This window comes from Candidatus Nitrosotalea okcheonensis, from assembly GCF_900177045.1.
GTDB lineage: Archaea > Thermoproteota > Nitrososphaeria > Nitrososphaerales > Nitrosopumilaceae > Nitrosotalea > Nitrosotalea okcheonensis.
Map to the genome: position 1 here is coordinate 1,240,344 of NZ_LT841358.1, position 55,668 is coordinate 1,296,011.

The following is a 55,668-nucleotide window of genomic DNA, read 5'->3' on the forward strand; positions in this document are numbered from 1 at the left end:
CAAGATTGGACTGAAACTACTAGCAGCTTCTCCTACCAAAGTAGCTAACAAGCCAGTCGGAGAGTATAAAAATCTATGCACATTATACGATCATAATTTTCATTGCCAACAAATTTTTCAACAATTTTGTTGAAAATGAATAATATCTTCAATTTTACATATTAATGGATTTCAACCACTTTAATTTCTAAAATGATTGATATATGACAATATCAAAACATACTCTATGGTAAATGTAGGACAAAAGGCACCGCCTTTCACTCTAGTAGATACAGAATTAAAAATGCAAAGTCTAGATGACTTTAAAGGAAAAAAAGTGGTCTTGTCATTTTTTGTAGCGGCAAGTTCTCCGGTATGTACAAAGGAAATGTGCACTTTTAGAGACGAATGGGATCAGATATCAAAACTTGGTGCTCAAGTAATAGGAATTAGTAATGATGGCCCATTTGCAAATAAAGCGTTTGCAGAATCCCAACATCTTAATTTTCCAATACTTGGAGACTATAAGAGTCAGACAATAAGAGATTACGATATTCTAATGCCTGACTTGTTGCACGTGAAGGGATATGATGCAGCAAAAAGATCTGTGTTCATAGTAGATGAGGACGGAAACATAGTCTACAAATGGGTTTCAGACAATCCATTGGTAGAACCAAACTATCAAGAGATCATGAACTTTCTCAAGAAATAAAGTGGAATCTCTTTTAATTTATTTTTAAAATATTTTATATATTAATTAGAAGTATTAGAAATTACCAAAATCTAAATATTAAGAACGACGTTAGGATCAGATGACTGTTCCAAAACAAAATGATTACAAAGACAACATATCAATACTGCAATCACGTAAATTAAAACAAAAATCTCTAAAACACGAATTTACCAATCTAACAATAAAGGCAATAGTTATAGCAATAATAGCTTGGGTTAGCTTATCTATTTTTGAAATATTTGTTGCACCCGCAATGGGGTTGCAATACATACACATCCAGATAGCAAAGACAATTGTTACCATAATACTTGTGTTAGTAATCATTACTGCCATCAGACGTGTTCTCAAAAGATTTTCAAATAAGATGCCAGCACAATTCTCTGCAAGCGTTTCATTTTTTGCTATAGTAGTGATATCTCTGATGGCAAGCATATCTTTGCTATACCAGTGGAATATAGAACCGCAGGAGATCCTAGTTGGTGGAGGAGTTGCAGCAATTATTGTCGGCATTGGAATGTCAACAATAGTAGGTAACATATTCGCAGGAGGATTGATGCTTACTACATTTCCAGCCAAGATTGGCGATTCAATCATGATAGTAAATGACAACATACATGGAAAAGTTGAGGAAATTAACATGATGTATACAAAGGTAATCACAGATCAGGGTACAGAATATGTGGTTCCAAATAATGCAATAATACAAGGTTATATCCGAATCATGAAAGAAATTCCATTAAATGATCGACTGCCATACACAGAAGGAGACAAGATTGAATTGAAAAGTTCATCAGATAAGTATACTGGGATTATCACCAAGATAACTCCAGAATTTACAACCGTCCTAGATGAAAACAAGGAAGTAATCATTACAAATAGTTCCATATTTGACGGTAAATTCATCATAACAAAAGATAACACCGAACATAGTTAATTCTAGAGATATATCGCAGATAAAAAAAATTCAAAATTATTAACAAATTTTGTTCAACAATAAAACACAAAATTCCTTGTCAGTAATTTTGAAAAATATTTATTCGATCTCTGCAAGTACATCATTTTTTGCAACAGATGAACCCTGTTTTATTTTCATGGCTTTGACAACACCATCTTTATGAGACTTGATGGAAATTTGCATTTTCATAGACTCCAAAACACAAACTACATCCCCTTTCTTGACATCATCTCCAGCAGCCACATTTATTGACACGACTCTGCCAGGAATCTGACTTTTTAGATTTATTTGAGAATCAGAAGTAGAATCAGCTCCAGAGTTTTTGTAAACAATTTTGTCCATTTCAGGACGTTTGTTAAATGTCAGTTTTACGCCATCGACTACAAGTGTAATTCTATTAGTACTATTTTCAAGATATTTTGTAATGTGATAAACGCTGTCTAGCATAAACTCGACCTTATCATGGGTCATGGTTATGATTTTGAGATCACGTTCTTTTCCTTGGATTTGCAGTATAAACTCGTTATTACCAAGGGATTTGATGATGTCTCCATCCAAGTTTTCTCCGGTATTTTCTAGTTTGAATTTCATATCAATGTCTATCCACTTGTGTTTTCCATCTAACGTTATGTTCTTTACGCGGTTTTATCTTGTTTTTGAGAAATTCTGAATGTACGAGTGTTGCAGCTAGTGCAGCTTCTGATTTTTGTGATGCATCATTTTTCAAATCATCCTGTAACCTGTCAAGTATCTTGAACCTATCAAGAAAGTCTGTAGACAAGTCACCATTGATGAATTCCTTGCTGTTCAATATGGTCTTGTATAATGGTATAGCAGTCTCGACACCTTCAATGTAGAAATCAGATAGTGCAAGTGCCATTCTTTGTCTAGCTTCTTCAAAGTTTTGTCCCCATGTGATAAGCTTACCCATAAGTGAATCATAGTAAGGTGATACGGTACAACCAGGATAGAGATAGGTATCCACTCGTACTCCTGGGCCTGATGGAATATTAACATCCCATATTTTTCCAGTAGACGGTGCAAAGTCTAGAAATGTATCTTCTGCATTTATTCGACATTCTATGGAACAACCATTTACTTTGAGATCTTTTTGTTTGAAAGGAATTTCTTTTCCATTTGCAATATCAATTTGTAACTTGACAAGATCAAGACCTGAAACTAGCTCAGTTACTGGATGTTCAACTTGCAATCTTGCATTTATTTCTATAAAATAAAAGGTTCCATCATCCAGTCTCAGAAACTCTGCAGTTCCAGCATTATGATAGTCAACAGCAATTGCTGCATTTACTGCTAGCTCTCCTATTTGATCACGTGTTTTTTGATCAACTACCGGAGATGGAGACATTTCGATAAGTTTTTGGTGTCTTCTTTGGATAGAACACTCTCGCTCAAAGATATGTACTGCATTTCCATGTTTGTCACGTGCTAACTGAAGTTCAATATGTCTTATTTTTGGAAGGAATTTCTCAACAAATAGTGCAGATTTACCAAATGCTGCTTTGGATTCACCAGAAGCAACCTCAAAGGCTTGTCTCAATTCTTGTTCATTGTGTACTAGTCTAATTCCTCTACCGCCTCCGCCAAAAACTGACTTTAGTAGAACTGGATATCCAATGTCGTGTGCAATGTTCAATGCTTTTTCAACCTCTTCAACAATTCCTGGGCTTCCAGGCACAGTTGGAACTTTGGCTTTCATCATTGCTCCTTTGCATTCCATTTTATCGCCACAGAGTCTCATTGATTTGCCAGAAGGTCCTATGAAATTGAGATTTTTCTTCTCACAAAGATCCGCAAAGTCTGCATTTTCAGAAAGAAATCCATATCCAGGATGGATTGCATCAGCACCAGAGCTAATTGCAGTCTCTACTATTTTTTCCATGTTCAGATAGCTCTGTGTAGGAGATGCAGGACCTATGTGATATGCTTCACTAGCCATCTTGACATGTCTTGAATTTACGTCCTCATCAGAATAAACTGCCACTGATTTTATTCCTAATGCATTACATGCTTTGATGACACGGATTGCAATTTCGCCTCTGTTTGAGATTAAAATTTTCTTTATCATACCGTTCTAGAGATTAATGTTCCCATGTTTTCTTGGAATTCTTCTTTCCCTCTTATTTGTCAAGGCATCCAAGGCACGAATTAGAGCTGGTCTTGTTTCAGCAGGATCAATCACAGAATCAATTGTGCCGTACGATGCAGCTACGTAAGGATTAGCAAATTTTTCTGTAAAATTATCAACAAGTTGTTTTTTCAATGCGGTTGGATCTTTTGCAGAGTCAAGTTCTTTTCGGTTCATGATTCTTACGGCTGCCTCAGAACCAAGCACAGCTATCTGTGCAGTAGGCCAAGCATAATTGACATCAGTTCCAAGATTTTTGCTTGCCATTGCGATATAGGCTCCACCATACGCTTTACCTATGATAAGTGTAATTTTTGGCACTGTAGCTTCACAATAAGCATACAAGAGTTTACTTCCATGACGGATAATTCCTGCATGTTCCTGTTGGGTTCCAGGCATGTATCCTGGAGTATCGACCAGAGTGATAATTGGAATACTATAGCAATCACAGAACCTTATGAATCTAGATGCCTTGTTAGATGAATCAATATCCAGTGCTCCTGCAAGTACCATTGGTTGATTTGCGACAATTCCTATAGTCTTTCCATGAAGTCTTGCAAATCCAACTACTACATTTGGTGCAAATAATTCGTGTATCTCAAAGAACACATGATTATCTACTATGGATGATATGATTTCTTTCATGTCATACGGTTGTAGTGGATTTTCTGGAATTATATTTATGAGATTGTTGTCTAGTCGGTTTGGATCATCACCAGTTTCTACAACAGGTGCTTCCTCTGTACTGTTCTGAGGGATATATGACAAAAGTGTTTTAACAATATCCATACAATGATACTCATTTTTTCCTACAAAGTGTGCTACACCACTGTTTCTTCCATGAGACATTGCACCTCCAAGTTCATCAAAGGATACTTCTTCTCCAAGCACTGTCTTGACAACCTCTGGACCTGTTACAAACATGGTAGCAATTTTGTCAGCCATAATTACAAAGTCTGTCATTGCAGGTGAATATACTGCTCCTCCTGCTGACGGTCCAACACTAATAGTAATTTGAGGAACTACCCCAGATGCAAGTTGATTATGATAGAATATGCTAGCAAAGCCATCAAGACTTAGTATTCCCTCTTGGATTCTTGCTCCACCTGAATCAATTATTCCAATTACAGGACATCCGACTTTGACTGCATGATCCATAATTTTTGTAATTTTTTTGGCTCCCATCTCACTTAGTGTTCCGCCAAGAACTGTGAAATCATAAGCAAAAAGAAAAACTTGTTTTCCATGTATGGTTCCATATCCTGTCACTACACCATCTCCAAAGAATTTTTTGTTCTGCATGTCAAATTCATAATAATGATGAGTTGTCATGGCGTCAATTTCTGTAAAGCTTCCTTCATCAAGCAATAGATCGATTCGTTCTCGGGCAGTAAGCTTACCCTTTTCATGCTGGCCTTGAATTCTTTCTTCTCCACCACTTTGCTCTGCTTGCCGTCTTTTATGTGAAAAATTTTTTATTTTTTCAGAGTGCATTGTTCGAATTAAAGGCTATTTACAACCTATATTAATTTAATCAGTTTTGACTTCTCTAATACCATCTCTGCCGCCCTTTGCATTACGGAAAACATTCATTCCAATATGATAGTTTTCCCACAATCCTTCAATAATTTGGAGTTCTTCTCTTACAGACTGTATTGTTTCCCTTGTAGCCTGTGGTTCTGCTTCTGTTTTTGCAACTAAATTTCTCTTTTCCACAAGAAGAGCCTCCAGTCCCACCTCATAGTTGGACTCTCCATGAAAAGCTGGATCTAATGGCGCTATCTTTGTGGTGGGCTTTGTCATTTGTTTTTCAATCTCAGGGGTTAGATTTTAAGGTTTTACAGTATGTCTTGAATTCTAGCCAGAATAGATCTTGTTTACTGTTTAAGATTCAACAGAGGATATCGTTTTAATACAGAAATTTGATATAGTGAAAAAGCATCTTTTGCTTCACTGCATTTCTTGCATATGCACATCTGGGAGACCTTGTCTAGATCACAGTTATCTGCAAACTCACAATCAAGGCATCCTGCAGAGCCCCCACAAACTATGCATTTTAGTTGTTTCACTTCTGCACAAGCTTGATGTTTTACTCCCAATCCCTTGGCCCATAGAGCCACTTCATTGACTTCAATTTTTTTATTACAAACAAGACATGTTCCGGCAAATTTCATAGGTATTGCACGCCAGCTCATTTTATCAAAACCATTTCCTTTTGCACAATTGCGTCATCAGTCTCGTTTAGATCCATTTCAATAGACTTGTTCTTGACACAATAGAGAAGATACGGAAGATAAAAAGTTGAAAATGTACTGCGTGATACGTGCATTTGTCTTGCAAGATTCCCAGTCAATCCCTTGATCGCCATGCCATCCCATCTTATTCTATTAAGGACGGGCCATGGAAGGTTAAATTTAGAATATTTTATTGCCATTCCCGGTTTGTATAATTTTAATAAAATACCGTCTAAATAGCGTAAGAGCCGCCACTCCTGTTTTTTCATTATTTTTCCATACAACATATCAGCTTCAGACAAGACGTCGAGCATTTCCTTGAGCGCGGTTGTAGGCAAAGAGCTTGTTATTATACTAGAGTAAAATGAATTAATCTTTTCTCTAGGATCAATCCTCAGGGAATAAAGTATTACCTTAGCTTCTTCAGAAGATTTGGCATTAAAAAATAGATTTACGGATTCTTCCACATCATTTGTTTCATACGACTTGTCAAGTTGAGGTTCAAATCCTCCAGATAGTGCCTGAGCAGAATTTAGAATAGACCTAATATCACCACGTGAATCAATAATCATTTTTATCATGTTACCAATTTTTATTGATGCACCTTCCCGTTTCAGAATTTCTTCAATGTATAATCTCATCAATCTAGGAGGAAGAGGTCTGAGTTTTACGGTGGTTGTAGCTTTTTTTATGGTTTTCATCTTGTCAGACGAGTCAGAATTTGCTGCAAGAATTATTGGTATTGTAGATTCCTTTAGTATGTCAACTAGTGCATCGACACCACCAAAATCAGCTCTTCCATGTATTCCATCTACTTCGTCAATGAAGATCATTGGATTTCCAAGTACGCTACGGTTACCAAGGATTGGGTTGAGAATTTCTTGAATTTTCTGTTTACTTCTTACGTCACTTGCATTCATACCAATTAGATCATAGCCAAACTGCTTTGCCCCCAACACAGCCATGGTTGTTTTCCCTATACCGGGCGGACCAATTAATAGAATGGGTTTTGTTCCTTTGATCCATTTACCAAGCCACTTTACAAATGACTCTTTTGCTTCTTCATTTCCAACCATCTCAAGCAGGTTCTTTGGCCTATATTTCTCAGACCACATCATATCAAATCATTTGGGAATTTTCGATTGGAATTCTTTCCACATTTTTTCTTTTGAAAGTTGATTAAACCAATACATGTTGTAATGTTCTACGGTCAGAAAGAGAAACTCAAGAAAGTCCTTGTGCGAGAAATTCTCAGGTAATAACTCCAGAGCAAGTCTTGCCTCTCCTAGATAAATATCACTCTTTTTCATAGTAAAATCAAATCCTTTTTGAACATCACCTGTAAGGAATGTGTAATAGAGAGGCCATGAAGGAACTTTAACAAATTTATTTTTTATAGAATCTTCAATTTCATTTCCACACCCAACAGATTCTGCAGCTTTTGCCATTCCAAGATAAAAAATTTCGCCAAGCGGGAATCTTGAAAGAGTCATATTCTTTCCAGCAGTTCCCATTACTGCTCTATATTTTTTATAACATTGAATCATCTCTTCTTCAGATATGCTTTTAGGATTCATTTTTAATTTAAAATCTATGTATTGGCCCACCCTTGCATCTTTAAAGCCTCTTTCAAATTCTTCCAATACTTCCTTACCTCCAACAGAAATCTTGTCTCTAGCAAGTTTCAGAATGTATGGATTCATCAGCTTGTAATCATCCAAAAACTCTACATCTTCATCCTTGTCCATTATTCTATCCATCGGTTCACTCAGATCAATTGCTATTATGTGACCATCAATGATATCAGTTTTTTTCTTTGTATCATTGTCATCACCAAAGTATTGAGTAGAGGCATCATACAATGCACTAAAAACTGGAAATGTCATTTTAACAAAATTAGAATTGAGTATTCTTGATACCCTATCTAAAAGAGTATCATAGTTTTCTAATCTCTTTCGTACCTCATCTATCTGTGATTTTTGAAGAATTATTTCAATAGAGCCTACTTCTTTGGCAAATTTTTCTTGAGTTTCAAACGGATTAGGATCAGATTTTATCTCTCTCAGCAGATCTTCGGCAAATCTTTTGGTGAATTTTGGAAACTCCTCCTCTGCTTCCTTTTTATATTTGTCAAATAGTCGATATCCCTTGCTTTTGAACAATGCCTGTTTTACAATGTCCTTTCCCGGCTTGGTGGACAATAATGCCTCCTTACTAAAGATAGACTCATCTTTACTGCTCACACAATGGCACAACTTTTTTGCTATTTATGCATTCAGCCTCTTTTTTATTACTTAAAATAAATTAGGACTGGGAAAAGAAAAGATTGTGAAAGTAATTAACGTTTTAGAAGAGGCTGCAAAGAGAGTACACAAGAATGTAAAACATCTAGCAGGAACAAAGGAATCCGGTACAGATCATGGAATGGGAGCAGGTGGAGATATTTCTCGCAGAATTGACATTGTAGCAGAAAAGACTGTTCTTGATTACCTTCGTGAGATAAATTTTGAGTGTACGGTATTTGGAGAAGAATGTGGTATTGTTAAATTGTCACCAAATCCAAAAGGATTTATCATAATGGATGCAATTGACGGCTCAACTAATGCAGTAAGAGGTTTACCATTCTTTTGTTGTTCACTAGCATACACACCTGAAGACAAACTAAGTTCTGTAACAGATGGAGTAGTGATGGATCTACATAATGGAGATTTGTATTCAGCATCAAAAGGCAAAGGGGCATATATGAATGGAAAAAAAATTCAGGTTCACAAAGAAAAACCAATTTACTTTGTTGTTGGTGTTGATATTTCTGGAATTTCACCAGATGTACTCCCACAACTAGCGCCAATTCTTTCAGCATCAAACCATGTAAGACATTTTGGAGCTGTAGCACTTGAACTTGCAATATTTGCTCGCGGACTGGTCGATGTATTTGTAGATCTAAGAAAAAAATTAAGAATCACTGATGTTGCTGCGGGATATCTCATAGCATCAGAAGCTGGTGGATATGTAGTTGATGAAAATGGTATGCCACTTGACTCAAACCTGAGCTATGACAAGAGAATTTCATTCATAGCCGCTGCAAATGAAGAAACACTTGCGGATGTAAGGAAAAAACTAGGTTTATCACCCAAGATCTGAGATTTAGTTTTTGAGTTGTCTTATTCCCGAGAAAAATTTATGGCGCCCTTGGCGGGATTTGAACACGCGTCGAGGCCGTGACAGGGCCCCATTCTAGACCGGGCTTTACGAGGATTGGAATTGACCACATCCCCTCTATACTACAAGGGCGTTGAAATACTGTCAAAGAAAATCTGAGTTTAAAGCTTTCTTTTCGTTAAAAAATTTTGTAAAAGACTAAATTATACACAACTATGACCCTTCGCTATGGGTTCGTAGCTCAGCCAGGTAGAGTACCGGACTTTTAATCCGGCTGTCCGGGGTCCGAATCCCCGCGAACCCGCTATTTCATAGGTCTATTTCTGAGGCTTGGAATACTGTCATAAAGCATCATTGTATACTCGAGTACCAAAAATAGAAAAATTCTAACTAACTTAGGTTCAGTTCTGGAAACTCTGCTTGCTTGATTCCCAAGTCATGCTGGAGTGTTCTGATCTTCTTTGCATATTCAGCCATTCGGGTGTTATCACTCTGTACCTTGGCGATTTTGTATCCACGCCAAGCTTTTTTGAGTGCACCCCATGTCTGACCTGCAGTGTAGTTAGGGTTGTTTGTTTGCGGTTGTACGAATTGATACATACTAGAAAATGAGTTGTAAAAATCAAATATCAGTACATATGTTAAGTAAAATCAATATAAAAGTCAAGTTTTTCATATTAAATTCAGACATTTATCAATTTTATCTATAAAAACTTTCAATTCTTGAATATTTTTTGAGGTATTTTAGGTTTTGTTTTTTATCAGAGTGTTTACAGCATTTTCCAGACTCTCAATTGCTTCTCTCACTTCATTTGTTCTCTTGCGTGTACCCATTACATATGCCTGGATCTTTCTTTTTCTATCAGCAATCATTCTTTGCTGTTCATGTTTACCAGAAGATCCTTGGGACTGTCTAGTTTCAAGTGATGATTCGGGAGTTGTGGACTGGATAATTTTGTAGAGATCCTTTGAATCAATTTCATTAGATGGAATTGTTTTTTTTATTTCAGATATGGATAATTCAGTTAGGGATTTTTTTGATTTATCTGCCATTTGTACAAGATGTCCAACTATTTTGTGTGATACTCTAAATGGTATACCTTTTCGTACCAAATGTTCTGCAATATCAAGAGAGATTGAGAACCCACCATCAATTGCTTGTCGTAGTTTTTTCTCATTTACAGTCATGGTTTTAAGAAGAGAATTGATGACAATCAATGATGATATTATTATCTTGGAAGTTGGCCAAATTGAGACCTTGATTTGTTGAAGATCCCTGTTATATCCAGATGGGAGGCCCTTTAGATTTGACAATATTGCCATCTGATATCCTATCACTTGTGCAGTTTTTCCACGGATGAGCTCAAGTATATCAGGATTTTTCTTTTGTGGCATGACACTTGACGTAGAAGTAAACTTGTCTGATAGTTCAAGAAAAGAAAATTCTGAGGTAGACCATATGATAAAATCTTCTGCCATCCTACTCAGATTTGTCATCATGATGGAAGAGTTGCTCACATATTCTGCAACAAAGTCTCTTGATGAAGTTGCATCAATTGAATTCTCAACCAGCCCCTTGAATCCAAGCATTTTTGCAGTAAATTGTCGATCAATTGGGATACTGGTACCCCCAACAGGACCTGCGCCAAGAGGGGATTCATTGATTCTACCATATGTAACATAGAACCTGTCAAGATCCCGAAATAGAGCATCAGCATATGCCAAAAGAAAGTGAGAGAACAACCCAACCTGAGCCTGTTGAAGATGAGTATACAGAGGCACAATCGTATTTTGGTGCTTTTCTGCTAGTTGTATCAGTGTAGATATAGTTTCGTTTAAGCAAAAACAGACAATATTGACATCATTTCGTATCTTCATACGCATGTCAAGTGTTACCTGATCATTTCTTGAGCGCGCAGTATGCATCTTTCCACCAGCTTCTTTTCCTGCTTTTTTTATCACTAGAGACTCGATTAGTTCATGAATGTCTTCGGCCTCTGACTCTGCAGAAAAGTCTTCTTCTTTTAGTTTCTCCAAGGCATCAAGAATCTTTCCTGCTTCTGGTTTTGTTATTATTTTATTGTTAAAAAGCATCAATGTGTGAGCCTGACTTCCAAGTATATCGTACAATGCAATTTGAAAGTCATCTGAAATTGATGAAAGAAATTCTAATGTGTTTTCATCTAGTTTTCCTTCTAATCTAGATCTGTACATCAATTTAGGAAATAGAATGGTTATATATAGCATAGACGCTTTTTTTATTTATGTCACAGGCATCTCAAGACCTGAGAAGACAAATTTTTGATGAACTAACAAAAGTGGTTGATCCAGAAATAAATGTCTCAATAATGGAACTTGAGCTAGTCGATAATATCGATATAGCAGGATCAGAAGTTAAAATTGATCTGCATTTGACTAGTCCATTTTGTCCAGCAATATTCGGATTCAAGATTGCACAGGATGTACATGACAACTTGCTCAAGATAGATGGAATTAACGATGTAAAAGTAAATGTTTCAAATCATTTCATGGCAGAAGCCATAAACAATCAGGTAAACACTAGCAAGAATCCCAAAAAGCCTTAGAATATTATTTTCTAAACCCCAAAAGATATCCCCTGAGCAATTGTATTGCCATTGCAGGGTCTACACCTTTTGGACATACATGACTACAGGATCCAGCAAAGTGACATCTCCATATACCATGAGAATCATCAATGATTTTTAATCGGTCATCTTTTCCTTTATCCCTATTATCTGCCACATATCTATAAGCTTGTGCAAGCCCCTGAGGGCCTATAAATGACGTATCTGTAGCCATGGTTGGACATGCAGAGTTACACAGACCACATTTAATACAGTAAGAGAACTGGAGAAACTTTTCAAGATCCTGCGGTGTTTGTATGAATTCCTTTGATTCTGATGTTACTTCAGAGTCTTCTCTGATGATAAAGGGTTTCATTTTTTTGTGGTTTGTGATTAGTTGTTTAAAATCGACTGCAAGATCCCGGATTATTGGAAAGTTGTTCATTGGTTCAACTGTTATAACATTTGAGCTTAATTCTGAAATCTTTGTGTAGCATGCCAACGCTGGCTTTCCATTTATTTTCATTCCACAAGAACCACATGATGCTTGCCTACAGGAATATCTCACTGCTATAGAGTGGTCAAAATTTTGTTTTACATACAATATTGCTTCCAAAACCGTAGTCCATTTCTGAACTGGAATCTGAAATTCTGAGAATGCTGACTCTTGTCCTTCTGAAGGATTAGACCTAGATATTCTAAGAGTTATGGTATTTGGCTGGTTAGTAGTTTTTGCATTTGATTCTTCAGGCGGTTTTGGTGCCGTTACAACTGCCATTTCTAAGAAACCCCCATTCCCGCCATCAATATAGTTCTTGAGCCATATGCAATCAATGCCGCCATAGCTGCAAGAGATCCATAGTTAATCATTTTTTCATATGTTGAACCTTGTTTTAATTCCAAGAGGATTACTCGAAGGCCGTTGAAGCCATGCACTGAAAGCAGAATTAGTACAGCTTCTAGCATCAATGCATATGGAAGAAAATGATAGTTTGCAATCACGTTTTGATATTGTAGTGAATCAGAAAATTTCTGTGACATTCTCATCAATATGTGTACAGCAACAAGTGCCACAGCTCCTAATGCTGTACCATAATGTATTTTCATGATAATGCTTTCTCGCATCTTAATCACCAAATAGTACTGATGCACCATACATCATGGCTAGAGCTGCAAGAGCAATTGAAACCCAGATACAAAGTCGTTGTTTATAGTTAAGTGATGCTGCCTTGTATGGATATTCTGGTTGTCCAGGTTTGCCAACCCCTATACCTCCATGGCCTAGCATGACTCTAATTCCATTTGCAGTGTGAAACACACACATGCCAATTACCAGTGTAAGAAAGATGTGTCCTTGTGGAGTTTGTGTGAATTCTAGCATCTTGTCCCAAGCTATTTTCCCGTTAACAATTGTGCTAGTTTCATAAATATGACCTATCAAATATGCAAGTAATCCAAGTCCGGTAAGCCTCTGTAACCAGTATGCAACACGTTCTATTCCATATCTGGTCGGGTTTGCCATTCCCTTTATGCCTTCACGGTTTGACAATCTTTCTGCCACTAGTATTTCCTCTCCACTGGCTTGTATTTAGTAATAGTTACAGGATGTGTCTTTAGAACTGGTTCCTTAGTATCATAATACACAAGAGTATGATGTAGAAAGTTCTTATCGTCCCTATCAGGATAGTCAACTCTCGCATGTGCACCTCTTGATTCCTTTCTTGCAATTGCACCCATTAGAATAACTTCGGCAACACGAAACATAGAATCAAGCTCCATAACATTTGTGAAGTTTGTGTTATACTCTTTAGCTTTATCATCAACATGTTTCCAAGTTTTTTGTTGTAGTTGTCGCACTTGTTTCAATCCCTCAATTAGATTGCTTTCAGTCCTGAAGACATAAGCTTTTGAATTCATAATATCAGTCAATTCCTGGCGTACTTCGTATGGGTTTACACTTCCACTTCCTCGGAAAATTCCATCGTAGATTCTTTTTTCTTCAGTAGCAATCAAGTGCATTGGAAAAGGTGGTTGAGGCTTCCCCTCAAGAACATATTTTGCAGCTAGTTCACCTGTGATCTTTCCCCATACAATACACTCGGACGTGGAGTTTGCCCCTAGTCTATTTGCACCATGAACACTATTGCATGCAACTTCACCAGCTGCCCATATTCCTTGTATTTCCGTTGCACCATCTATGTTTGTATGAATTCCTCCCATCATGTAATGACATACCGGTCTGACATCGATTGGTTCAGTTACTGGATCTATACCAGAAAATTTTAAGGAAATTTCTCTTATTGCAGGAAGTTTTCCGATAATTACTTCCTTACCAAGGTGTGTCAAATCTAGTTTTAGGCATTCCACACCTGTTTCATTTTTGAAACCCCGACCCTCATTAATTTCTGTCATCATAGCACGTGAAACCACATCTCTTGAAGCAAGCTCAAGCTTGTTGGGAGCATATTTTTTCATAAATCTCTCCCCATCTTTGTTTATTAGATAACCGCCTTCACCTCTAGCAGCTTCTGTAATCAAAATTCCAGATGGTAATATTCCAGTGGGATGAAATTGGACAAATTCCATATCTTTTAATGCCATTCCAGCACGATATGCCATGTCTAACCCATCAGGAGTTGAAGCTAATGAATAAGTTGAAAAACTATAGACTCGTCCTGCTCCACCAGTTGCAATAATCAATGCTTTTGCCTTGAATGTATAAAAATTACCATTTGATAGTTCGATTGCTGTAATGCCGCAGAAGCGTTGACCATCGTGAATTATAGATGTAACAAACCATTCATTGTAGAATTCTATGTTATCAAATTTCTGACAAGTATCATACAAGGTCTGCATCTCGTAGAATCCAACTTTATCTTGAGCATATGTTGCACGGCTAAAGCTATAACCTCCAAATGGTCTCTGACCAATTTTTCCATCTTCCCTTCTAGACCAGGGCATCCCCCAATGTTCAAGTTGATATATTTCAGACGGCATTTCTGAAACTAGTCTTTCAATGACGTCTTGATCTCCAAGAAAGTCGCTTCCTTTTACAGTATCATATACATGGGATTCAAGAGAATCTCCTTCTTCAGGATATAAAACAGCCGCTGTTCCGCCTTCAGCAGATACAGAGTGTGAACGCATGACTTGAAGTTTTGAAATAACTCCAATCTTGATCTTTGAACTTACCTTTGATGCTTGAATTGCTGCTCTGAGACCAGCAAGGCCAGAACCTACTATCAAGAGATCAAGTTCTATGCTGTTGACCATTATTCGACATTCTCCTTTCCACGCTTCATAAATATGTCTTGTGAAGGATTTTAATCAGGATATATTACTATCATGTAAATCTTAGATGGTTTTTGAACCCCCTTAGTTAGAGTTCGACTTTAGAAGATTTTCAATATATTTTACAGGTTGTTGAAAAATATTCCAATCAGAAAAAGTCATGGCTAGAAAAAGTGTCAAGTGTTAACTAAGCAATAAATAATTGTAGAACAACATAGCCGCAGTTGACAAATATTAGAAAATTATTACTAGATAAATCAAAACCACTTGTCTTTCCCGGGGTTTATGATGCCATAACTGCAAGAGTAGCCCAAAAAGCGGGCTTTGAAGCAATGTTTCAGACAGGATATGGAACATCTGCAGCACTTCTAGGTATGCCAGATTATGGTTTCATAGGATCCACCGAAACAATTGAAAATGCAAGAAGAATATGCAAGTCAGTATCTGTTCCGGTCATAGTAGATGCGGACACAGGGTATGGCAATCCGTTAAGCGTATGGAAACTTGTAAACGAGCTGGAATCGGTTGGGGCATCAGGCATATTTCTTGAAGATCAGAAATGGCCAAAAAGATGTGGACATATGTCAGGCAAGGAAGTAATTCCAAAAGAAGAGTATGCCGAAAAACTTCGTGCAGCTATTGATGCTAGAAAGAGTAAAGATTTCATAATTGTTGCCAGGACCGATGCGCGAGCCACTGAAGGTCTTGATGCTGCAATAGACAGAGGCCTGTTTTACAAAGAGATTGGTGCCGATGTAATTTTTGTTGAAGCGCCAAAATCAATTGAAGAAATGAAAAAAATAGGCAGATCAATCAAGGCTCCCCTGGTTGCAAACATGATAGAAGGAGGAGCAACACCTGTTCTACCATCCAAGGAATTACACATTATGGGGTTCAATCTTATTTTGTATCCATTATCTGTGCTATATGCAAATACATTTGCAACATTGAAGATCTTAAGAGAATTGAAAAAAACCGGAACTACACTAAAGTTGAAAGAAACTCTTGTAAATTTTGATGAATTTAATAATATTGTAGACCTTTCCAAATTCAAAAAAATGGAAAGTAAATATTCAACAAAATAAGTGACAAAAAAGAAAAGAGTCGTTCAAGGTTACTATCTTAAGAGTGCGTTCTCTTTACTTCTATTTCTATAGTAGAAACATTCCTAGAGCGTCCATCTTGTGATTGCATTTGTTCTGAACCTATCTTGATGTTTCCTACGGCATAGCCGGCATTTTCCGTTTTTCGTGCAATGATTTGAGCAACATCCACTGCATGGCCGATACTAAGTCCTCTTGCCTTGATTGATATTTTTGGTTGGTTTGCCAACTGTATGAGCGCAGAAGTAACATACGACATAAGTGGCTTTTTTCCAATGTAGATAATGTCTCTAGATTCGGACATGCGCTAACTACCATTTGGGATAATTTAAATCTAAGAATGAAAAATTCGAGGCAATGAAGTTTTTACTATTCCTAATTTTTGTAGGAACGATAATTGGATCTAGTTCTGCGTATGGATACGAAGAGACGTCAACATCAGACTTTAAGATAGTAAATTCTCTCGGTGAGGAAATAAAATCTCCAGTAGTTGACCAACAGCTCAATTTACAAACATCATTAAAAAACGTAAGTGAAAAAAATATTGATTGGGCATACATAGTTCAAGTGATTAACTCAGATGGCGCAATTGTTGATCTCAATTATGCAACAGGGTCTCTTGCAAAAAATCAAACTCTTGCTGCAGCACTGTCATGGACCCCAAGTGCTGCAGGAAACTACAAAATCGAGGTATTTGTTTGGGATAATTTACGTGACATAAATCCACTTGCTCCCATGTCAACACATTCAATTACTGTAACTTGAAAAAGTGGACCGGGTGGGATTTGAACCCACGATCTCACCCATGCCAAGGGCGTATCCTACTAGGCTAGACGACCGGCCCATGTTCAACCAGAATATTGCATCTGATTTGCATTAACTTTTTTTGAGAGGTTATTAACGTTTAGTGTAAATCAAAAATTTGGGATGTGAAATAACAGCATAAGATATTTAACTATCTAAATCAAAAATCCTCGCGTGGTCGTAGACAGTAAAGCGATAATCTCATACATACAAATTCAGAAAGAAGATTTAGCGGTTTTTAGATTCATACCAAAAGAAGGTGGCGATGTACCACAGTACAAGGCTGGACAGTTTCTCACACTTGGAGCACATGTACCTGCAGAGAACAAGATAATTAGAAGAGCATATTCAATTGCATCAAATCCAGAGAACAGAAAATATATTGAATTATACATCAGATGGGTAAGAAAGCCACTTCCAGGACGTCTTACTACAGTATTATTTAGTGCAAAAGAAGGAGACGAGATAATTTGGTTAAAACCTACCGGCCCATTTACCATTGAAGAAAAGAAACCAGATGGTGAACCAGATAATAGAAGAATAGTTTGTCTTGGCGGCGGTACAGGTCTTGCACCATTTCTTAGTTATGCAAAACATCTTCACGCAGTAGGAAGTAAGAGAGAAATTGTAGTATATCATGGTGCTAGCTATGTTGACGAATTAGGTTACAGAGATGAATTAACCAAACTAGAAGAGGAAAGTCTTGACAAAGGAAGAGACAAGTGGAATTTCAGATACAGAGCTACTATAAGTAGACCAGATGAATGGTTTAACAGAACTTGGAATGGTCACAAAGGCAGAGTAGAAAGTTTCCTACAGTCAAAAGATGGAGAAATGTCCCCACTTGAAAAAATGGTTGGTGAGAAAATTACAAAGGATAATACAGTATTTTTCATTTGTGGTTGGCAAGGAACTATAGATGGTTGCCTAGACGTTTTGACACCAAAAGGTTTTGTCACAGAAAGAAGCAAGAGAGCAGACAAGAGTTTTGAAATAAAATACGAATCGTACGGCTAGACAAAATTTCCTTTGAAAGAATAATATTCCATTACCATAGCGAGTCTTACAGGGACGTAGGTTAGCTTGGTAGACTGCCAGCCTCGGGCGCTGGATGTCGTGGGTTCAAGTCCCATCGTCCCTATTTTTGTGGAGATTTATCACAATTTTGAATAAATGATTGAAATATGACACAAAAATACAGAGAAACAGTTGACAGTAGCAATCTATCTTGCGCATTTGAATCCTGTTACCAAGGCACATGTAGAAATTATTAATGAATTAAAAAATGAAGGTCAGGTAAGAATTTTACCAGTCATATTCATGAAGAATAAGAAGGAGATCAATAGTAGAAGTTTTCCTTTTAGTTATGAATTGAGGAAAAAAATGCTTCATGCAGTATTTGGCAACAATGTCACAGTTGTACCAAACTATACATTTTATGCACCATTTGCAAAATACATGCCCCCAATGTTATCACCATATTCATGGAAAATAAAAAAACAGATTCTTGACGGGGTAGAGACAGATTATTTTACATATACTGGTGACAAGGCTGAGGGTTTTGTGCTTAAGTTGTACGGTCTCAATCCCAGAGTAGGAAAAAGAAAGGAAACCTCTGCATCATCTGTAAAACAAAAAATGTTTGATGCAGCAATGGGAAAGGATACGGACTGGGAAAGCTATGTCGAGCCCGAAGTAGTACGGATAATACGTGAGAGTTGGGACGTTGTTAAAAAATTTGCAAATGCCGAGGATCTTACATACAGAGTATTAGGAATGAAATTTCCCAGCATAGGATTTTGGTAGAGAAATAGATTAATTATAGACAGATTCGGTTTTTCAATATGAAGCCTTTTGTTCCAAAATTTGTTTGGTTTGATGGCAAGATAGTAAAAGATGAGGATGCAAAGGTTCCAGTCATGACTCATGCCATACATTATGGAACATCGGTTTTTGAAGGACTGCGAGGATATTGGGATTCCAAAAACTTGAATATTTTCAGATTGCAAGATCATATCAAGAGATTTAGAAATTCAGGCAAGGTGTATTCAATTTCTCTTAGATTTACAGACAAAGAAATTGCCAATGCAATAATTCAGATTTGTAAAAAAAATAATGTTAAAGAATCATGCTACATAAGGCCGTTTTATTTTGTAGGCAAACATGGAATCAATCTCCATGTAACTGAAAAAACTCCTACACATGCAGTAATAGTTATGTTCCCTTTCGGAGAACTGTTTAACAAGAACGGGATAAAGATAGGTACGTCTTCATGGAGACGAATTCATGACATCTCTACACCACCGCTTGCAAAGATGGGTGGAAATTATCTTAATTCCATACTAGCAACACAAGAGTCAAAAAGAAATGGCTATGATGAAGCCATTTTGTTAGACCATCTAGGAAACATAAGTGAAGCCCCTGGTGAAAATATCTTTGTCGTCAGAGATGGAAAGTTGTTAACTCCCCCACCCAGCTCATCAGCATTAGAAGGAATAACAAAAGATTCGGTAGTCAAGATAGCAGAAGATCTTGGCTATCAAATAATAGAGCGCGAGATTCCCAGGACAGAGATTTACTTTGCTGACGAAGTATTTCTGACAGGAACTGCAGCAGAAATAACTCCAGTTATTTCTGTAGATAACAAGATGATAGGAGACGGCAAGGTAGGAAAAATTACAAGAGACATTAAAAAGATCTATTCAGATATCACCATGGGTAAAAACAAGAAATACTCAAAATGGATAACATCGGTGTACTAGTATGAAGATAGTTCAGATAGGTACGGGCGGTTTTGGAAAAAATCATGTAAGAATTCTTTCCCAGATTGGAGTTCTTTCAGCTATATGCGACACGGATGCCTCGAGGGCAAAAGAGATTAGTGAAAAATATTCTGTGAATCATTATTCGTCTCTAGATTCACTTATGGATTCAGAAAAATTTGATGCGGCATTTGTGTGTACACCCACTTCGACTCACTTTGATTTAACAAAAAAACTCTTAGAACAAAAGAAAAATGTTTTTGTAGAAAAACCAATGACTTATTTCTCAAATGAGGGAGAAGATCTTCTCAAATTAGCCAATAAAAACAAGGTGATTCTCACAAGTGGATACATAGAACGGTTCAATCCTGCCGTTTCACTTGTCAAGGAATATGTCAAAACCAAAAAGTATGGAGAATTGATCATGCTCGAGTTTCACAGAGAAAATAGAATGCCAAACCACATAAAAGATGTAGGAATTATCTATGACACGTCAGTACATGACATTGATACTGCCATGTGGTTATTTGACGATGTGCCAGAAGTAGTATTTGCAAGGTCTGGAAAAATAAGACATGAACATGAAGATTTTGCAACAATAATGCTGGGTTTCAAAGATAACAGGGTTGCAATCATATCATCAAATTGGATCACTCCAATTCGTGTAAGAAAATTTAATGCAGTATGTGGTGATGCCATAATTTCTTCTGATTTTATCACACAAGAGGTAAAGATCGAAACTAGTTCAGGAGCAGAGATACCAAGAAAGGAAATGGAAGAGCCTTTACTTTTAGAGATAAAAAATTTCATATCTGCAATAGATGGAAAAGAAAGCATCAGAGTAAGAGCAGAGGATGCAGTAAACACCACCAAGATTGCAGAAGCGGCACTTTTATCTAGCCAGAAAGGAACCCCAATCTATCTGAATTTAAAATGAACCGAAAACTAATGGAAATTCTTGCATGTCCAATAGACAAACATTTTCCACTAGAGTTAGTAGAATTAGCTTCAAAAGAAGAAATTATTTCTGAGGGCATTATTTTTTGTTCAAAATGTTCCAGATATTATCCAATAATAGAAGAGATTCCAATAATGCTGCCAGATGAATTGAGAGACAAAAATCAAGATATTGAATTTTTGAACAAGCATAGAAATATTCTTCCTGACAAGATTATTGTAAAAGGCATCCCATGGCACTTGTGATAAGAAATGGTTACGAATTTCATTTCTGAAAAAGCCAAACTTGGAAAAAATGTGAGAATATGGCATTTTGCCTATGTAGGAGACAATACAGAGATTGGAGATAATGTCAAGATTGGTTCTCTTGCACATGTTGATTACAACGTGAGAATAGGAGAAAATACCATGATAGAGGGGCTCGTATACATACCACCACTTTCTAGAATTGGAAAAAATGTTTTCATAGGCCCTGCTGCGTCTTTGACTAATGATCCCTATCCAGCTAGTAAGAAAATGATAGGAGTTACCATAGAAGACGGAGTAGTCATAGGCTCCAGGGCAGTCATAAAGGCAGGAGTTAGAATTGGAGAGAATAGTGTTGTGGCAATGGGGGCCGTAGTCACAAAGGATGTTCCACCCAATTGTGTAGTAGTTGGGGTTCCAGCCAAAGTCAAGTATTCAAGAGAAGAATACGATAAGAAAAAGATAAGGTGGGAAAACAGTTAGTGATGCATCTGTTGATGAAATATCCAGTTCTTTATTTTTGACATTATCAAGATCCAAAGTACTACAAGCATGATCGCAATACTTGCTTTTACAATAGAATCTATCATACTATCTAGATTGCCGAATCCATGAATTGAGATGTGTGCAATTATTGGGACAATCAGTGCACCTCCAGCGATAATCAGTAACCACATCACAAATATGTAGAAAAAAATTAGAGTTCCTTTCATAGATTAATTTCCATCATGAAAGATGTTATTATTGCAAGTGCTGCAGAAAATAATGCCAATCTAAATATCACAAATCCCACTTGTTTTTCAGTAAGAGGTCCATTTGCTAAGATCAATCTGACAAGGGTCACAGGGGCAGATTTATCAGTACTAGCCATCAGCTTAAAATCTTCAGTATGAACAACTGGATTTGCTTTTATTTGCCTATGTTCGACTATTCGTTTTACACTGGAAAGGAACAGAAAAGAGTTTATCACTGCAGGAAGTAATGCAATCGCAGCAATAATTTCAACATGACCTATAATAGATAGTGCACCATACATGGCTCCCAGAGTTAGCGCACCAGAGTCTCCTGGAAATATTTTACTTGGAATTTTGTGATATTTGTAGAATGCCAACGACACAAACCCAAGAGGTAAACTTGCCAGCGCAATATCATAATTGTGTACAATGACAAGACAAACAGTAAGGGCAAAGCTAGCAATTGTCATAAATCCGCTTGCTACACCATTTAGTACATCAATAGAGTTTACTGTATTTCCCATAACTGGAATGATAATAACTATTAACGCCAAATAGAGTTCAGGAATCTTGACTGAACCAAACAGTGGAAATGCAAGATGTGGTTGAGCATACGCTCCAAGTAAAATAATAGGCAATGCAGAAGCTGCAAGAGCAAGCGGTTTGAACCACCCACCAAGTACTTTTCTGTCATCGGCAAAACCAACAAGAAAAGCTAAGGAGGTTGTAATTATAATTGCAAGTATATTGGTGGAGGAGAAAAAGGCATAAAGAGTGAGCTCAGAGGCCAAAATTCCTGCAAGAATTGAAGGTCCTCCAGGGCGGGCAACCATTGTTGCAACCTCTTTGTTGTAATCTTTTACAACCATGTTTCTTTTTGTTAGTGCTTTGATTAGGCTTGGAGTAATTGCGTAAACGGTAACAAATGCCACTGCAGAAATTAGTATTCCTACAATAGTTCTGTCCAGCATTATCTTATCTTTTTCAGATGTGTCTTTATGTTTTCTGCAACAATTGGTCCTATCTTGTCCATTTTGGCTAGTTTTTCAACAGATATTGAGGTTAAATCCTCTCTAGTTTTTATGCCATTCTTAAAGAGTACCCTGGCTCTTACCCTTCCAATTCCTTTTACTTGCACCAAGTCACCAAGTTCTTCTTTTATGCCATACGCTACTCTAGACCTTAGAGAGTCAATTTCAGTCAAGATCTCATCTTTTTTTTCTAGTTTTGCAATTTCATAAAGAGAATGGATTAACCAATCCGTTGTCTCTACCATCCTATGCATATCGCCAGATTCTATACCAAAATTATCAGACAGAAATATTTCACTTGATTCATTGATCCAAGCATGTATTGCAAGAAGACTTCGGTTACAATCATATTCAGATATAGGTTCTATTAGTTGATCAGCATAATTTTCAATCAAGGTACCAATAAACTCATAATCTTTATTGCGTAATGAAAACTTGGGAAAGAAATCCTCCGAGATTGTAATCAAATGTAGTAAACCAAGAACATGCCCCTGTGTTGAAATTTTTTCCAAGGATTTTCTAAATAGAACTGCTGTAAGAGGATCAATGTATAATGTTGAAGTTTTTTTGCCAAAGTCTGTAGCAATATACCTATTTCCTTTTTGTTTTACAAGTTCCTCGGATTCCAGATATCGCAAAGATATCTGAATATGGAATTTTATTGTTGTTTTTCTCTCTTGTGAACCTGAAAGTGTCTTTGAAAAGAATTCTACAATGTCATCTCCCTTGATACCAGGATTTGTAGATATGAAACTGAGAAGATGTATTCGTAATGCCTTGTCTCCCGTAAGTTTTGAAGAGATAGGTTCGGGTGTTCCGTTAATGTAATAATCAAAGATCTCATCGCTATTTGAGTTGCCCACAATTATCGCCTCACCATATTTATCATATTGTGGCCTACCTGCACGGCCACACAGTTGTTTATACTCCAATATACTGATCGGTTTGTTTACGCCATACTTTGCATCATATCTAGACATATTAGCAATAACCACTCTTCTTGCGGGAAGATTTACTCCAGCAGCCAAGGTAGGGGTAGATGCCAGAATCTTTATCCTTCTGTTTCTAAATTCAGATTCAATTAGATCTCTGCAATTTGGATTAAGACCAGCATGATGAAATGCCACTCCGTTTTTGATTAGGCCTGCCAATGTTTTAACAAGTTCAGTATGTTCATTATCATCCAAAATTTTTTGTGAAATTTTTCCCAGTACTTCTTTTTCTTCAGTGTTTAGAGTCTTTAACACAGCCTCTGATGCCTTTGTGGCAAGAGAGACAGAACGTGCCCTCGTTTCTGCAAATAAAATTGCCTGACCTCCACTATTTAGTGAATCAAGCCCCAAGTCAACCGGCGGTCCTCTAATGCTTGTTTGAACTTCAAATTTTTTCCTGTCTTGCATAGTAACTATACCTTGATCGTAGACTCCTTCTGACAATGGAACCGGCCTCCACTCACTAAGAACTAATTCACACCCTAACCAATCAGCAATCTCGTCAGCATTAGTAACAGTAGCACTAAGAGCAAGTATTTGCGGTTTTTGTGGCAATAACTTCATCTTTGTAAGTACAATTTCAAGAGTTGGTCCCCTATCATCATCACCCAGTAGATGCACTTCATCAGCTATTACAAGACTGATTTGATCTAACCACTCTGCACCTTGTCTTATAATAGAATCCATTTTTTCATTGGTTAGTACAAGAATATCATTTTGACCTAGATTCTTGTCAGACATATCAAAATCACCTGTAGATATTTGGATTTTCAGATTTTTTCCCAGACCATCTGAACCAAGTTTTTTAAATTCATTGAATTTTTCAGAGGCCAAGGCCTTTAGAGGACTGAGATAGATTACTTTTCCCCTCTTTTCAGATAGATGTTTTATTATTGCAAGAATGGCAATCAATGTCTTACCACTTGCTGTTGGTGCAGAGACCAAGATACTTTTTCCTTCAAGCAATCCAGCTTTTACTGTCTTCTCCTGAGGTGGATATAGACTCACATATCCGCTTTTTTGTAGAAATTCTATTGTTAAAGGAGGAATGTCTAACTGCTCTATTTTCATACCCGGTTATAATGACCGGGTTTAGATTCATAAATAGCTGACTCTCGTTGCAATTTTTTAATATATTTTCTTGCCTCATCTTCCGTAAATTTGTCAGTCTTGATCAGTTCTTTGACAAATATTTTTTCTTCAACAGGTCTTTTTTCATCGCCTTCAAGTGATTTCATCACATCCATGAATAATTGCATTTTTGAGACCTCGCTGTGAGGACGTCCTTGTAGGACTCCAAGGTCAACTTTTCCTGTGTTAACATCAACTCCGGCATCTTGCAACATGCTTTGCATGAGAAAGATTGCTCGCTCTGCATCCTCCCCATCAACTTGTGTTTTCATCAATAATCTAGCTCTTGCTGTTGCCAATCTTACAAGTCCCTCTAATTGTCTGGGTGTTACTGTAATCATCCCTTCAGATTCTACATTTCTCATGGTCATATAGTAATTCAGGATCAGATCTTCTGCTTCTGGAGTAAGATTGGGATCGAATCTCTTTGCAAATGAGAGATATTTTGTAAGAATATCAACATCAATTAGCGATTTGGTATCAGTTCCGGATACCCTATGTAAATTCAATATGTGTCTTGCAATTCGTGTATCCCTTTCTTTTGATGGAATATCTCTAACAACAAAAATAAGATCAAAACGAGTTAAGAGTGGAACTGGAAGATTAACATTTTCAGTTATATTCTTGAAAGGATCATATTTTCCAAACATGGGGTTTGCAGCAGCTAAAATTGAAGTTCTGGCATTCAATGTTGCAACAATTCCACCCTTTGCAATACTTACTGACTGTTGTTCCATTGTTTCATGCAGTGCACTTCTATCTTCAGGTTTCATTTTATCAAATTCATCTATACATACAAGACCTTGATCGCCTAATACTACAGCGCCAGCCTCAAGCATCATTATACCAATTTTATCCCTGACAACTGCGGCTGTAAGTCCTGCAGCAGTAGAACCTCTACCAGATGTATAAAGTCCCCTTGGTGCAATTCTTGCACAAAATTTTAACATTTCACTTTTTGCTGTACCAGGATCACCTACTAGAAAGACATTGATATCACCACGAATTTTAGCACCATCGGCAAGGATTTTTTGAGTAGATCCTACAATCAGTAATAAAATGGCCTCTTTAATTATATCATGTCCACTCACATGTGGTGCAAATGAAGCAACAAGCCTATCATAGATATCAGGATTTTTAACAAGTGATTTGATTATTTTTTCTTCATCGATGGAGATTTCTTCCCGTTCAGTGCTTCTAGAAGTCTTATTTCCACGTCCACGATGAAACTCGATATTATTTCCTTGAATTCTTAATCTATAGATACCACTTTTTCCTCTCATAGAAGGTATGTGTTCTTGTTCAATTCTCACAATTCCTGTAAGTATTATACGATCTCCTGGTCTTGCATTATCGACCAAGTCTTGCAAGACTGTTACATCAAGATAGTGAGGTAATTGACCTGGGGGCAAATCTTCTGGTAATTCTTGCAGCCTAACCATTTGGAAATCAATAAACTTGCTTTGTTCTGGATTTATCTCAAGATCTCTGTGAGTACATTTTCCATTATCACATTTTAACGGCTCTTTGAACTCTAGACCTTTTTCCTGAATTCTCACGGTCTTGTGGTTATCAGGACAAAAGTAAACTAGTTCTTTTGCAAGTGGTTTAATTTCAGAAGATCTAACAACCATGCCAGATACACTAATTACTTTTCCAATAACCTCTGCGTTTACTTCACGTAAGCTTCTCTGTGATGGATAGTTTGAAATTCTTACTCTAATATCATGCCGGATTTTTTCTGCATATTGTGGAAATCTTTCTTTAAGAATATCTTTTATTGCCCCACCAAAGGCTCTGAGTATTTCATCAGGATCAGTGGTAAATACAGATTCAATTTCAGGGTATGATACCAAATCATTGTAATCAACTACGATATATTGTGTTTTCTTTGCCATCATTTGGTCTATTTCATCAACATATTTGTAAACATCAGACTTGTCTTTGAATTGGCTCAAAAAATCTTTTACTTGATCTTGAAGTTTGCTCTTGGAGATAGATTCGGGTTGGGTAGTCATTTTTTATCACCCATTATTTGTCTTTTAAACTCAGTACTGTTGTTGTGAATATAATCAAATAATGTTCTCTCTTCTATTGTTAATTTTTTCGCTAAATCAGCAGTCATCTTGGATGAATCTGCCAATCGAATTATTTTTCCTTGGCGTTTACGAATAAGAGAATTCAACATGCTTTCTATTTTATCACGATCTTCTTGTGGAAGCCTGCGTGTAAATGAATTTACTTTGATGTAAAAATCAAGATCCAATGTAGAGAGATCAAAATCACCTTGTACATTTTCTTTCATAACTGCCTGCTTTAGGGCCACAATCATATCAGTATCTTGCACTTCAATCAATTTTTCTGAGGATAATACTTCAGCTATCCATCTAGGCATACTCAACATATCACCTTGTTTGGCTTCTATTGATGTCAAAGGTGCCTCTATTTTCAAATCATAGCCAAAGTTGACTTTGACATCCTGTAGGCGATATCCTATACTATGTACTTGTATGAGTTCTGAAATGTGCAATTTACTCGATCCTCCTTTGAGCAGCTAAAGGGATCGATCGATCAATTCTGTTAACCATTTAGTTCGATCATTTGATCTAAATTCTATCTGTACAAATTTGTTCCTGTTCATAACTAAAATAGCATCCCTCTCATTTAACATGGAATTCCAAGTCACCATCTTAACAACATCTCTTTTTTCAACAATAATAACAATCGGTTATAATGGTAATACCCAATATTTGCATAAGATCAGTGATGATAATTCCAAGCATGAATTCTTAAACTTAATTTTATTAGTAAGTGAAAGACGTATTCACTATGAATGAATCTTCAATGTGGGTAGAAAAATATCGCCCTACCAAGATCTCGTCAATTATAAATCAAAAAGAAATAGTGGGTAGTCTGCGATCTCTTTTAAAAAACACATCAGAGATGCCTCATCTGTTATTTTCTGGCTCCGCGGGAGTTGGTAAAACTACCACTGCATTGTGCCTTGCGAGGGAGATCCTAGGTGATTCATGGCGTGAATATACTCTAGAATTGAATGCATCCGATGAACGTGGTATCAATATGGTCAGAGAAAGAGTAAAGAAATTTGCAAGGTTTTCCGGTTTAGATACTAGTATTCCTTTCAAGCTTATAATTTTGGATGAAGCTGATGAGATGACCTCAGATGCTCAAACTGCCCTGAGAAGGATTATTGAAGACACTGCAAAACATTGTAGATTTATCATGATTGCAAATAATATATCAAGGATTATAGAACCTCTTCAGAGCAGATGCGCTGTTTTTAGATTTACAAGAATATCTGAAGAAGATATAATTATTCACTTGGAAGAAATTTGTAAAAAAGAAAAAATAAAATACACTCAAGAAGGCTTGAAGACTTTATACCAACATTCAGAAGGAGATATGCGTCATTCCATAAACATGTTACAAGCTACAGCAAGTGTTGGAATAATAAATGAAGATAATGTAAAGACCTCAGCAGGACTTGCCAAGACCAGCGATGTAAGTGTCATTTTGAAACTTGTGCTTGGAGGAAAAATTTCAGAAGCTAGGAACAAAATGATTGAACTCATCAAAGTTTATGGAATGTCAGAGTCAGACTTTTTGAAATATCTGAATGAAGAATGTTACAAAATTAAGACTAGTCATTTATCACAGATGTTAGAGGCTATAGCAAAATATGATTACCGGTTAATCATAGGAGCCAATCCAGAGATTCAGCTGTCTGCCTTATTGGCAGAACTTGGAAATATAGAAAAAGAGTAGCGCAGAGAGGGCAGATAAACATTTTGCTAACCCATAATGAATAATTTTTGTACTTGGTTAAAGCAACAATCCTTGCGGGTCATCCCATGATCCATTGAGACTCGTGCTACTTTAATGAAATGATTTGAGTCAACTAAGATTTCAACCACACAGTTTAGATCTCCCTTTTAGTACGGGTCCACAGGGAGATTGTTGTCTTCAATAATATTTTGACTACTTGTGTTTGAAATTATATGAACCGTGGAAACATATAACCATTCTAAGATTTAACTTTAGTGAGGAAGGTTTGTTGCTATTCATAAGATTAATAAAAATTCGGTATTAATGAGATCATGTATTTTTCATTCGATAAATGATTCTCAATTTTCATTTATTATCATTCAAAATATCAATGACTTCTTGTACCCTTTGAGGATTTAGAGCATATTGTGGCCCATAGGATGTAGGATGTTGTAAAATCAAATTTTCTTTGACAAGTTTCTTTAGTTTCTTGTCAACATCACCTTTTAGATGGGATGGAAATCCGGTCTTTAGGTTTTCAAGTGAAATGTGTTTTTTGCCAATTCGATTATCATAGAATAGCTTTCTCAGTATAGCTTTGCTTACATCATCTATCAATGGTTCTTATTGCTATACAATTGATATAAGTATTATGTAATTATTTACCTATTAATGGGTAATTTTATATATAATTCTACAGAGATAATACATATGAAGAAAAAGATTTCTGGAAACAGGGCATTACAAAGTGGTCCTCTAGAAAGTGTATTCCCAGGAAGCACCTCAAAGATTCTGGATTTCCTTGCAACTTTCAAAGATTGGGATTACTCTGTTTCAGACATAGCAAAAAACTCTGGAATATCCTTCAAAACAGCATTGAATGAAATCAAGAATTTAGAACAACAAGGTGTTATATTTAGAACTAGAACTGTTGGAAAAGCCATAATGTACAAGCTTAATTTGGATTCAAAACAGGGATATTATATTGGCAAGCTAATCTTTGAACTTGCAACAAAAAGATCTCTAGAATCATCAGAAACTAAAACCAAGACTAAAGTAACTGCATAAATTCTTTTATCATTATTCTATTTCTAGCTCAGTGAATTTCGCAATATGCCATTCTGGAAAAGATAACCTATTTCCTTGTCTGTAGGTTTTGTATGAATCTGTTCCATATATCCACCAACGGGGATAATTTTAGACCCATCTTTACATAAAATTAGAATTGGACTGAGAAACTAATCGCCATTTTGGACTATTGGATCAAACCTTTGATTTACACAAACTACAGTATCCGTAAAAGTCAAAATTTCCCCGTAATATTCTGTATCTTGATCTCGTTGCTACTCTGCTTTGAATCTCTTTTATTGACGCATCATCTAGATCTTCGATTTTTCCACAGTTAAGACATATCAAGTTGATATGCTCTCCAGTATTTGCATCAAACCTAGATTCTCCTTTTACTTCTATTTCATTAACAAGTTTATTGCTCCTCATTAGATCAAGAGTTTTATAAACAGTAGAAAGACTTACCATCGGGTATTTCTTTTGGACAAATTTGTGTATTTGTTCAGCACTGGGATGTTCTTCACTTTTCATAACGTAGTCAACTATGGCAATTCTTTGAGGGGTAATTCTGAATCCTTCTTTTCTTAATGATAATACAACTTGATCCAGTTTGTATTGCATAGTTCTTTTATGTTGCATAATATATTTAATAGTTATTATTACTAATTAATAATAACAATTAAATAGGAATTGTTCCTATTAATGTGTATGAAAACAAATATTGGAATCTCTGAACAGAACCAAAAAGCAGTATCAGGGATCCTAAGTAAGTTACTTGCTGATGAATACGTCTTGTATACGAAGACAAGAAACTACCATTGGAATGTAATAGGACCACACTTCAATGATCTTCACAAGTTCTTTGAAGGACAGTACGAGTCTCTTGATGCAAGTATAGATGAGATTGCAGAAAGAATCAGATCTCTTGGTTCCAAGGTTCCGTCTACCCTTGGTGAGTTTGTCAAAACCTCTAGACTTGCAGAACATCCAGAAAAATACCCAGATGCTCAAACGATGGTACAAAACCTACTTGCTGACCATGAAAAAGTAATCCAGTACCTAAGAGAGGACGTGGGTGCATGTGATGAAAAATACCATGATGCTGGAACTCAAGACTTTCTCACTGGTTTAATGGAAGAACATGAAAAGACTGCTTGGATGCTTCGATCCGTTTTGGAGAAATAAAACTTTCCCAATTCTTTTTAAGTGAAATTAAATGACTCAAATTAGATCTGAGCAAATAACTGATGAATGTCTTACTATCTGCAAGAAGGTGCTAATTTGCATGGAGTGTGGAAGTGTTAATACTAGAATTGATGATAAATTTTTGTTCTGTACTTAGTGTGGGAAAAAATTCCAATTCATGAAGTGATAGATCAAATCCTGTAAGACTTGGTTATGATATAACCGTAAACAAGGCTAGCATTCCAGCTGGGATATGATCATTGACATGACAGTGATACAGCCAAGTACCTGTGTTATCGGGATACATGTCAAGTACCTTCATACTCATTGGCAATAATTCTACCATGTCTGTACGCATTCCATCCATTAGGAGTGTCTGTCCATGCCAGTGAGGTGTATGCAAATCAGTCTCTGTTCCCATTCCTACAACATACCACCGAACATGAGTATTTGCTTTCATTACCAGTCCTGGCAGATTCCCATACATGTATCCGTTTATTGCATGTCGCATGTTGCTTTCCTGAAAATCAGCATCATCAACATTTACACTTGATGAATTTTGTGTAAATGTTTTGATGTTGTAATCAAGATATGGACTTTTGTTTTCATTAAATATTGCAAACATTGTCACAAATTCCTTGTCTACACCCTTTGGAGTACCATCAGGGTTTGCCTCTCCATGTCTTGTTACAATAATCGGTCCTGCAAGTCCTGCATAGGTATCTCCCACTTCATCGACATGTGAGTGATACATCCAAACTATTGAGCTTGGATCATGTGGTCCAGGCCCAGCACGTTCTGGAACCTGCCAGATGTAAGTGTAATTTCCACCTGGTGGTACTGCATCACCTTTTTTCTCAGACGTTTGGACTCCATCATTGTATAATGCCCCCTCTGAATCTTTTTGATAAAAAACACCGTGAGGATGAATGCTAAATGGAAAACGTGCATTATTTTTAAAAACGACTTTGATTGTATCTCCTACTTCTGCATGCATTACAGGTCCCAGTATTCCAAGATGTTGCCATTTGTCAGGAATTGGTTTTAGTGTTGTAAATGTATCATCAGTATATTCTCTGTATATTGCTTTGAGTGATACCTTTCCAATCCTGTCCTTGCCATTTTCCATGTAAACATTTGCAATATCATCAAATGGTTTTCCTGTTATCTGGTTTATTCCAGTTGGGGCAAAATTCCACTTGACCTCGTCTGCTGCTATGTAGTAAGTGCGTGTTTGTCCATGATAGTTTGCATCTGCAAAACTAATTGGAGCAACATTGTCATTGTAATTAAGGTCATGACTATGATGGTCACCTGTTAAAGATTGGTAACCTACAAGAGATGCAAATGCTGCAAACGATATTGCAAGTACGACTAGGGCAATTTTGATATAACTCATGATTTTAGGCTCCTCCAAGTGAGACTATAAGATCAGTAACAAAGCCAGCACATAGCCCAACAAAAATGCCAATCATGATAACATTATTGGTAGTTTGTTTTCTTCCAGCATATACATCAACATTGAGACATAAATTAGTGCACCGCCTGCAATTGATAAGAACAGTATGTATGCAACATTTGAAAATACCAAGCTTCCCAAGATAGTTCCAACAAATATTGGTCATCCGCCAACAAGACCTGCAAGTATCAAAAAGCGAGCAGTAGGTCTTTTCAAGACTCCAGTAAGCGGACCTGCTATTCCAAATCCCTCTGTTGTATTATGAGCTCCAATTCCTACTGCAATCATCATTGCAAGCCTGTATGCACTAATTTCATGAAATGACTGACGAAGATGATCATCTCCCTGTTTTATGCTTTCTAGAGACAGTACCTGTGGAACTCTTTTTGTCATCGCTCTATGCTCATACAATACAAGCCCAAGCAACCCAATTGCAATTCCTCCAAATAGTGCAACAAGATCTATTACTGCATCCCCAAGTGATGCCTTTCCTGCAGATGCGTCAGTTGCAGCACTAGTTGCAGACTCCCATGTATGACTAAATACATCTATGATGAGAAATACCAAAATTCCTAATGCAAACGCGTTAAGAAATCCTTTTGCCCTGGTGGATAAATTCTTCATTACTACAAGCGGCAGACCCAAGAAAATAGTAAAACCAGCTATTGCGCCAAGTAACAAAAGTTGAGTATAGTCAATCATGTGGTATCCTTGTCCACTATCCGACAGACAGGATTTCCATGACATGACATATCAGCTCCAGAATAATCAAGTCCTCCTACGTTTGTACCAGTAAGGTCAGCATCTTCAAAACTGCCACCGGTTATGTCAGAATTTGCCAAGTTTGCACTACCAAGGTTTGCGCTTGTAAACACAGCATTTCTCATGTCCACATTTGTGAGTATGACATTTTGCAAATCAGCGTTATACAAATTTGCACCAATAATATTGGTATGAGATAGATCAAGAGCTACCAATCTGGCATTACTAAAATCTACACCCGGAAATCTGGCACCAATAGTGTTTGCCCCACTCAAGTCTGCCCCCGATAGATTTGTATGATAAAAGTCAGCATATCTCAAATCGGCACCTCTAAGGTCTGCACCAGACAAATTGGAATAGGCAAAACTGCCTCCAGACAAGACAGCGTTTTGCAGATTTGCGCCTGAAAGATTTACATTATAAAATAATGCATTCTTGGCAACAGTCTTTGAGAGGTTTGCTCCAGTCATATCGGCAAAATGAATCTCGGTGTGAGCCATTTTGCAATTGCTCAAGTTTATTTTCGGAGTTGGTACCGCAAAGCAACTGTTTGATTTTATAGTAGAATGGTGTGTTGGGACATTTCTAAAATCTTGTGCAAAAACATTTGTTGTAGAAACAGAAGTTATTGCAATTACACTTACAAACAAGAGTAACATAGTTTTCATTGTCTTCATTAGGCAAGCCTAATTGTGACATGTATTTAATTTGCTCAATTGACACAATTGTTGAAAACACATTCTAATTCCAACAACATGGAATAATATCATAAAATGAAATGAAAATAATTTTTTGGAATATGAAAATGTAATCTGGACAGAATTTAATTCATATAATGCTGCTACTATAACTCATGTCACAAATTATCAAACAAAACAGAACCTGGGTTTTAATGAGCCAGCTCAGAGACAACACCACAAAAGAAGACTTGGAAAAGATTACTCCATCAATAATTGAACTGGTGTACAAATGGCAATCCAAGGGCAGATTCATTTGGTCTGGACCATTAAGCGACGAAAAAACAGGCATGGCCATATTTGAAGCGACTGAAGAGGAAGCACAAGAATTCCATGAGGAATATGGAAGGATATGCTCAGAAATGCTGGATCATTCCCTGTACCAGTGGGAGTCTATCCCATTTCTCTCCATGCTGTAATTCAGGTCTAACTGGAGAGACATGTCCGTATTCAAGCGAGGTGATAGAGTAAGAGTAGTAGAATCTAGTGAAAACTCTACCAAAACTTACGTCATCAAGAAGATTTTTGAATCGGATGATGGTATTCCCCTTTATTTGTTAAAATCAGAGACTAGTTGTGCATTGAGCCTGTTCTATGAAAATGAAGAAGCAGGGCTTGAAAGAGTGACATGATTTTAGATCCATGTTTTAAAAAATTAGAACATGAAAATGTGACATTCATTGTTTTTAATTATTATTCGTTATAACTATCAAATGTGTTTTGCATGTCACATGTAATTTTTGTGGCAAGAAAACGCATTGGTCATAAGATCACTGGCATAACTGCTTGTACATTGCTTAGACATTCCAAACCGCAGTTCTTGTAAATTACAACCAGGATATCCAAACATTTGGATTTGACCAGTGATCTCTTTTTTCATATCTTTTTTGCCAAGATATTTCACAATTTACATAACAAGATCTTGTTTTATATTGAATTAATTTTTCTCCACATCACAGATCGGATGATGAAAAAATCATCCTTCTTGACTGAATTTTCATAATCTGTGTCAGCTATTATTTTGTGTATAAATTCAATTTCTTTTTTTGTCCATTCGTTTATTTTTTTATCATCTTTGATTTTTAAGATCCGCTAGATACATTCACCATAGTTAGATATTCTTCCATGTGATTGGTTCTCAAGTCTCAACCTATCCAGAAAAGCGCAAGCAGTGTCAGCGTTTTCAGGTAAGAATTTTCTATGAAAGTCAGCCTTAGAGTATTCGATCCTGGCCCGGTTATTATGGATGTCAAGATTTATGGTTTTGTTCATATCATCATAATATGGCCTAGTTTAAAAACGGGAAAATTGTTCATTGTGGGATTTCATTGATAAGAATAACGCAGAGAGAGGGATTTGAACCCCCGGGTGCTTGCGCACATAGGCTCTCAAGGCCCACGCCATGCCGGGCTAGGCGACCTCTGCAAGTTTTTTTTATAAGGACTTGTTAAAATTTGTTTAAGATCGTAGTTTTTAGAACTAAGACATACCATGTGTGATAATAACAAGAAAAAGAAAAGGGACGAAAAATTCTAGTGGTGTGCGTGTGGATTAACAGAACCGGTTTCCATCTTTACAAAGGTTCCGGCTGCTTTCTCATGGTGTTCCAAGTTAGATTGGTCTACCTTGATGGCTTGTGGAGGGCAAACTGAAACGCATGCCATGCACCAAATACAATCATGTTCTCGGATTGGATCAGCCTTATCGGTGTAGTCCGCTCTGTGTTCTTTTTCAGAACTACCTGTTCCAGCAAATGTTGCGTTTACTGTTTGTTTTGCAGGAATATCTTGTTCTGTTCTGTACCATTGGAAGACTTGGACAGGACATGCCTCAATGCATGCACCATCTGCTACACATGAATCCCAATCTACAGCTACCATTGTACCACTTACGCCCAATGGTTCAATTTTTTCTCCTCGAGCCTTGAATGACTCGATGCAATTTTCATCTTTTGAAGCTTCTGCTAATCTACCAGGGCCCCATCTGAAGTGAAAATGCTCACCATCGGCGTGATTTATTTTTCCAAGTGGGTTGTAACCCTTTGGAAAGTCTTCTGGTATCGGCATAGTTTTTTGTCGCAGGCTATGTTATTTAAACCTAGACAAAACTAAGTAAATTTTATAATCTCTTTTTCATGGATGTCTTGATTTAACTGATCAACCTTGATTGCTTTTGTGGGACAAACTTCAACGCAGGCCATACACCAAATACAATCAGCTTCTTTCACAGGATTTGCTTTGTCAGTGTAATCTTTTCTATCATTTCTACCAGTTTCACCAGGATTTTTGTACCATTCAAAAACCTTGACAGGACAGCTCATCAAGCATATACCGTCAGCAATACAAGAATCCCAGTCTACAGCTACAAATGTACCATGAATTCCTATTGGCTTGATTTCTTCACCTATAGCTTGAGAGTCAGCTTTTACTTTTGGATCTATTGATGCTTCAGCAAGACGTCCAGGACCCCATACCAAATGATAATTTTCGCTTAGTGGATCTTTGAACTTTTCAATCGCATGATGATTTGTAGGAAAGTTTTGATCTATAGGCACAATATTTGAGATTATTGTTAGTTATTTAAAGTGTATACAAGATAAATTCATATCTTTCACAAATTGTCCTAGTTTGTGGGAATTTTCAAATATGATGTATATCGCAACCCTAACGTAGGTATCTATGCCAAGTGTAATGACAAATTTGTTTTTGTCCCAAATGGATTTGCCACTACAAAAGCAAAAAACCTTGCAGAATTTTTAAAAACAGATTATGTCTTCACGTCAGTTGCAAATACAAGATTAATTGGACCATTGATGGTAGTAAATAACAATGGATTATTGTTGCCACGTAATTGTCATGAAGAAGAAATATCACATTTGAAAAAATCAACTGGACTCAATGTTGACATACTTGACACAAAACACAACGCATTAGGAAATCTAATTTGTGCAAACGATAAAGGAGCAGTAATGTCACCACTCATTCCAACAGAATATGTAAAGAAAATCGAAGATGTATTAAAAGTCAATGTGATAAGAAAAAGAGTTGCAGGATATCATCAAACTGGTGCAATGACGGTGGCAAATTCCAGAGGAGGAGTCATTCACCCATCTACAGAGGAAGAAGATATCAAGATGATATCACATGTACTAGGCATAGAGTTAGAACCTGCAACTATCAATGGCGGATCTCCTTATCTATCCTCAGGCATGTTGGTAAATAATAATGCGATAGTTGTTGGAGGCCTCACAAACGGTCCTGAGCTAGTAATGCTGACGAAGGCATTTAGAGTTGAAGACTAGATTTTACATCATTTAGCATAACATCAAGTTGTATCTGTTTTTCAGAACCATCTTCCATATTTCGAATTATTACGCAGTTATCAGCATATTCCTTTGGTGCCACTATTATAACACGCTTTGATGTAGAGGCAATTTCCATCTGTTTCTTCAGAGATTTCCCAGATAGATCTACATCTGTGGGAATACCATTTAGGCGTAGTTTGGATGCAACATTAATTGCAATTTTTTGCATATCACTATTAATAAAAACTACAGATACACGGGATTCTGAATTCTTTGTGCTTACTTGTTGTTTTTCTAATAACAGTGCAATTCGTTCTACTCCTCCAGCTGCACCAGTTGCTCCAAGATCACTTCTTCCAAAGGCCCTAGTCAATGTATCATATCTTCCACCACCAACCAGTGCACCCACATCAAAATTTTTCTCAAATACTTCAAAAATAATTCCAGAATAATAATCAAGACCTCGTACTATGCCAAAATTTATTCTAGCATTATTTACACCGCGATTTTTTAGAGTATCAAACAATTGTAAAATTTTATCCCAGTTTTTTATTTGACTAGTATCAATTTGTTTTTCTATTTCATTAGGAAGTCCCTTGATCTCAGAAAATTTAAGAATTTGTTCTAATTCTGGTACAGAGTAACCCTTTTCTTGATATTCGTTAATGATATCTTGTTTTCTCTTTTTTTGGATCTTATCAACAGCCCTTAGTATATCACCAATTACATTTGGCGAATCAGACTTGAAAACATCTTTGACATATGATTCTACAAGTTCTCTGTCACATATATCAATTACAATATTTTCAAGTCCTAATCTAGATATGAATTTAGATGTAAAATCAATTATTTCTGCATCGGACTCTATACTTGGTTCTCCATAGATTTCTATGTCCCATTGATGAAAAAACCTATACCTACCTTTTTGCGGTTCATCATAACGCCATACACCACCAAATGTCGAAATTTTGGTAGGCAAGCGTATAGATTTTTGCGATGTAGCAAAACGCGTAAGACCAATTGTAAAATCAAAACGTAATGCCACTTCGCGGTCTCCTTTGTCAGTAAAGTGATAAATTTCATTTTTTATTGATGGACCACTTTTTGTTTCTATCACAGATAACAATTCAATTGGAGACGGTTCCATGAATTGAAAACCAAACAAATTTGATGTCTCAATGAATTTTTGACGCACGTATTCAATTGTAGAAGATTCCATTGACTCAATATCTCTCATACCGCGTGGTAATTCCAATTTCAAACTCATTCTTTTTCTAATGCATTTAGACTTTCTGATTACTAAAATCATAGTTAGAATAAATAGTGCACTACAAACCTACCAATTCGTGGCTTATCGATATTTAGATCATATGACAGATGCGTTCATCGAGGTAACTGGAGATACGATAGATGAAGCATTTGAAAATGCAGGCATATCAGTTGTAGATACAATTGTTGACATCAAGTTGGTTGAGAACAAAGAAGATAGAGAAATCAGACTCTATGCAGATGACCTGAAAAGTTTACTATATAGCTGGCTTGAGGAAATAATTATTCTTACAATAACAGACGGATTTGTAGGAAAAATATTTCATGTAAAAATAACAAAAAATGATAGATATCACCTACTGGCAAAAGTTAGTGGAGAGGAAATTAATTTTGAAAGGCATCATTTCAAAATGGAGATCAAGGCACCTACATATCATTTAATGGAGATAAAAGACGAGAAACCAGTTTTGATGCAATTTATTCTTGATCTATAGGCTAAATTATTAAATAGCCTTTATCCACAGCAAGTCAGGTTTGGTAGACGAAGAATTAGAAAAAATTATGAAAAAGAAGTTAGAAGAGATGAAGTCATACAAGGAACCAGAGATTCTGGATCTCATCGATTCTAATTTTGATAAATCCATAATTGGTGATACACCGATAATCATAGATTTTTGGGCTACATGGTGTGGTCCATGCCAGTTTATGTCTCCAATTTTTGAAAAAATCGCAAAAAAATACAAAACCATTAGATTTGCGCGTGTAAATGTAGACAATGCCCCAGGCATATCTCAGAGATATGGTGTTTATTCAATTCCAACATTTATTGTATTTAATAATGGTGAGCCTGTTGACAAGGCAATGGGAGCAATTGGAGAACCTGGACTGCATATGCTTGCACAAAAATATGCCTAATAGGCATAAAGTGGGTTAATTTTTCTCTGGATATCTATTATCTCTCTTAGAACTTGGAATTCCTCAGGACTCAATTTGTGAGAGAATGTTTTCAATAACAATTTTGCTTCAGGAGAGGGTGGTAAAGAATAAAAAACTTCTTCTTCAGATATTTGTCTGCCTATCGTTACATTTTGGATTGAGACAGCTACTTCTTTACCCTTTTTTGCAACATCAACGCTTTTGCCGTTATCTTGAATTTGATGTACAACACCAATTTTTCTGCCATTTGAATTCATGACAGATATTTTTTGCTTCAATACACCTGCATCTACTAATACCCCAAAAACTGCGGGGTTGTTCTTTCTAAACACATAACCTTTGAGAAATGTAAATTTGCATATCGGCGTAAGTTCTTGGAAAATTGCGTTCTCTTCATTTGCAGTATCATCCTGAACCCAATTGACATAATTATCAATCAAACTGTAAATTACCTGGTCATGAAAAATCTTGATGTGACTGGCATCTGCCTCTTCCTGAGCATCCTGCAAAATCTTTACATTAAATGCTATTATCACACCCAGATGTCTATCGCGTTCTTTTATTGCTAGTGCCTCCATAACATCTCGCCTTGTTACAGGCCCAATATCTGCCATGGATATGGATATGTTTTGTTTTTTCAGCATATCAGTCAAAGCTTCTAGCGAACCAATTGTATCACATTTTAGAATTATTCCTTTTGTATCAGTTTTGATAAATACTGATTTCATTTCTGATTCGATCAATTTTTTAAATTCTTCAATCTTAGATTCATCGGTAGTTGCATAGACAGGGCTTCCTGGAAGTGCACCTTCTAGATCAGGTGATGCAATTTTGATGCCAGCTGCTGCAATCACCTCATTTACTGGCATAAATTTATCCCTAGGATCACGCATTTCATCGAGAGGTTTTGGAAGAAGTATTGCCTTGGGTTTTGTCACTATTACTGAATCTCTCTTGGAAACTAGAATGAAATCACCTTTTCTCAAAGTACCATCGATTAAGACAATGTTTGCCGTCATTCCTAGACCAATCTCTTCTTTTACCTCAAGAACTATGCCTCTTGTCTGTTTCTCCGTTTGGTCCAATTTTTTTTGCATGTATTGTTGTGTGAGTCCTACCAAGACTGCCAGCAACTCAGGCATTCCTTCTCCACTTCTGGCACTGACTGGAACTATTGCTACTTCTTTTAGAAAATCCTTTACTCTGTAAAATGCCTCCGAATTATATCCTAAAACAGATAATGTCCCTACCACATTATACAACAACTCATCAAGTGCTGTCTGTACAAATTGATCCTGTTCCTTGACAGATTGTGAAATAAATTTTGTTGTAGGATTTTTTTTCCATCCAGAAATCATGTCCACCTTATTCAATGCTATTACAAACGGTACTTTCCTACTCTGTAAGATTTTTAGACTTTCGTTAGTTTGGGGTTGAAATCCTCGATTTACATCTACAACTAGAATTGCAATGTCTGCAGCAGAACCGCCCCTTGCTCGAAGATTTGTAAATATTTCATGCCCTGGAGTATCAATAACAAGCAAACCCGGAATTTCTTGATTTCCTCCACCCATTTTTGCAAAAAGAGGCCCACAAACTTTCTTTAATGTTTCAGTAGGAAGAAAACTTGCACCAATATGCTGCGTAATACCTCCAGCTTCCCTTGATTGTACACCCGTACCTCGTATCTTATCTAGCAGAGATGTTTTACCAGAGTCTACGTGACCCAGAACTGCTACTATGGGCTGTCGTATTTGCAACTACTTTCACTTGAATACCACAGCTATTTCTTTTTCAAAACTTTCCTTAGAGTCAGAAGCATGTATGATATTATCAGAGATGCCCAGTCCAAAGTCTCCTCGTATTGTTCCCGGTGCAGCATCAAATGATTTGGTTGAGCCTATCATTAGTCTAGTTGTTGCAATTGCATTATTTCCTTCTACAATAGCTGCAACCACACTTCCTGAAGTAATAAAAGAAACCAATTCTCCAAAGAATGGCTTTGTGTTATGTACTGAATAGAATTCTTCTGCCATTTGTTTTGTAAAAGTAAACATTTTCAATTTCAAAATATTAAATCCCCTGTGTTCAAATCTAGAGATAATATCACCAACTAGTTTTCTTTCTACACCGTCGGGCTTTACAATGAATAACGTCTGTTCAGTCATTTTATTTTTTGACCTTTATTCCGCCCTTGACATATTTATTAGTCCACTTGAGTCTTCTGGGATCACGCTTTAGGACTAGCATGTTCTTTTTGCACTTTGAAGAACAAAACCAAAACACTGAACCGTCATTTTTTACAAGCATGGTACCAGAACCCTTTGCTACAGGTCTATTACAAAAACTACAAGGCTTGACTAGAACACTCAATTTTTATCACTTTATCTTTCTCGCTTCACGTTCTGTTTCTCTCAATATTAGAATGTCAGACATTCTTACAGAACCTTTTACATTTCTTGTTAGAATTCTTCCTCTGTCTTTACCATCTAGTATCTTTACTCTAACCTGAATAACTTCACCAGCAATTCCGGTCCTTCCCACTATTTGTATAACTTCGGCAGAGGTAGGAACTTCAGTACTCATTTGCTAGCTTGACCGCCTTTTATCTGCGATAACGATGCCACAATTTGGTCTACAATGTGTTGAGCATCTCCAGAATCTAGTATCGCAGCAGCAGCAGAGGTAACATCAATTCCCAAAGACTTGCCAAGATCTTGTCTACTTGGAACAAAACCATATGGAATTCCGTGTTCCTCACACAGTATAGGAAGGTGAGCAACTACCTCTGGTGGTTCTACATCTTCTGCAATAATCACCAGTTTACTTATTCCTCTTTCGATTGCTTTTGTAACTTCATTGGTACCTTTCTTTACTTTACCACTTTGATGTGCGACTCTTACGGCCTCATAAATTGGGCTAACCAAGTCAGTGGGCACCTGAAACTTAACATAATAAGCCTTAGCCAGATGTATCACCCATTGGGATCATTTCCATTCTTTCTGTCTTTTCAATTGGTTTTAAAAGTGTTATCTGTCAAGTGTGGTCTTTACCTTTTGCAAGTATTTTGCAAAAATTTCATCTAATTTAGATTGAGAGTACGATTCAGCATAAATTCTGGCTATTGGTTCAGTACCACTCAACCGTACCATTATCCAACTAGAGTCATCTAATGATAATTTAATTCCATCAATAAGATCTTTTTTGTAAGGTTCTGTTTTTAGAATTTTAACTATTTTTTTAAAATCATCTTTTGAACATTCTATTTTTCCTTTCGTGGTAAAAGATGGAGGTAGCATACCCATTTCTTTTGATAAAGAATTTTTGCTACTTGCTAGAAGATCAAGTAAGATGGCCATAGTCATAGAGCCATCTCTGACCTGATTATGTTTACCATACATAAAACCACCATTTTCTTCAAAACCAATAATTGCATTTTCTTTCACCATTTTGCGTGAAACCTCAACACTACCCACTTTGGTTCGTAAAACTTGTGATTCCGAGTCCTTTGCAATTTTTTCTATTACAAATGTGGAATTAACAGATGTAACTATCGTGGATTTTGGTTGTTTTTTTAGAATGTATTTAGATAAAAGTAATGCAGACCTATCACCCGTGAGAATTTTTCCTGTCTCATCGCAAAAAATACTTCTATCACCATCTCCATCAAATGCTATACCAAGATCAGCTTTTGATTTTATTATCATACTTGAAAGTTTGTCCAAATTTTGGGGTGTTGGTTCTGATCCTCTGCCTGGAAAAGTACCATCTATTTTTTCATTGATTAGGATTGTCTCACATCCAAATTCCTTACATAGAATAGGAGCCGTTACTGCCTGAGCTCCATTACCAAGATCTAGCACTATCTTGAGATTTTGTGATTTAATTTTACTTGAATTAACTTGTTTTTTAATTCCAGAAAGATATGTATGTACAGCATTTGATTCCTTTTTAATCAAGCCAAACTTCTTTGAGATCGTCCATTTTTTCGTAAAGTAAAATTCTTCTACTTTGAGCTCATCTTCTCTTGAAATTTCAATGCCGTCCTTTGCAACAACCTTTAGCCCATTATACTTTGGTGGGTTATGTGATGCAGTTATCATAATTCCTCCATTATATCCAAGTTTTTTTGTGGCAAATTGTAAACACGGGGTAGGAACTAGGCCACATACTGCAGAATCGAGACCTAGTGAGCTCAGTGCTGCAGTTACTATTTTTGATATTACTACACTTGATTCTCGTCCATCATAACCCACTAAAATTGGTCCTTTTTTGAAAAAACTTGCAATTGACAGAGTAATTTTTGATATAAAATCAAGGGTGAGATCTTCTCCAAATACTCCCCTGACACCATTAGTTCCAAATAATTTCGCCATACGCACCATCAACAATAGATAAATTTGTCTTAAAAGTCATGGTGCATGCGGGAGTTGCCAAGCCTGGTCAAAGGCGCAGGGCTTAGGACCCTGTCTTTTAGGAGTTCGTGGGTTCAAATCCCACCTCCCGCATTTATTGAACTATACAAAGCTGCATTTCTTTATGATTGCGAAAATGAACACTACAAAAGTTATTCGAGCATTCGTAACAATGCCAGTCACCTATCGTAGAGCACACTTTACAAATTTTTATAGGATTATTGTGATCATAACTATTTCCTCTATTATGGGATCTGTGAGAAGTTTTTTGTTTATCCATCATTCTTCCTCATTTAAATTAAAATTTGAAAAACTTCCATTCAACAACACATTACAGAATTACAATATCTAGTTGGACTAGCATTCTTACAATACGTCATATTCCAAAAGGCTATTTAAGTATTAATAAGTGCAGTACGTCTAACAATTAGAATGGATAAGACGACTGTAGAACTTGTTATAGTTGGAAAAGACCATGAAGGCGTAGTAGCAGGTTTTACTAATTTCATTTTTCAAAATAATGGAAACATAGAGAAAATTAATCAAAATGTAGTAAAGGGACTTTTTGGAATGTATCTAGAAGCATCCTTTACAAAAAAACTGGATGTAAAGAAATTCAGTAAAGAAGCTGAGATCTTGGCAAAGAATCTCAGAATGGAAGTCAATATTCACTATGAAGTATCAAAAAGAAAAAGAGTGGCAGTGCTTGTAACAAAAGAACCTCATTGTCTTGAAGCTATTCTAGATGCAAGGATGAAGGGTAAGATCAAAGGAGAGATCGTGGTACTAATAGGCACTGAAAATACTTTAGAATCTTTAGCAAAAAAGGCTAATATTCCATTTATCATGATAAATGAAAAGGATCAGGCAAAGGCAGAACAGAAAATAATTTCTGTCATAAAAAAATTTAATGTTGATTTAATAGTACTTGCAAGATACATGCGAATACTTTCCCCTAACTTCGTATGGAGATATCCAAACAGAGTCATCAACATACATCCATCCCTTTTGCCTGCATTTCCTGGCGCTTTTGCTTATGTTCAAGCATATGAGCGAGGAGCAAAAATTGTAGGATGTACCGCACATTATGTGACTGAAGATTTGGATCAAGGTCCCATAATTTTCCAAGATGCTTTTGCCATAGATGAAGATGAAACTTTAGAGTCATTGAAAAAGAAAGGACAGAAGTTAGAAGCTAGTACATTACTAGAAGCTGTAAAAATGCATCTCGATGGAAGATTAGAGGTATATTGGGGTAAAGTACATGTTAAACCCAAGAGATCTAGATGATAATAAGAGACCTCACAAATACAGATATTCTCAAAATAGCAAGGAGTGGATCAGTTGCATTAATTCCAGTCGGATCAATTGAGCAACATGGTCCTCATCTTCCCATATCCACTGATTCTGACATAGTGTCACACATAGCAAGACAGGTATCAGAAAAAAATGGATTTTTGTTACTGCCTACCCTTCAATATGGAGTTTCTTTTGAACATCATCCATTCTTCAACCTGAGTCTATCAAGTCCTACTTTAGAGAAGATTCTGATTGAGTTGTGTGTTTCATTGTCAAAAAACCATGTCGATACAGTCATAATCCTGAATGGGCACCATGGAAATCTAGACGCATTAAAAAAACTACCAGGCAAAGTTTCCAAGAAAACCGGTGTCAAACAGCACATCTTAGTTTATTCATACTGGCATTTTATGAGAGAGGAGTTTGATCATGCAGGATTTGTTGAAACATCCATCATGTTAGCAATATCAGACAAAGTACAGATGAACAAGGCTGAAAAAGGATTCATTCCGGGTAACTTGTCAAAGGCTGAATTGAGTCGACTAGGCAAGAAGGCAAACAGGTCATTTATTGCAGTAACAAAGAATGGTGTCTGGGGAGATCCCACTACGGCCACAGCCAAGGATGGAAAAATGATTCTAAAGGAAATAATTACAAATTTGGTAAAAGCGAGTCAAACTTGCCTTACTGGAACAGGTCGAAAAATTCACCAATGAAATTTTAATATATACCCTCCATAGAGTGGGTAATAAGTGAAATAAATGTCAGTAGATATGGCAGTAAAAGTACTTGATGAAAGCCTAAACAAGGTTGTGCTTATCAAGCTGAAAGGCGGTAAAGTGATAAGAGGCAACCTTCATGGTTTTGACCAACACATGAACCTGCTACTTGAATCTTCAGAAGAGATTCCTTCTGAAGGAGAGACAAAAAGCCTTGGAACCATAGTTGTCAGAGGAGACAACGTAGTTATCATATCCCCTCCACCAAAGTGAGTGTATTATGACTAAAGGTACTACCTCAATGGGAGGCTATACAAGAAAACACGTACACATCAGATGTAGAAGGTGTGGAAAGAATGCATACCACATACGACACAAAAGATGTGCTAGTTGTGGTTATCCTGAGGCTAAGATAAGAAAATACAACTGGATCAAATGGTATACCTAAATGGAAGAAATAGCGCTAGTTTTTAGCTCTCTTGCAGGCGCATGTACGGCAGTTGCACTCGACAAGATTCCAAAGATAAAACGCAATAAACAAACTCCAACTATTAATTCTGCAATAACAAATCAATTACATTCACTAAGAATGGAAAAGGAAATACTCTCAAAAACCATTACAAGGCTTCACCAACAAGAATCAGATGTTACAAAAATACAAAAAGACAAGCTTTTGCTTCGTTATCAACATCAACTTGGAACAGTCATTACCAAGATTGAAAAACTTGAAGTTGCAAGCAAGTATCCAGATTTAGGCCAAGTTGGAGATAGTTTGATTTCACTAATGGACAACAAACTTTCACAGTTAGATCAACGATTGCATGAGATTTCTTCGAAGATCACAGTAAATACAATTACTCAACCTAAACAAGTGGAAAAACCTATGGAGACAATACTAGAAAGTACTCAGGTCAGGAAAATAGAGCCAAAAATAGAGATTCAAAAAGAAAAAATTGAGATTCAAGAGAAGACAACAGTAAAGTCAGAAAGAACATCCGAGTGGTTACCCCCAATTGAAGTTCCAACACATGAAAAACACAGAACGGTAGAATTGAGTACCTTAACAGAGATCACAAGTAAGATTCCACAGTTCCCCGCTGATCTTATCAGACCTGCACAAATTGAACCGCAGGTTCCTCAAGTAATCATTGAACCAATACTAGTTGAAGAGCCAATACAAGTTCCTCATCCTAACACACATGGTATAACAGAAGAGATTTTGCCAGAAATACCAAAGCCAGAATCAATACAACAGGAATCAGAAAGAAAGATACAGCTTCCAGCAGCAATCAAGATACCAGAAGAAGAAAAGCTGGAAGATGATGACAAGGATTTGGACAAGATAAAAAGCGAAATAATGAAGGCATTATCAAAGCTAGAACAAGTAGAGGTAGAATAATTGACAGTAGATGATGCCATTGAGGCATTATCACCACAGGCACTAAAAATGATCAAAAACAATTTTGTTATAGGTCTTGGAAGTGGAAGAGCGGCAACTGTAATAGTGAAGCTATTATCACAATACATTAAAAAGAATAAATTTTTTGTCAAGGCAATACCTACATCGCTGCAGATCAAGATAGAGGCAGAAAAGGGTGGAATTCCAATAATAGATGCAGATCAGATTAATCACATAGATTTGGTCTTTGACGGGGCAGATCAAATAGACGTAAAAGGAAACATGATCAAGGGTGGAGGGGGTGCTCTTTTACGAGAGAAAATTCTGATAAGCATTGCAAAAAAGGTTGTGATAGTGGCGGATGAATCAAAATTTGTCAAAAAACTTGATCGAAGTGTACCTGTAGAGGTGCACCCATTTGCAAGAAATACAGCTGATAAACAAATAAGAGAATACGGAGGAATACCACACCTCAGATTGTTAGAGCGTGGATATCCATTTGTGACTGAAAATGGAAACATCATACTGGATTGTAACTTTGGCCAAATACAGAATCCAAAAGAACTAGCATCAAAAATAATAGGAATTCCAGGCGTTATCGAGGTTGGAATATTTCCAAAGCCAGATATTATTTACAAGACAAGGAAAAATGGCAAGTATGAGACCATACAATAACACAGGAAGAATTTTACCATGAAATGCGATCGTTGTGAAAATGTAGCTGCTTATTCAAGAAAGTATTCCGGAGAGAATCTTTGTTCCAGTTGCTTTTCAAGATCAATCGTACACAAAACTACAAAAACAATGACCAAGTACAACATGATAAAACCTGGCGATGTAGTGGGTGTTGCAGTATCAGGCGGAAAGGATTCTCTTTCATTGTTACAGATACTAAAAGAAATTTCCCTAGATCACCATTTTACATTAAAAGCTATTACAGTTGATGAAGGAATTCCAGGATACCGAGATGAAGCTCTTAAGATTGTAGAAGAGTTTTGTAGAAAAATTGATGTGGAACACAAGGTATATCCATACAATTCTCTTTTTGGTGCAACGTTAGAACAGACATTAGAACATAGAAGCAATGAAAAAACTTCATCGTGTTCCATATGTGGCGTATTAAGAAGAAGGGCAATAGATTTTGGCGCCATTGATCTAAAAGTTGATGTAATAGCAACAGGTCACAATCTGGACGATATGTTACAGACGTTTATTATCAACATTATTTCAGGCGATACAAAAAAAATTGGTTGGATGGATCCTGATACTTCGGAAAACAAGATACGAAAAATAAAACCGTTCTATGAGATTTATGAAAATGAGATTATCTTCTATGCGTTCACAAACGAAATTCCATTCCAGTCAGAAGAATGCCCTCACATGAATGAAGGAATTAGAACAGAAATTCGTAATTTTTTAAATTCCCTAGAAAAGACCCATAGTGGAATCAAAAATAACATGTTCAAGTCAATTTTGAAGATCTCGTCCACCCTCAAAGACTCCAACAATTCAGAATGGAAAACGTGTTCAGAGTGTGGTAGCGAATGCACAGGAGACATATGCTCTGTCTGTAGTACATTAGCCAATCTACGATTGAACTAAATCCTAATGCAGATAAAGAACTTGTATTACAATAAATTCGGTAGTAGGTAGGGTTGGGGCGCTAGCCGTGCCCTATCTCTGAAACCGGCTATATGCAGAGACCAGTAACTGCTGGATAAATCTCTAGATAGACGGTACTCGCAGGACTTGCGGATATGAAATCACGCCGAAGCGGGTGGATACAGGACTGAAGTTATCCGAAGGGATGACTCTCAAGTTCTAACTGCCGAAAGGGATGAGGTCCGGGAGGGAGCAATCCTAAGGTAGAGCATCCACGCTGCTTCGTCTACGTGGCGGATCTTGCTTGACTTGAGATGAGACCGCTTGTTTAGACTGGAACTAGCGGATCTACTACCTTAATATTCTTAAATCAAAGAGGAACAACGTGGAAGGATTAGTTTCAGGAAAGAAAAGAACTTATGACGAATTTAGATCAAATATGCCTTCAGGTGTAGCTACTCTATTTGATGAACTTCGTAGATATTGTTTGACTCTTGGAAAAAATGTAATCGAGGACATTCGTATGCACCGGATTGTATTTGCAAAATCAATTAAATTCCGAAGTTTTGCAGACATTGAACCACAACGAGATTCCATCATCATAAAGATCAAAAAAGATAGAAAGGAGCCAGAAAAGGAAATACAGATAAAACTAGATGACAATCTCGATGAAATCAAGAAACTTCTTTTGAATGCATATACTAGCATTCATTGATAATGAATCATGAAATTAGTGAATTCCCCAACGTATCTTTCTTCAGTAACTGTTAATTCTTTTACAACTGCACCAGCAGGTCCAAACCTGGCCCATTCCACTACAGCATCTACGTTTGAATCATTTCCTTCCAAGATGGCTTCTACCCTATCATCTTGAAGATTTCGGACCCAGCCCAGGACATTATTTTTTTCAGCAGTCTCCATCATCCCTTGACGAAAGTAAACACCTTGTACTCTCCCTTCTACCAAAAGATGAACTCTCTTTAAATTCATGAATATTTATTTTCTAAAACTAGTATTTAGTCTTGAGGAATTATGCTCGTTCTTTCATTCTGGATCGTCCAGTCTTTCTAGCGGCAATGCTTCCAACCTTACGTCCAGGCGGGGCGTTTCGTGAAACTGTAGAACTTCTTCCAACATGTTGATGTCTTCCACCACCATGTGGGTGAACGTATACAGCTTGTGCAACACCTCTTACTATTGGATACTTGTGTCCCTTTGAACGCTTTCTTCTCCATGCAGGTCCTGCTCGCATGAATGGTCTATCTCCAACACCTCCTCCAGCAAGAACTCCTATCATTGCACGGTTCTGTGGGTTAAGGGTCGTGAATTTTCCAGATGGTAGTTTTATTGTTACACCTTCAGAGCTATGTGAGAAAACTGTTGCATATGTTCCAGCAGATTTTACTATTGCTCCGCCATCACCAAAATGCTTCTCCACATTGCATACTATGGTACCATCAGGGATATTTTGGACACTGATAACGTTACCCGGAGAAATATCAGACTTTAAACCAAATTGAAATTTAGAACCAATTTTAGTACCAAGAACAGATGGAACAAAAGAGAATAAGCCGGTCTCAAATCTAACTTTAGCTAGAGGCGCATCCCTTCCTGTCTCATGAACAATGTCGACTACTTTGGCCTCGTGCTGTTCTGCCAATTGGAATCGAGGATACTTGGCTGGAAGTAACTTTCCAGTAGAAGCTGCACGGAATTGCATTCCACCTCTACCTCGTCTTCTTACTAATGGTCTCTTACCCAAAGTACCGGTTTTGGTTTATCTTGTAAATTTTAATCTTCTGATCCTTTGTTCAGGATCAAAGACGACAAAGGTATAAAAATTAGTTTGAGGGTGCTAAATCTGTGAGCCAGAACACACTTTCCCTTAAGGTACTTGAGGCTTATACTCGTGATGTAGGGAGAGGAGTGGCACGTATTGATTATGATTCCATGGATTCACTTGGGGCTTCAACAGGAGATGTTATTGAAATCAAAGGAAAACGAAGAACCGTAGCCAAGTGCTTACCGCTTTATCCTTCGGATGAAGGAAAAGGGATTATCAGAGTAGACGGTCTAGTTAGAAATAATGCAGGAATTGCAATAGGTGACACCGTTGCTGTCAGAAAGATAAAAGCAGTGGCTGCTGAGAAAGTAGTGGTTGCCCCATTAGAGGCAATACCACCGATTGATGAAAGGTATCTTGCTGATGCACTGGAAAGTGTTCCATTGATAAAAGGAGATAATGTGATGGTGCCGTATTTTGGAGGAAGACTAACTTTTCAAGTTATTGGTGTTACACCAGCAGCTGATGCTGTACTTGTCACACAAAAGACAGTATTCCACATTGCAGAAAAAGGAGAAACTCTTCGTGGTGTACCACAAGTAACCTATGAAGACATTGGAGGATTAACGGATGAAATTAAGAAAGTTAGAGAAATGATAGAACTTCCACTAAGACACCCAGAAATTTTTGAAAAACTTGGAATTGAAGCTCCAAAAGGAGTATTATTGTATGGACCTCCAGGAACTGGTAAAACATTGCTGGCAAAGGCGGTCGCAAATGAAAGCAATGCACATTTCATTAGCATATCAGGACCAGAGATAATGAGCAAGTTTTATGGTGAAAGTGAAGCTAGACTCAGAGAGATTTTCAAGGAAGCAAAAGAGAAATCACCATCCATCATATTTATTGATGAAATTGATTCGATAGCTCCAAAAAGAGAAGAAGTTACTGGAGAGGTAGAAAGAAGAGTGGTTTCTCAACTGCTATCACTAATGGACGGTCTAGAGGCTAGAGGAAAAGTAATTGTCATCTCTGCAACCAACAGGCCAAATGCAATTGATCCAGCTCTTAGAAGACCTGGAAGATTCGATAGAGAGATTGAGATCAAGGTACCAGACAAAAAGGGTAGAAAAGACATCTTGATGATACATACAAGAAATATGCCACTAAGTGACGATGTCAATGTAGACAAGATTGCTTCAATAAGCCACGGCTATGTTGGAGCTGATTTAGAGTATTTATGTAAAGAAGCTGCTATGAAGTGTCTTAGAAGATTACTCCCCGAACTGAATCTGGAAGACGAAAAGCTTCCACCAGAAACACTTGACAAATTAGTAGTCAACGGTGACGATTTTCAAAATGCCATAAGAGAAGTTACTCCATCAGGAATGCGTGAAGTGTTCATTGAGAATCCCGATGTAAGTTGGGATGAAGTCGGCGGACTTGAAAATGTAAAGAGAGAGCTGCAAGAAGCTGTAGAATGGCCAATGAAATATCCTACTCTATACTCAAAGCTGGGACATAGAATGCCAAGAGGAATATTGTTACATGGTCCCAGTGGAACTGGAAAAACCCTAATGGCAAAAGCTGTTGCAACTGAAAGTGAGGCCAATTTTATTTCTGTGAGGGGACCAGAGTTACTATCAAAATGGGTTGGAGAATCAGAACGCGGAATAAGAGAAATATTTAGGCGAGCAAGACAGGCATCACCATGTGTAATATTTTTCGATGAGATCGATTCTATTGCACCAATACGCGGAGTTGGAGGAGAGACGGCAGTGACAGAAAGAGTAGTAAGCCAGCTTTTGACAGAATTAGACGGTATAGAGAGTTTGCACGGAGTTGTAGTACTTGCTGCAACCAACAGAGCAGACATGATAGATACCGCATTGCTAAGACCTGGCAGATTTGATAAGATAATACTTGTTCCATTACCAGACAAGGAAGGAAGGAAAAAGATTTTGGCTATAAATACAAAGGAGATTCCGGTAATAAGAGAATCAATGGCAAATGGCATAAAGAATCCAGACTTTGTAGACATTGATAAAATTGCAGAAGCAACCGATGGAATGAGTGGTGCAGATGTGGCATCAATAGCAAACACTGCAGTATCACTTGTAATACACGAGTTTCTTGACAAGTATCCTGATCAAAAAGAAGCTGAAAAACAGGCTGCAGAGGCAAAGGTAACCATGAGACATTTTGAAGAGGCAGTGAGAAAAGTAAAGACACAAAAGGAATTAAAGATAGGCGAAAAAGTCGCAGTTCCATACTATAGGTAATTTAAACTTAGGAAAAATCATACTAAACTGCAAAAACCCTTAAGTAATTTTAGACCACTCCAGCATTGATTTGCCAGTAGTCAATGTATTTGTAGATGAAGCCGGAGATCTCGGGTTTTCTAAAACTTCTACCAAATCTTTTGTCCTAAGTTATGTAATCATGATAAATGATGTTCCAATATTCATTCGCAACAAAGTTAGACGATTATTAAAAAATACAAACACTAGACGCAGAATTAGAGGCAAGGCTGAAGAATTCAAATTTTCAAATGATGATCATACAACTCGTCAAAGATTACTTGGAAAGATCAAGACATTTGATCTTTCCATAGGCACCGTGGTAATTATGAAAGATAGCGTAAAGGAGAATTTGAAAGAAAGTCAGTCTGCATTATACAACTATCTAGCTGTGAATTATGTAATCAATACTATCGTCAATTCATACCTAAAACCATGGGTACCATACAATGAGATTCATTATACCATAGACCGAAGCCTGTCTGAAAAAGCAATAAAACATTTTAACAGATATTGTGAGGAGAAAATCTCTTTTGTGAAGAAAGACAGACAGTTCAAAGGAGACATCATAGTAAAAATCAAACATTCTGATTCTAGGAATGATGTTTGTCTGCAAATTGCTGATTATATAGCAGGAAGCATCTTTGCCAAGTCTGAAAGACTGGATAACAAGTATTATGATCTAATCAAGGGAAAGATAAAACACAAAGATCAGTGGGATTGGCATAATAGAATTAATTGGTGACTCTGAACTTACTTGTTCCATCCTGTTCCACAGGCATCTACCTTTCAGCTCAGATCCTACTAGTTGCCTAGTAGACTTTACTCACCTGTCTTAGGTTAGGTACAAACAGTGGTATTAACTTTTAGTATATTATAATAGTAGATAATTTCATTAATCATAGTAAGACTAGAAATGGCTTTAGTAAAATACGATAAGAAAGCTAATGCGTTATACGTGAGATTGGCTCCAAGTAAAAAACACATCAAGGAGACAATATCCTTGGGAGAAGACAGGTTTGTTGATTTGGATGATAAGGGTCATGTAGTAGGCTTTGAGATTTTGTTTCCAAAGTCCATGCCAAAAGAGGCTGCAAAAGCTATCATCCGTTCTAAAGATATCATAGAATTGACACAATAAAATTAATTGATGACTCTGAACCTACTTGTTCCATCCTGTTCCACAGGCCCATTTTAGAAATCTGTTGAAATAATGAAGATAAGTGCGCTTGTAGCCTCTGACTTGAGGAACTTTTCGTACACATCCATGCTTTTGTCCATATTTTCTATATCATGACTCTCGATTTAAGTATGGATTCCTTTAGCTTTCCGGTAATTTTAATAAAATAACTTTTCTAGTTCTATCAGATGTCACAATTTGGATACAGGGGTAAAGGACTTGAATTTCTTACAAGTAATAAGATAGCGATAGGAAGTCAGGTAAAGATTCACGCAGATTCAGTTTACTCGGGGGTCATAATGCCAAGATATGAACACAGTGATGACCACCACATTGTTTTAAAATTGAAAAGCGGATACAACATAGGGTTAGAACTTGATAAGATAAAAAAAATAGAGATGGAAGCAGCACCTGTAATAAAAAAAGAAACAACATACAATTCACAGTCGAATTCAAAACTTCCAAAAATTCTCCTCTTATCAACAGGCGGGACAATTGCAAGCAGGATAGATTATAGAACTGGTGCAGTCACTCCAGCTCTTACTGCTGCAGAGCTTAATGCAAGTGTTCCAGAACTTGCAACCATTGCAAACATAGACACTGAAGTACTTTTTTCAGAATATTCTGAAAATTTGCTTCCACACCACTGGATAGAGATTGCAGAAAAACTTGATTCTTATTCCAGATCAGAATATGACGGAATCATAGTGGCTCATGGTACAGACACTATGCAATATACAGCATCAGCGCTAGCATTTTCTTTAGCAGGATTCCCAAAACCAATTGCGCTTGTAGGCTCACAGAGATCATCAGATAGACCATCATCAGATGCTGCACTGAATCTAATTGCCGCCACAATATTTTTGACAGAGATACATTCCTCAGGAATTTTTGTAATAATGCATAATAGTTCAAACGATGATGAAATTGCTTGCAACTGGGCAACACGTGTAAGAAAAAACCACACTAGTAGACGAGATGCATTCAAGACAATAGGTGGCCCTCCTGCATATATTGTAAAATCAAAAAGTATTGAAAAAGACAGGATGTTTAATGTTCCAGAAAAGGAATACATGCCTAGGATCAAGTTTGACGATCATGTCTTGTTGCTAAAATATTATCCAGGCCTTGATTCCAAGATCATCGAGTATGCAATAGATTCAGGATATAGGGGAATAATTATTGAAGGAACTGGACTTGGTCATGTTGGAAAAACAATGTATGAGTCAATAGAAAAGGCAAAGAAAAATGGATTGTTTGTTGGAATGACATCGCAATGTATTGATGGAATGGTAAGAATGACCGTCTATGACAGTGGAAGAGATCTTTTGAATCTAGGGGTCATGCCACTTGGAAACATGATACCTGAGACAGCTCTTGTAAAAACAATGTGGGCATTGGCCAATTCCGAAAATTCTGACGAAATGACAAAACTGATGAAAGAGAATATTGCTCTTGAATTTTCAGACTAAGCTTTAAAGCAAGTACGAGAATAAAATTACAAATGTCCGAAATCCAAATTGATAAAATAGGACTTCTTGTAGGATTAGAAATCCATCAACAACTTGCAACCGGAGCCAAGTTATTTTGTAGATGTAAGCCCATCGAGTCAGAGGAATATCC

General features: G+C 36.9%; 70 protein-coding genes, 6 tRNA genes and 1 other RNA gene (2 of these 77 running past the window's edge). 37 read left to right on the forward strand and 40 right to left on the reverse strand.

Annotation, left to right across the window (positions count from 1 at the left end):
* Positions 1-39 carry the beginning of an NADH-quinone oxidoreductase subunit A gene (locus BQ3481_RS07410; RefSeq protein WP_173848088.1) on the reverse strand. It extends 336 nt beyond the left edge of the window, so only the first 39 of its 375 coding nucleotides appear in the window; the start codon lies at positions 37-39; the stop codon falls past the left edge of the window.
* Between the two features lie 187 nt (positions 40-226).
* On the opposite strand from BQ3481_RS07410, the gene BQ3481_RS07415 reads away from it, so the two are divergent.
* Both BQ3481_RS07415 and BQ3481_RS07420 read left to right on the forward strand, forming a co-directional pair.
* Complete coding sequence (locus BQ3481_RS07415; protein WP_157927701.1) at positions 227-691, forward strand: redoxin domain-containing protein; 465 nt, start codon at positions 227-229, stop codon at positions 689-691.
* Positions 692-791: 100 nt separating this feature from the next.
* A complete protein-coding gene (locus BQ3481_RS07420) occupies positions 792-1,646 on the forward strand; it encodes a mechanosensitive ion channel family protein (RefSeq protein WP_157927702.1) in 855 nt (284 codons plus the stop codon).
* A gap of 99 nt (positions 1,647-1,745) precedes the next feature.
* On the opposite strand, the gene BQ3481_RS07425 is transcribed toward BQ3481_RS07420, so the two are convergent.
* The 7 genes from BQ3481_RS07425 to BQ3481_RS07455 form a co-directional block, all read right to left on the reverse strand.
* Positions 1,746-2,258, reverse strand: coding sequence for an acetyl-CoA carboxylase biotin carboxyl carrier protein subunit (locus BQ3481_RS07425; RefSeq protein ID WP_157927703.1), 513 nt, complete (start codon positions 2,256-2,258; stop codon positions 1,746-1,748).
* A gap of 1 nt (position 2,259) precedes the next feature.
* The gene (locus BQ3481_RS07430; protein ID WP_157927704.1) at positions 2,260-3,753 is read right to left on the reverse strand and encodes an acetyl-CoA carboxylase biotin carboxylase subunit; all 1,494 of its coding nucleotides are present in this window, start codon (positions 3,751-3,753) and stop codon (positions 2,260-2,262) included.
* A 6-nt stretch (positions 3,754-3,759) separates the two neighbouring features.
* On the reverse strand, positions 3,760-5,307 hold the full coding sequence (locus tag BQ3481_RS07435) for an acyl-CoA carboxylase subunit beta (RefSeq protein WP_157927705.1): 1,548 nt from the start codon (positions 5,305-5,307) through the stop codon (positions 3,760-3,762).
* A 36-nt stretch (positions 5,308-5,343) separates the two neighbouring features.
* Positions 5,344-5,616: a hypothetical protein gene (locus BQ3481_RS07440; protein WP_157927706.1), complete on the reverse strand. Its 273-nt coding sequence runs from the start codon at positions 5,614-5,616 to the stop codon at positions 5,344-5,346.
* Between the two features lie 74 nt (positions 5,617-5,690).
* Positions 5,691-6,008: a hypothetical protein gene (locus tag BQ3481_RS07445; RefSeq protein ID WP_157927707.1), complete on the reverse strand. Its 318-nt coding sequence runs from the start codon at positions 6,006-6,008 to the stop codon at positions 5,691-5,693.
* Positions 6,005-7,165 carry an AAA family ATPase gene (locus tag BQ3481_RS07450; RefSeq protein ID WP_394336719.1) on the reverse strand — a complete coding sequence of 387 codons (1,161 nt, stop codon included), beginning with the start codon at positions 7,163-7,165 and terminating at the stop codon, positions 6,005-6,007. Before BQ3481_RS07450 ends, BQ3481_RS07445 begins: the two co-directional genes overlap by 4 nt.
* Before the next feature lie 6 nt (positions 7,166-7,171).
* A complete protein-coding gene (locus BQ3481_RS07455; protein ID WP_157927708.1) occupies positions 7,172-8,290 on the reverse strand; it encodes a hypothetical protein in 1,119 nt (372 codons plus the stop codon).
* 85 nt (positions 8,291-8,375) lie between these two features.
* Between BQ3481_RS07455 and BQ3481_RS07460 the strand changes: the two genes are divergently transcribed.
* A complete protein-coding gene (locus tag BQ3481_RS07460; protein WP_157927709.1) occupies positions 8,376-9,188 on the forward strand; it encodes an inositol monophosphatase family protein in 813 nt (270 codons plus the stop codon).
* A gap of 40 nt (positions 9,189-9,228) precedes the next feature.
* On the opposite strand, the gene BQ3481_RS07465 is transcribed toward BQ3481_RS07460, so the two are convergent.
* Positions 9,229-9,338: transfer RNA gene (locus BQ3481_RS07465), tRNA-Asp, on the reverse strand.
* 98 nt (positions 9,339-9,436) lie between these two features.
* Between BQ3481_RS07465 and BQ3481_RS07470 the strand changes: the two genes are divergently transcribed.
* Positions 9,437-9,510 (forward strand) — tRNA-Lys (locus BQ3481_RS07470).
* Positions 9,511-9,596: 86 nt separating this feature from the next.
* Here the strand turns inward: BQ3481_RS07470 and BQ3481_RS07475 are convergent.
* Positions 9,597-9,806: a hypothetical protein gene (locus BQ3481_RS07475; RefSeq protein ID WP_101009367.1), complete on the reverse strand. Its 210-nt coding sequence runs from the start codon at positions 9,804-9,806 to the stop codon at positions 9,597-9,599.
* 144 nt (positions 9,807-9,950) lie between these two features.
* Positions 9,951-11,420 carry an argininosuccinate lyase gene (gene argH, locus BQ3481_RS07480; RefSeq protein WP_157927710.1) on the reverse strand — a complete coding sequence of 490 codons (1,470 nt, stop codon included), beginning with the start codon at positions 11,418-11,420 and terminating at the stop codon, positions 9,951-9,953.
* Positions 11,421-11,470: 50 nt separating this feature from the next.
* Between argH and BQ3481_RS07485 the strand changes: the two genes are divergently transcribed.
* Complete coding sequence (locus BQ3481_RS07485) at positions 11,471-11,791, forward strand: metal-sulfur cluster assembly factor (RefSeq protein ID WP_157927711.1); 321 nt, start codon at positions 11,471-11,473, stop codon at positions 11,789-11,791.
* 4 nt (positions 11,792-11,795) lie between these two features.
* On the opposite strand, the gene BQ3481_RS07490 is transcribed toward BQ3481_RS07485, so the two are convergent.
* Genes BQ3481_RS07490 through BQ3481_RS07505 form a run of 4 tightly spaced genes read right to left on the reverse strand, consistent with a single transcriptional unit; the run spans position 11,796 to position 15,064 of the window.
* Positions 11,796-12,569: a succinate dehydrogenase/fumarate reductase iron-sulfur subunit gene (locus tag BQ3481_RS07490; protein ID WP_157927712.1), complete on the reverse strand. Its 774-nt coding sequence runs from the start codon at positions 12,567-12,569 to the stop codon at positions 11,796-11,798.
* Between the two features lie 2 nt (positions 12,570-12,571).
* Entirely contained in the window at positions 12,572-12,916 is a 345-nt protein-coding gene (locus tag BQ3481_RS07495; RefSeq protein WP_157927713.1) for a succinate dehydrogenase, read from the reverse strand.
* A 1-nt stretch (position 12,917) separates the two neighbouring features.
* Positions 12,918-13,313, reverse strand: coding sequence for a succinate dehydrogenase (locus tag BQ3481_RS07500; protein ID WP_157928512.1), 396 nt, complete (start codon positions 13,311-13,313; stop codon positions 12,918-12,920).
* 38 nt (positions 13,314-13,351) lie between these two features.
* Positions 13,352-15,064 (reverse strand): succinate dehydrogenase/fumarate reductase flavoprotein subunit, encoded by a 1,713-nt coding sequence (locus BQ3481_RS07505; protein WP_157927714.1) that lies wholly within the window; start codon positions 15,062-15,064, stop codon positions 13,352-13,354.
* Between the two features lie 242 nt (positions 15,065-15,306).
* On the opposite strand from BQ3481_RS07505, the gene BQ3481_RS07510 reads away from it, so the two are divergent.
* Positions 15,307-16,167, forward strand: coding sequence for an isocitrate lyase/PEP mutase family protein (locus BQ3481_RS07510; RefSeq protein WP_157927715.1), 861 nt, complete (start codon positions 15,307-15,309; stop codon positions 16,165-16,167).
* A gap of 37 nt (positions 16,168-16,204) precedes the next feature.
* Here BQ3481_RS07510 and BQ3481_RS07515 read toward each other — a convergent pair whose 3' ends face one another.
* Positions 16,205-16,489 carry an AlbA family DNA/RNA-binding protein gene (locus tag BQ3481_RS07515; RefSeq protein WP_157927716.1) on the reverse strand — a complete coding sequence of 95 codons (285 nt, stop codon included), beginning with the start codon at positions 16,487-16,489 and terminating at the stop codon, positions 16,205-16,207.
* 53 nt (positions 16,490-16,542) lie between these two features.
* Here BQ3481_RS07515 and BQ3481_RS07520 point away from each other — a divergent pair, with 53 nt between their 5' ends.
* A complete protein-coding gene (locus BQ3481_RS07520) occupies positions 16,543-16,950 on the forward strand; it encodes a hypothetical protein (RefSeq protein WP_157927717.1) in 408 nt (135 codons plus the stop codon).
* Between the two features lie 5 nt (positions 16,951-16,955).
* Here BQ3481_RS07520 and BQ3481_RS07525 read toward each other — a convergent pair.
* Positions 16,956-17,029 (reverse strand) — tRNA-Ala (locus BQ3481_RS07525).
* 134 nt (positions 17,030-17,163) lie between these two features.
* On the opposite strand from BQ3481_RS07525, the gene BQ3481_RS07530 reads away from it, so the two are divergent.
* The 7 genes from BQ3481_RS07530 to BQ3481_RS07560 all read left to right on the forward strand — a co-directional run bounded on the left by BQ3481_RS07530 (position 17,164) and on the right by BQ3481_RS07560 (position 21,437).
* Positions 17,164-18,006, forward strand: coding sequence for an FAD-binding oxidoreductase (locus BQ3481_RS07530; protein WP_157927718.1), 843 nt, complete (start codon positions 17,164-17,166; stop codon positions 18,004-18,006).
* A gap of 50 nt (positions 18,007-18,056) precedes the next feature.
* Positions 18,057-18,130: transfer RNA gene (locus BQ3481_RS07535), tRNA-Pro, on the forward strand.
* A gap of 68 nt (positions 18,131-18,198) precedes the next feature.
* Positions 18,199-18,795 carry a hypothetical protein gene (locus BQ3481_RS07540; protein WP_157927719.1) on the forward strand — a complete coding sequence of 199 codons (597 nt, stop codon included), beginning with the start codon at positions 18,199-18,201 and terminating at the stop codon, positions 18,793-18,795.
* 38 nt (positions 18,796-18,833) lie between these two features.
* The gene (locus BQ3481_RS07545; RefSeq protein WP_157927720.1) at positions 18,834-19,751 is read left to right on the forward strand and encodes a branched-chain amino acid transaminase; all 918 of its coding nucleotides are present in this window, start codon (positions 18,834-18,836) and stop codon (positions 19,749-19,751) included.
* A gap of 1 nt (position 19,752) precedes the next feature.
* On the forward strand, positions 19,753-20,688 hold the full coding sequence (locus tag BQ3481_RS07550; RefSeq protein WP_157927721.1) for a Gfo/Idh/MocA family protein: 936 nt from the start codon (positions 19,753-19,755) through the stop codon (positions 20,686-20,688).
* Positions 20,685-20,954: a Trm112 family protein gene (locus tag BQ3481_RS07555; protein WP_157927722.1), complete on the forward strand. Its 270-nt coding sequence runs from the start codon at positions 20,685-20,687 to the stop codon at positions 20,952-20,954. The genes BQ3481_RS07550 and BQ3481_RS07555 overlap by 4 nt, the downstream gene beginning before the upstream one ends.
* A 6-nt stretch (positions 20,955-20,960) precedes the next feature.
* Positions 20,961-21,437 (forward strand): acyltransferase, encoded by a 477-nt coding sequence (locus BQ3481_RS07560; protein ID WP_157927723.1) that lies wholly within the window; start codon positions 20,961-20,963, stop codon positions 21,435-21,437.
* Here BQ3481_RS07560 and BQ3481_RS07565 read toward each other — a convergent pair.
* From BQ3481_RS07565 to BQ3481_RS07585, 5 genes are read right to left on the reverse strand one after another with little or no spacing between them, the layout of a single operon-like run.
* Complete coding sequence (locus BQ3481_RS07565; RefSeq protein ID WP_157927724.1) at positions 21,434-21,667, reverse strand: hypothetical protein; 234 nt, start codon at positions 21,665-21,667, stop codon at positions 21,434-21,436. The two genes, BQ3481_RS07560 and BQ3481_RS07565, sit on opposite strands and share 4 nt — an antisense overlap.
* Positions 21,664-22,659, reverse strand: a complete 996-nt coding sequence (locus BQ3481_RS07570) for an MraY family glycosyltransferase (RefSeq protein ID WP_157927725.1) — start codon at positions 22,657-22,659, stop codon at positions 21,664-21,666. Before BQ3481_RS07570 ends, BQ3481_RS07565 begins: the two co-directional genes overlap by 4 nt.
* Complete coding sequence (locus BQ3481_RS07575) at positions 22,659-24,782, reverse strand: DEAD/DEAH box helicase (protein WP_157927726.1); 2,124 nt, start codon at positions 24,780-24,782, stop codon at positions 22,659-22,661. The genes BQ3481_RS07570 and BQ3481_RS07575 overlap by 1 nt, the downstream gene beginning before the upstream one ends.
* Positions 24,779-26,860 (reverse strand): minichromosome maintenance protein MCM, encoded by a 2,082-nt coding sequence (locus BQ3481_RS07580; protein ID WP_157927727.1) that lies wholly within the window; start codon positions 26,858-26,860, stop codon positions 24,779-24,781. The genes BQ3481_RS07575 and BQ3481_RS07580 overlap by 4 nt, the downstream gene beginning before the upstream one ends.
* Positions 26,857-27,372, reverse strand: coding sequence for a DNA replication complex GINS family protein (locus BQ3481_RS07585; RefSeq protein WP_231911760.1), 516 nt, complete (start codon positions 27,370-27,372; stop codon positions 26,857-26,859). Before BQ3481_RS07585 ends, BQ3481_RS07580 begins: the two co-directional genes overlap by 4 nt.
* A gap of 299 nt (positions 27,373-27,671) precedes the next feature.
* On the opposite strand from BQ3481_RS07585, the gene BQ3481_RS07590 reads away from it, so the two are divergent.
* Positions 27,672-28,628: a replication factor C small subunit gene (locus tag BQ3481_RS07590; RefSeq protein ID WP_157928514.1), complete on the forward strand. Its 957-nt coding sequence runs from the start codon at positions 27,672-27,674 to the stop codon at positions 28,626-28,628.
* Positions 28,629-28,994: 366 nt separating this feature from the next.
* Here the strand turns inward: BQ3481_RS07590 and BQ3481_RS07595 are convergent, their stop codons facing one another.
* A complete protein-coding gene (locus BQ3481_RS07595) occupies positions 28,995-29,246 on the reverse strand; it encodes a hypothetical protein (RefSeq protein WP_157927728.1) in 252 nt (83 codons plus the stop codon).
* A gap of 93 nt (positions 29,247-29,339) precedes the next feature.
* Between BQ3481_RS07595 and BQ3481_RS07600 the strand changes: the two genes are divergently transcribed.
* Positions 29,340-29,696, forward strand: a complete 357-nt coding sequence (locus tag BQ3481_RS07600; protein ID WP_157927729.1) for a helix-turn-helix domain-containing protein — start codon at positions 29,340-29,342, stop codon at positions 29,694-29,696.
* A 195-nt stretch (positions 29,697-29,891) separates the two neighbouring features.
* On the opposite strand, the gene BQ3481_RS07605 is transcribed toward BQ3481_RS07600, so the two are convergent.
* Entirely contained in the window at positions 29,892-30,317 is a 426-nt protein-coding gene (locus BQ3481_RS07605; protein WP_157927730.1) for a Fur family transcriptional regulator, read from the reverse strand.
* A gap of 87 nt (positions 30,318-30,404) precedes the next feature.
* Between BQ3481_RS07605 and BQ3481_RS07610 the strand changes: the two genes are divergently transcribed.
* On the forward strand, positions 30,405-30,881 hold the full coding sequence (locus BQ3481_RS07610; protein ID WP_157927731.1) for a Dps family protein: 477 nt from the start codon (positions 30,405-30,407) through the stop codon (positions 30,879-30,881).
* Positions 30,882-31,092: 211 nt separating this feature from the next.
* On the opposite strand, the gene BQ3481_RS07615 is transcribed toward BQ3481_RS07610, so the two are convergent.
* The 4 genes from BQ3481_RS07615 to BQ3481_RS07625 all read right to left on the reverse strand — a co-directional run bounded on the left by BQ3481_RS07615 (position 31,093) and on the right by BQ3481_RS07625 (position 33,779).
* On the reverse strand, positions 31,093-32,280 hold the full coding sequence (locus BQ3481_RS07615; protein ID WP_157927732.1) for a multicopper oxidase domain-containing protein: 1,188 nt from the start codon (positions 32,278-32,280) through the stop codon (positions 31,093-31,095).
* Positions 32,281-32,352: 72 nt separating this feature from the next.
* A complete protein-coding gene (locus BQ3481_RS11875) occupies positions 32,353-32,481 on the reverse strand; it encodes a hypothetical protein (RefSeq protein WP_255408287.1) in 129 nt (42 codons plus the stop codon).
* Between the two features lie 21 nt (positions 32,482-32,502).
* Positions 32,503-33,042 carry a ZIP family metal transporter gene (locus BQ3481_RS07620; RefSeq protein ID WP_157927733.1) on the reverse strand — a complete coding sequence of 180 codons (540 nt, stop codon included), beginning with the start codon at positions 33,040-33,042 and terminating at the stop codon, positions 32,503-32,505.
* On the reverse strand, positions 33,039-33,779 hold the full coding sequence (locus tag BQ3481_RS07625; RefSeq protein ID WP_157927734.1) for a pentapeptide repeat-containing protein: 741 nt from the start codon (positions 33,777-33,779) through the stop codon (positions 33,039-33,041). The genes BQ3481_RS07620 and BQ3481_RS07625 overlap by 4 nt, the downstream gene beginning before the upstream one ends.
* A 215-nt stretch (positions 33,780-33,994) precedes the next feature.
* On the opposite strand from BQ3481_RS07625, the gene BQ3481_RS07630 reads away from it, so the two are divergent.
* A complete protein-coding gene (locus tag BQ3481_RS07630) occupies positions 33,995-34,258 on the forward strand; it encodes a hypothetical protein (protein WP_231911761.1) in 264 nt (87 codons plus the stop codon).
* 21 nt (positions 34,259-34,279) lie between these two features.
* The gene (locus BQ3481_RS07635; RefSeq protein ID WP_157927736.1) at positions 34,280-34,471 is read left to right on the forward strand and encodes a hypothetical protein; all 192 of its coding nucleotides are present in this window, start codon (positions 34,280-34,282) and stop codon (positions 34,469-34,471) included.
* Positions 34,472-35,180: 709 nt separating this feature from the next.
* Here the strand turns inward: BQ3481_RS07635 and BQ3481_RS07640 are convergent.
* From BQ3481_RS07640 to BQ3481_RS07650, 3 genes are all read right to left on the reverse strand, one after another.
* Positions 35,181-35,264: transfer RNA gene (locus tag BQ3481_RS07640), tRNA-Ser, on the reverse strand.
* Between the two features lie 107 nt (positions 35,265-35,371).
* Entirely contained in the window at positions 35,372-35,905 is a 534-nt protein-coding gene (locus tag BQ3481_RS07645) for a 4Fe-4S dicluster domain-containing protein (RefSeq protein WP_157927737.1), read from the reverse strand.
* A 41-nt stretch (positions 35,906-35,946) separates the two neighbouring features.
* Complete coding sequence (locus BQ3481_RS07650; RefSeq protein WP_320410690.1) at positions 35,947-36,393, reverse strand: 4Fe-4S dicluster domain-containing protein; 447 nt, start codon at positions 36,391-36,393, stop codon at positions 35,947-35,949.
* A 75-nt stretch (positions 36,394-36,468) separates the two neighbouring features.
* Between BQ3481_RS07650 and BQ3481_RS07655 the strand changes: the two genes are divergently transcribed.
* Positions 36,469-37,140, forward strand: a complete 672-nt coding sequence (locus tag BQ3481_RS07655; protein WP_157927738.1) for a translation initiation factor IF-6 — start codon at positions 36,469-36,471, stop codon at positions 37,138-37,140.
* Here the strand turns inward: BQ3481_RS07655 and hisS are convergent.
* Positions 37,124-38,398, reverse strand: coding sequence for a histidine--tRNA ligase (hisS, locus tag BQ3481_RS07660; protein WP_157927739.1), 1,275 nt, complete (start codon positions 38,396-38,398; stop codon positions 37,124-37,126). The two genes, BQ3481_RS07655 and hisS, sit on opposite strands and share 17 nt — an antisense overlap.
* A gap of 91 nt (positions 38,399-38,489) precedes the next feature.
* Between hisS and BQ3481_RS07665 the strand changes: the two genes are divergently transcribed.
* Positions 38,490-38,906, forward strand: a complete 417-nt coding sequence (locus tag BQ3481_RS07665; protein WP_157927740.1) for an archease — start codon at positions 38,490-38,492, stop codon at positions 38,904-38,906.
* A gap of 40 nt (positions 38,907-38,946) precedes the next feature.
* Entirely contained in the window at positions 38,947-39,327 is a 381-nt protein-coding gene (trxA, locus tag BQ3481_RS07670; protein ID WP_231911762.1) for a thioredoxin, read from the forward strand.
* On the opposite strand, the gene infB is transcribed toward trxA, so the two are convergent.
* Genes infB through glmM form a run of 6 tightly spaced genes read right to left on the reverse strand, consistent with a single transcriptional unit; the run spans position 39,324 to position 43,733 of the window.
* Positions 39,324-41,108, reverse strand: coding sequence for a translation initiation factor IF-2 (infB, locus tag BQ3481_RS07675; protein ID WP_157927741.1), 1,785 nt, complete (start codon positions 41,106-41,108; stop codon positions 39,324-39,326). The genes trxA and infB overlap by 4 nt on opposite strands.
* Positions 41,109-41,114: 6 nt before the next feature.
* Positions 41,115-41,516 carry a nucleoside-diphosphate kinase gene (gene ndk / locus BQ3481_RS07680; protein ID WP_157927742.1) on the reverse strand — a complete coding sequence of 134 codons (402 nt, stop codon included), beginning with the start codon at positions 41,514-41,516 and terminating at the stop codon, positions 41,115-41,117.
* Between the two features lies 1 nt (position 41,517).
* Positions 41,518-41,721: a 50S ribosomal protein L24e gene (locus BQ3481_RS07685; protein ID WP_148694572.1), complete on the reverse strand. Its 204-nt coding sequence runs from the start codon at positions 41,719-41,721 to the stop codon at positions 41,518-41,520.
* Positions 41,722-41,727: 6 nt separating this feature from the next.
* Positions 41,728-41,934: a 30S ribosomal protein S28e gene (locus tag BQ3481_RS07690; RefSeq protein ID WP_101477902.1), complete on the reverse strand. Its 207-nt coding sequence runs from the start codon at positions 41,932-41,934 to the stop codon at positions 41,728-41,730.
* Positions 41,931-42,317, reverse strand: a complete 387-nt coding sequence (gene rpl7ae, locus BQ3481_RS07695; protein WP_157928517.1) for a 50S ribosomal protein L7Ae — start codon at positions 42,315-42,317, stop codon at positions 41,931-41,933. The genes BQ3481_RS07690 and rpl7ae overlap by 4 nt, the downstream gene beginning before the upstream one ends.
* A 60-nt stretch (positions 42,318-42,377) precedes the next feature.
* Positions 42,378-43,733, reverse strand: coding sequence for a phosphoglucosamine mutase (glmM, locus tag BQ3481_RS07700; RefSeq protein ID WP_231911763.1), 1,356 nt, complete (start codon positions 43,731-43,733; stop codon positions 42,378-42,380).
* Positions 43,734-43,771: 38 nt separating this feature from the next.
* Here glmM and BQ3481_RS07705 point away from each other — a divergent pair.
* The 10 genes from BQ3481_RS07705 to BQ3481_RS07750 all read left to right on the forward strand — a co-directional run bounded on the left by BQ3481_RS07705 (position 43,772) and on the right by BQ3481_RS07750 (position 49,497).
* A tRNA-Leu gene (locus tag BQ3481_RS07705) sits at positions 43,772-43,856 on the forward strand.
* 339 nt (positions 43,857-44,195) lie between these two features.
* Positions 44,196-45,053, forward strand: coding sequence for a phosphoribosylglycinamide formyltransferase (gene purN, locus BQ3481_RS07710; RefSeq protein ID WP_157927743.1), 858 nt, complete (start codon positions 44,196-44,198; stop codon positions 45,051-45,053).
* Complete coding sequence (locus BQ3481_RS07715) at positions 45,050-45,778, forward strand: creatininase family protein (RefSeq protein ID WP_173848090.1); 729 nt, start codon at positions 45,050-45,052, stop codon at positions 45,776-45,778. The genes purN and BQ3481_RS07715 overlap by 4 nt, the downstream gene beginning before the upstream one ends.
* A gap of 45 nt (positions 45,779-45,823) precedes the next feature.
* Positions 45,824-46,054 carry an LSm family protein gene (locus tag BQ3481_RS07720; RefSeq protein WP_101009335.1) on the forward strand — a complete coding sequence of 77 codons (231 nt, stop codon included), beginning with the start codon at positions 45,824-45,826 and terminating at the stop codon, positions 46,052-46,054.
* Positions 46,055-46,061: 7 nt separating this feature from the next.
* Positions 46,062-46,229 (forward strand): 50S ribosomal protein L37e, encoded by a 168-nt coding sequence (locus tag BQ3481_RS07725; protein ID WP_157927744.1) that lies wholly within the window; start codon positions 46,062-46,064, stop codon positions 46,227-46,229.
* Positions 46,230-47,180 carry a hypothetical protein gene (locus BQ3481_RS07730; RefSeq protein ID WP_157927745.1) on the forward strand — a complete coding sequence of 317 codons (951 nt, stop codon included), beginning with the start codon at positions 46,230-46,232 and terminating at the stop codon, positions 47,178-47,180. It begins immediately after the preceding gene.
* Entirely contained in the window at positions 47,181-47,855 is a 675-nt protein-coding gene (gene rpiA / locus BQ3481_RS07735; RefSeq protein ID WP_157927746.1) for a ribose-5-phosphate isomerase RpiA, read from the forward strand.
* A gap of 18 nt (positions 47,856-47,873) precedes the next feature.
* Entirely contained in the window at positions 47,874-48,782 is a 909-nt protein-coding gene (locus tag BQ3481_RS07740; protein ID WP_157927747.1) for a TIGR00269 family protein, read from the forward strand.
* Positions 48,783-48,823: 41 nt separating this feature from the next.
* An RNA gene (ffs, locus tag BQ3481_RS07745) (signal recognition particle sRNA) lies at positions 48,824-49,136 on the forward strand.
* Between the two features lie 31 nt (positions 49,137-49,167).
* Complete coding sequence (locus BQ3481_RS07750; protein ID WP_157927748.1) at positions 49,168-49,497, forward strand: hypothetical protein; 330 nt, start codon at positions 49,168-49,170, stop codon at positions 49,495-49,497.
* On the opposite strand, the gene BQ3481_RS07755 is transcribed toward BQ3481_RS07750, so the two are convergent.
* Both BQ3481_RS07755 and BQ3481_RS07760 read right to left on the reverse strand, forming a co-directional pair.
* On the reverse strand, positions 49,491-49,772 hold the full coding sequence (locus BQ3481_RS07755; protein WP_157927749.1) for an acylphosphatase: 282 nt from the start codon (positions 49,770-49,772) through the stop codon (positions 49,491-49,493). The two genes, BQ3481_RS07750 and BQ3481_RS07755, sit on opposite strands and share 7 nt — an antisense overlap.
* A gap of 40 nt (positions 49,773-49,812) precedes the next feature.
* Complete coding sequence (locus BQ3481_RS07760; protein WP_157927750.1) at positions 49,813-50,544, reverse strand: 50S ribosomal protein L2; 732 nt, start codon at positions 50,542-50,544, stop codon at positions 49,813-49,815.
* A 101-nt stretch (positions 50,545-50,645) separates the two neighbouring features.
* On the opposite strand from BQ3481_RS07760, the gene BQ3481_RS07765 reads away from it, so the two are divergent.
* The 5 genes from BQ3481_RS07765 to gatE all read left to right on the forward strand — a co-directional run.
* Positions 50,646-52,847, forward strand: coding sequence for a CDC48 family AAA ATPase (locus tag BQ3481_RS07765; protein ID WP_157927751.1), 2,202 nt, complete (start codon positions 50,646-50,648; stop codon positions 52,845-52,847).
* Positions 52,848-52,917: 70 nt separating this feature from the next.
* On the forward strand, positions 52,918-53,610 hold the full coding sequence (locus BQ3481_RS07770; RefSeq protein WP_157927752.1) for a DUF3800 domain-containing protein: 693 nt from the start codon (positions 52,918-52,920) through the stop codon (positions 53,608-53,610).
* Positions 53,611-53,781: 171 nt separating this feature from the next.
* Positions 53,782-54,006 (forward strand): DUF2283 domain-containing protein, encoded by a 225-nt coding sequence (locus tag BQ3481_RS07775; protein ID WP_157927753.1) that lies wholly within the window; start codon positions 53,782-53,784, stop codon positions 54,004-54,006.
* A gap of 227 nt (positions 54,007-54,233) precedes the next feature.
* Positions 54,234-55,517 (forward strand): Glu-tRNA(Gln) amidotransferase subunit GatD, encoded by a 1,284-nt coding sequence (gene gatD, locus BQ3481_RS07780; RefSeq protein WP_157927754.1) that lies wholly within the window; start codon positions 54,234-54,236, stop codon positions 55,515-55,517.
* Positions 55,518-55,549: 32 nt separating this feature from the next.
* On the forward strand, positions 55,550-55,668 hold the 5' portion of the coding sequence (gatE, locus tag BQ3481_RS07785) for a Glu-tRNA(Gln) amidotransferase subunit GatE (protein ID WP_157927755.1). 1,789 nt of this gene lie beyond the right edge of the window; the window shows 119 of its 1,908 coding nt (coding positions 1-119); it begins with the start codon at positions 55,550-55,552; the stop codon falls past the right edge of the window.

Bases quoted from the DNA above. Each gene is read 5' to 3' on its own strand.
- BQ3481_RS07415 (WP_157927701.1), top strand. From the start codon at position 227: ATGGTAAATGTAGGACAAAAGGCACCGCCTTTCACTCTAGTAGATACA.
- BQ3481_RS07420 (WP_157927702.1), top strand. From the start codon at position 792: ATGACTGTTCCAAAACAAAATGATTACAAAGACAACATATCAATACTG.
- BQ3481_RS07425 (WP_157927703.1), bottom strand. From the start codon at position 2,258: ATGAAATTCAAACTAGAAAATACCGGAGAAAACTTGGATGGAGACATC.
- BQ3481_RS07430 (WP_157927704.1), bottom strand. From the start codon at position 3,753: ATGATAAAGAAAATTTTAATCTCAAACAGAGGCGAAATTGCAATCCGT.
- BQ3481_RS07435 (WP_157927705.1), bottom strand. From the start codon at position 5,307: ATGCACTCTGAAAAAATAAAAAATTTTTCACATAAAAGACGGCAAGCA.
- BQ3481_RS07440 (WP_157927706.1), bottom strand. From the start codon at position 5,616: ATGACAAAGCCCACCACAAAGATAGCGCCATTAGATCCAGCTTTTCAT.
- BQ3481_RS07445 (WP_157927707.1), bottom strand. From the start codon at position 6,008: ATGAGCTGGCGTGCAATACCTATGAAATTTGCCGGAACATGTCTTGTT.
- BQ3481_RS07450 (WP_394336719.1), bottom strand. From the start codon at position 7,165: ATGATGTGGTCTGAGAAATATAGGCCAAAGAACCTGCTTGAGATGGTT.
- BQ3481_RS07475 (WP_101009367.1), bottom strand. From the start codon at position 9,806: ATGTATCAATTCGTACAACCGCAAACAAACAACCCTAACTACACTGCA.
- argH (WP_157927710.1), bottom strand. From the start codon at position 11,420: ATGTACAGATCTAGATTAGAAGGAAAACTAGATGAAAACACATTAGAA.
- BQ3481_RS07485 (WP_157927711.1), top strand. From the start codon at position 11,471: ATGTCACAGGCATCTCAAGACCTGAGAAGACAAATTTTTGATGAACTA.
- BQ3481_RS07490 (WP_157927712.1), bottom strand. From the start codon at position 12,569: ATGGCAGTTGTAACGGCACCAAAACCGCCTGAAGAATCAAATGCAAAA.
- BQ3481_RS07495 (WP_157927713.1), bottom strand. From the start codon at position 12,916: ATGCGAGAAAGCATTATCATGAAAATACATTATGGTACAGCATTAGGA.
- BQ3481_RS07500 (WP_157928512.1), bottom strand. From the start codon at position 13,313: ATGGCAAACCCGACCAGATATGGAATAGAACGTGTTGCATACTGGTTA.
- BQ3481_RS07505 (WP_157927714.1), bottom strand. From the start codon at position 15,064: ATGGTCAACAGCATAGAACTTGATCTCTTGATAGTAGGTTCTGGCCTT.
- BQ3481_RS07515 (WP_157927716.1), bottom strand. From the start codon at position 16,489: ATGTCCGAATCTAGAGACATTATCTACATTGGAAAAAAGCCACTTATG.
- BQ3481_RS07520 (WP_157927717.1), top strand. From the start codon at position 16,543: ATGAAGTTTTTACTATTCCTAATTTTTGTAGGAACGATAATTGGATCT.
- BQ3481_RS07545 (WP_157927720.1), top strand. From the start codon at position 18,834: ATGAAGCCTTTTGTTCCAAAATTTGTTTGGTTTGATGGCAAGATAGTA.
- BQ3481_RS07550 (WP_157927721.1), top strand. From the start codon at position 19,753: ATGAAGATAGTTCAGATAGGTACGGGCGGTTTTGGAAAAAATCATGTA.
- BQ3481_RS07555 (WP_157927722.1), top strand. From the start codon at position 20,685: ATGAACCGAAAACTAATGGAAATTCTTGCATGTCCAATAGACAAACAT.
- BQ3481_RS07560 (WP_157927723.1), top strand. From the start codon at position 20,961: ATGGTTACGAATTTCATTTCTGAAAAAGCCAAACTTGGAAAAAATGTG.
- BQ3481_RS07565 (WP_157927724.1), bottom strand. From the start codon at position 21,667: ATGAAAGGAACTCTAATTTTTTTCTACATATTTGTGATGTGGTTACTG.
- BQ3481_RS07570 (WP_157927725.1), bottom strand. From the start codon at position 22,659: ATGCTGGACAGAACTATTGTAGGAATACTAATTTCTGCAGTGGCATTT.
- BQ3481_RS07575 (WP_157927726.1), bottom strand. From the start codon at position 24,782: ATGAAAATAGAGCAGTTAGACATTCCTCCTTTAACAATAGAATTTCTA.
- BQ3481_RS07580 (WP_157927727.1), bottom strand. From the start codon at position 26,860: ATGACTACCCAACCCGAATCTATCTCCAAGAGCAAACTTCAAGATCAA.
- BQ3481_RS07590 (WP_157928514.1), top strand. From the start codon at position 27,672: ATGAATGAATCTTCAATGTGGGTAGAAAAATATCGCCCTACCAAGATC.
- BQ3481_RS07600 (WP_157927729.1), top strand. From the start codon at position 29,340: ATGAAGAAAAAGATTTCTGGAAACAGGGCATTACAAAGTGGTCCTCTA.
- BQ3481_RS07605 (WP_157927730.1), bottom strand. From the start codon at position 30,317: ATGCAATACAAACTGGATCAAGTTGTATTATCATTAAGAAAAGAAGGA.
- BQ3481_RS07610 (WP_157927731.1), top strand. From the start codon at position 30,405: ATGAAAACAAATATTGGAATCTCTGAACAGAACCAAAAAGCAGTATCA.
- BQ3481_RS07615 (WP_157927732.1), bottom strand. From the start codon at position 32,280: ATGAGTTATATCAAAATTGCCCTAGTCGTACTTGCAATATCGTTTGCA.
- BQ3481_RS07620 (WP_157927733.1), bottom strand. From the start codon at position 33,042: ATGATTGACTATACTCAACTTTTGTTACTTGGCGCAATAGCTGGTTTT.
- BQ3481_RS07625 (WP_157927734.1), bottom strand. From the start codon at position 33,779: ATGAAGACAATGAAAACTATGTTACTCTTGTTTGTAAGTGTAATTGCA.
- BQ3481_RS07630 (WP_231911761.1), top strand. From the start codon at position 33,995: ATGAGCCAGCTCAGAGACAACACCACAAAAGAAGACTTGGAAAAGATT.
- BQ3481_RS07635 (WP_157927736.1), top strand. From the start codon at position 34,280: ATGTCCGTATTCAAGCGAGGTGATAGAGTAAGAGTAGTAGAATCTAGT.
- BQ3481_RS07645 (WP_157927737.1), bottom strand. From the start codon at position 35,905: ATGCCGATACCAGAAGACTTTCCAAAGGGTTACAACCCACTTGGAAAA.
- ndk (WP_157927742.1), bottom strand. From the start codon at position 41,516: ATGACTGAACAGACGTTATTCATTGTAAAGCCCGACGGTGTAGAAAGA.
- BQ3481_RS07690 (WP_101477902.1), bottom strand. From the start codon at position 41,934: ATGAGTACTGAAGTTCCTACCTCTGCCGAAGTTATACAAATAGTGGGA.
- glmM (WP_231911763.1), bottom strand. From the start codon at position 43,733: ATGGTGCGTATGGCGAAATTATTTGGAACTAATGGTGTCAGGGGAGTA.
- purN (WP_157927743.1), top strand. From the start codon at position 44,196: ATGGATAAGACGACTGTAGAACTTGTTATAGTTGGAAAAGACCATGAA.
- BQ3481_RS07715 (WP_173848090.1), top strand. From the start codon at position 45,050: ATGATAATAAGAGACCTCACAAATACAGATATTCTCAAAATAGCAAGG.
- BQ3481_RS07720 (WP_101009335.1), top strand. From the start codon at position 45,824: ATGTCAGTAGATATGGCAGTAAAAGTACTTGATGAAAGCCTAAACAAG.
- BQ3481_RS07725 (WP_157927744.1), top strand. From the start codon at position 46,062: ATGACTAAAGGTACTACCTCAATGGGAGGCTATACAAGAAAACACGTA.
- BQ3481_RS07730 (WP_157927745.1), top strand. From the start codon at position 46,230: ATGGAAGAAATAGCGCTAGTTTTTAGCTCTCTTGCAGGCGCATGTACG.
- BQ3481_RS07740 (WP_157927747.1), top strand. From the start codon at position 47,874: ATGAAATGCGATCGTTGTGAAAATGTAGCTGCTTATTCAAGAAAGTAT.
- BQ3481_RS07755 (WP_157927749.1), bottom strand. From the start codon at position 49,772: ATGAATTTAAAGAGAGTTCATCTTTTGGTAGAAGGGAGAGTACAAGGT.
- BQ3481_RS07775 (WP_157927753.1), top strand. From the start codon at position 53,782: ATGGCTTTAGTAAAATACGATAAGAAAGCTAATGCGTTATACGTGAGA.
- gatD (WP_157927754.1), top strand. From the start codon at position 54,234: ATGTCACAATTTGGATACAGGGGTAAAGGACTTGAATTTCTTACAAGT.